This is a genomic window from Psychrobacter muriicola 2pS, from assembly GCF_904846535.1.
GTDB lineage: Bacteria > Pseudomonadota > Gammaproteobacteria > Pseudomonadales > Moraxellaceae > Psychrobacter > Psychrobacter aquimaris.
Genome location: NZ_CAJHBC010000003.1, coordinates 403,701 through 461,371 on the forward strand (window position 1 = coordinate 403,701; position 57,671 = coordinate 461,371).

The 57,671-nt window shown below is 42.7% G+C and carries 51 protein-coding genes (2 of these 51 cut by a window edge); 37 read left to right on the forward strand and 14 right to left on the reverse strand.

Features of this window, described 5'->3' with window-relative positions:
• Positions 1 to 468, reverse strand: the 5' end (the start) of a protein-coding gene (locus tag JMX93_RS06405; RefSeq protein ID WP_198331232.1) for a lipoprotein-releasing ABC transporter permease subunit. 768 nt of this gene lie to the left of the window's left edge; the window shows 468 of its 1,236 coding nt (coding positions 1–468); it begins with the start codon at positions 466 to 468; its stop codon lies off the left edge, out of view.
• A 453-nt stretch (positions 469 to 921) separates the two neighbouring features.
• Here JMX93_RS06405 and JMX93_RS06410 point away from each other — a divergent pair, with 453 nt between their 5' ends.
• Positions 922 to 1,896, forward strand: a complete 975-nt coding sequence (locus tag JMX93_RS06410; RefSeq protein WP_193012685.1) for a hypothetical protein — start codon at positions 922 to 924, stop codon at positions 1,894 to 1,896.
• A gap of 130 nt (positions 1,897 to 2,026) precedes the next feature.
• Here the strand turns inward: JMX93_RS06410 and JMX93_RS06415 are convergent, their stop codons facing one another.
• On the reverse strand, positions 2,027 to 2,416 hold the full coding sequence (locus JMX93_RS06415; protein ID WP_499204227.1) for an SCP-2 sterol transfer family protein: 390 nt from the start codon (positions 2,414 to 2,416) through the stop codon (positions 2,027 to 2,029).
• 859 nt (positions 2,417 to 3,275) lie between these two features.
• Between JMX93_RS06415 and ccoN the strand changes: the two genes are divergently transcribed.
• The 6 genes from ccoN (at position 3,276) to JMX93_RS06445 (ending at position 9,370) form a co-directional block, all read left to right on the forward strand.
• Positions 3,276 to 4,757, forward strand: a complete 1,482-nt coding sequence (gene ccoN, locus JMX93_RS06420; protein ID WP_193012683.1) for a cytochrome-c oxidase, cbb3-type subunit I — start codon at positions 3,276 to 3,278, stop codon at positions 4,755 to 4,757.
• A 9-nt stretch (positions 4,758 to 4,766) separates the two neighbouring features.
• Positions 4,767 to 5,405 carry a cytochrome-c oxidase, cbb3-type subunit II gene (gene ccoO, locus JMX93_RS06425; RefSeq protein ID WP_193012682.1) on the forward strand — a complete coding sequence of 213 codons (639 nt, stop codon included), beginning with the start codon at positions 4,767 to 4,769 and terminating at the stop codon, positions 5,403 to 5,405.
• Complete coding sequence (locus JMX93_RS06430; RefSeq protein WP_183618778.1) at positions 5,405 to 5,587, forward strand: cbb3-type cytochrome oxidase subunit 3; 183 nt, start codon at positions 5,405 to 5,407, stop codon at positions 5,585 to 5,587. The genes ccoO and JMX93_RS06430 overlap by 1 nt, the downstream gene beginning before the upstream one ends.
• On the forward strand, positions 5,584 to 6,720 hold the full coding sequence (gene ccoP, locus JMX93_RS06435; RefSeq protein ID WP_193012681.1) for a cytochrome-c oxidase, cbb3-type subunit III: 1,137 nt from the start codon (positions 5,584 to 5,586) through the stop codon (positions 6,718 to 6,720). Before JMX93_RS06430 ends, ccoP begins: the two co-directional genes overlap by 4 nt.
• Positions 6,721 to 7,199: 479 nt before the next feature.
• Entirely contained in the window at positions 7,200 to 8,609 is a 1,410-nt protein-coding gene (gene ccoG, locus JMX93_RS06440; protein ID WP_443558699.1) for a cytochrome c oxidase accessory protein CcoG, read from the forward strand.
• Positions 8,610 to 8,788: 179 nt separating this feature from the next.
• Positions 8,789 to 9,370: a FixH family protein gene (locus JMX93_RS06445; RefSeq protein WP_193012679.1), complete on the forward strand. Its 582-nt coding sequence runs from the start codon at positions 8,789 to 8,791 to the stop codon at positions 9,368 to 9,370.
• Between the two features lie 154 nt (positions 9,371 to 9,524).
• Here JMX93_RS06445 and ttcA read toward each other — a convergent pair whose 3' ends face one another.
• Complete coding sequence (ttcA, locus tag JMX93_RS06450; protein ID WP_499204228.1) at positions 9,525 to 10,682, reverse strand: tRNA 2-thiocytidine(32) synthetase TtcA; 1,158 nt, start codon at positions 10,680 to 10,682, stop codon at positions 9,525 to 9,527.
• Positions 10,683 to 11,085: 403 nt separating this feature from the next.
• On the opposite strand from ttcA, the gene queC reads away from it, so the two are divergent.
• Entirely contained in the window at positions 11,086 to 11,802 is a 717-nt protein-coding gene (gene queC, locus JMX93_RS06455) for a 7-cyano-7-deazaguanine synthase QueC (protein ID WP_443510918.1), read from the forward strand.
• Positions 11,803 to 12,038: 236 nt separating this feature from the next.
• Complete coding sequence (locus tag JMX93_RS06460) at positions 12,039 to 12,368, forward strand: hypothetical protein (protein ID WP_193012676.1); 330 nt, start codon at positions 12,039 to 12,041, stop codon at positions 12,366 to 12,368.
• Between the two features lie 377 nt (positions 12,369 to 12,745).
• Here the strand turns inward: JMX93_RS06460 and JMX93_RS06465 are convergent, their stop codons facing one another.
• A complete protein-coding gene (locus tag JMX93_RS06465) occupies positions 12,746 to 13,156 on the reverse strand; it encodes a hypothetical protein (RefSeq protein WP_499204229.1) in 411 nt (136 codons plus the stop codon).
• 184 nt (positions 13,157 to 13,340) lie between these two features.
• Here JMX93_RS06465 and JMX93_RS06470 point away from each other — a divergent pair, with 184 nt between their 5' ends.
• The 13 genes from JMX93_RS06470 (at position 13,341) to JMX93_RS06530 (ending at position 26,782) form a co-directional block, all read left to right on the forward strand.
• A complete protein-coding gene (locus tag JMX93_RS06470) occupies positions 13,341 to 13,457 on the forward strand; it encodes a transposase (protein ID WP_499204230.1) in 117 nt (38 codons plus the stop codon).
• Positions 13,458 to 13,900: 443 nt separating this feature from the next.
• Positions 13,901 to 14,068, forward strand: a complete 168-nt coding sequence (locus tag JMX93_RS06475; RefSeq protein WP_499204231.1) for a hypothetical protein — start codon at positions 13,901 to 13,903, stop codon at positions 14,066 to 14,068.
• A gap of 211 nt (positions 14,069 to 14,279) precedes the next feature.
• Entirely contained in the window at positions 14,280 to 14,534 is a 255-nt protein-coding gene (locus JMX93_RS06480; RefSeq protein ID WP_499204232.1) for an integrase core domain-containing protein, read from the forward strand.
• Positions 14,535 to 14,796: 262 nt separating this feature from the next.
• Positions 14,797 to 15,294 carry a peroxiredoxin gene (locus tag JMX93_RS06485; RefSeq protein WP_443510857.1) on the forward strand — a complete coding sequence of 166 codons (498 nt, stop codon included), beginning with the start codon at positions 14,797 to 14,799 and terminating at the stop codon, positions 15,292 to 15,294.
• Positions 15,295 to 15,473: 179 nt separating this feature from the next.
• Entirely contained in the window at positions 15,474 to 16,970 is a 1,497-nt protein-coding gene (locus JMX93_RS06490; RefSeq protein WP_499204233.1) for a dihydrolipoyl dehydrogenase, read from the forward strand.
• 132 nt (positions 16,971 to 17,102) lie between these two features.
• Positions 17,103 to 18,290 (forward strand): mechanosensitive ion channel family protein, encoded by a 1,188-nt coding sequence (locus JMX93_RS06495; RefSeq protein ID WP_226914558.1) that lies wholly within the window; start codon positions 17,103 to 17,105, stop codon positions 18,288 to 18,290.
• A gap of 230 nt (positions 18,291 to 18,520) precedes the next feature.
• Positions 18,521 to 20,827 (forward strand): bifunctional 23S rRNA (guanine(2069)-N(7))-methyltransferase RlmK/23S rRNA (guanine(2445)-N(2))-methyltransferase RlmL, encoded by a 2,307-nt coding sequence (gene rlmKL / locus JMX93_RS06500; protein ID WP_499204234.1) that lies wholly within the window; start codon positions 18,521 to 18,523, stop codon positions 20,825 to 20,827.
• 272 nt (positions 20,828 to 21,099) lie between these two features.
• Positions 21,100 to 21,675, forward strand: a complete 576-nt coding sequence (locus JMX93_RS06505; protein WP_193012671.1) for a TerD family protein — start codon at positions 21,100 to 21,102, stop codon at positions 21,673 to 21,675.
• 274 nt (positions 21,676 to 21,949) lie between these two features.
• Positions 21,950 to 23,017 (forward strand): DUF475 domain-containing protein, encoded by a 1,068-nt coding sequence (locus tag JMX93_RS06510; RefSeq protein ID WP_193012670.1) that lies wholly within the window; start codon positions 21,950 to 21,952, stop codon positions 23,015 to 23,017.
• A gap of 228 nt (positions 23,018 to 23,245) precedes the next feature.
• A complete protein-coding gene (locus JMX93_RS06515; protein WP_193012669.1) occupies positions 23,246 to 24,166 on the forward strand; it encodes a glutaminase in 921 nt (306 codons plus the stop codon).
• A gap of 306 nt (positions 24,167 to 24,472) precedes the next feature.
• On the forward strand, positions 24,473 to 25,048 hold the full coding sequence (locus JMX93_RS06520) for a TerD family protein (RefSeq protein WP_443214406.1): 576 nt from the start codon (positions 24,473 to 24,475) through the stop codon (positions 25,046 to 25,048).
• Positions 25,049 to 25,311: 263 nt separating this feature from the next.
• Positions 25,312 to 26,064, forward strand: a complete 753-nt coding sequence (locus JMX93_RS06525) for a TIGR00266 family protein (protein WP_499204235.1) — start codon at positions 25,312 to 25,314, stop codon at positions 26,062 to 26,064.
• 109 nt (positions 26,065 to 26,173) lie between these two features.
• Positions 26,174 to 26,782, forward strand: coding sequence for a TerD family protein (locus JMX93_RS06530; protein WP_193011901.1), 609 nt, complete (start codon positions 26,174 to 26,176; stop codon positions 26,780 to 26,782).
• Positions 26,783 to 26,915: 133 nt separating this feature from the next.
• Here the strand turns inward: JMX93_RS06530 and JMX93_RS06535 are convergent, their stop codons facing one another.
• Entirely contained in the window at positions 26,916 to 28,217 is a 1,302-nt protein-coding gene (locus tag JMX93_RS06535; RefSeq protein ID WP_499204236.1) for a TerD family protein, read from the reverse strand.
• 331 nt (positions 28,218 to 28,548) lie between these two features.
• On the opposite strand from JMX93_RS06535, the gene JMX93_RS06540 reads away from it, so the two are divergent.
• The 6 genes from JMX93_RS06540 (at position 28,549) to JMX93_RS06565 (ending at position 35,849) form a co-directional block, all read left to right on the forward strand.
• Positions 28,549 to 29,736, forward strand: a complete 1,188-nt coding sequence (locus JMX93_RS06540; RefSeq protein WP_499204237.1) for an ATP-grasp domain-containing protein — start codon at positions 28,549 to 28,551, stop codon at positions 29,734 to 29,736.
• An 84-nt stretch (positions 29,737 to 29,820) separates the two neighbouring features.
• Positions 29,821 to 31,056 carry a trypsin-like peptidase domain-containing protein gene (locus JMX93_RS06545; RefSeq protein WP_499204238.1) on the forward strand — a complete coding sequence of 412 codons (1,236 nt, stop codon included), beginning with the start codon at positions 29,821 to 29,823 and terminating at the stop codon, positions 31,054 to 31,056.
• Positions 31,057 to 31,104: 48 nt separating this feature from the next.
• Positions 31,105 to 32,400, forward strand: coding sequence for a phosphoribosyltransferase domain-containing protein (locus JMX93_RS06550; protein ID WP_499204239.1), 1,296 nt, complete (start codon positions 31,105 to 31,107; stop codon positions 32,398 to 32,400).
• A gap of 82 nt (positions 32,401 to 32,482) precedes the next feature.
• Positions 32,483 to 33,310, forward strand: coding sequence for an HAD hydrolase family protein (locus tag JMX93_RS06555; protein ID WP_499204240.1), 828 nt, complete (start codon positions 32,483 to 32,485; stop codon positions 33,308 to 33,310).
• A gap of 63 nt (positions 33,311 to 33,373) precedes the next feature.
• Positions 33,374 to 34,570, forward strand: a complete 1,197-nt coding sequence (locus tag JMX93_RS06560; protein WP_499204241.1) for a cysteine protease StiP domain-containing protein — start codon at positions 33,374 to 33,376, stop codon at positions 34,568 to 34,570.
• Between the two features lie 214 nt (positions 34,571 to 34,784).
• Positions 34,785 to 35,849 (forward strand): HpcH/HpaI aldolase/citrate lyase family protein, encoded by a 1,065-nt coding sequence (locus tag JMX93_RS06565; RefSeq protein WP_198331218.1) that lies wholly within the window; start codon positions 34,785 to 34,787, stop codon positions 35,847 to 35,849.
• Positions 35,850 to 36,022: 173 nt separating this feature from the next.
• Here JMX93_RS06565 and JMX93_RS06570 read toward each other — a convergent pair whose 3' ends face one another.
• Entirely contained in the window at positions 36,023 to 36,835 is an 813-nt protein-coding gene (locus tag JMX93_RS06570) for an alpha/beta fold hydrolase (RefSeq protein WP_499204242.1), read from the reverse strand.
• Between the two features lie 357 nt (positions 36,836 to 37,192).
• Here JMX93_RS06570 and JMX93_RS06575 point away from each other — a divergent pair, with 357 nt between their 5' ends.
• Positions 37,193 to 37,990 (forward strand): enoyl-CoA hydratase-related protein, encoded by a 798-nt coding sequence (locus JMX93_RS06575; protein WP_496191349.1) that lies wholly within the window; start codon positions 37,193 to 37,195, stop codon positions 37,988 to 37,990.
• 114 nt (positions 37,991 to 38,104) lie between these two features.
• On the opposite strand, the gene JMX93_RS06580 is transcribed toward JMX93_RS06575, so the two are convergent.
• Together JMX93_RS06580 and acnB are read right to left on the reverse strand one after the other, a co-directional pair.
• A complete protein-coding gene (locus JMX93_RS06580; RefSeq protein WP_499204243.1) occupies positions 38,105 to 38,548 on the reverse strand; it encodes a PACE efflux transporter in 444 nt (147 codons plus the stop codon).
• Between the two features lie 423 nt (positions 38,549 to 38,971).
• Entirely contained in the window at positions 38,972 to 41,575 is a 2,604-nt protein-coding gene (gene acnB / locus JMX93_RS06585) for a bifunctional aconitate hydratase 2/2-methylisocitrate dehydratase (protein ID WP_443558674.1), read from the reverse strand.
• A 630-nt stretch (positions 41,576 to 42,205) separates the two neighbouring features.
• Between acnB and JMX93_RS06590 the strand changes: the two genes are divergently transcribed.
• Together JMX93_RS06590 and lipA are read left to right on the forward strand one after the other, a co-directional pair.
• Positions 42,206 to 42,601, forward strand: a complete 396-nt coding sequence (locus tag JMX93_RS06590; protein WP_499204289.1) for a carboxymuconolactone decarboxylase family protein — start codon at positions 42,206 to 42,208, stop codon at positions 42,599 to 42,601.
• Between the two features lie 174 nt (positions 42,602 to 42,775).
• Positions 42,776 to 43,819: a lipoyl synthase gene (gene lipA / locus JMX93_RS06595; protein ID WP_201560093.1), complete on the forward strand. Its 1,044-nt coding sequence runs from the start codon at positions 42,776 to 42,778 to the stop codon at positions 43,817 to 43,819.
• 140 nt (positions 43,820 to 43,959) lie between these two features.
• Here the strand turns inward: lipA and JMX93_RS06600 are convergent, their stop codons facing one another.
• Genes JMX93_RS06600 through JMX93_RS06610 form a run of 3 tightly spaced genes read right to left on the reverse strand, consistent with a single transcriptional unit; the run spans position 43,960 to position 47,564 of the window.
• The gene (locus tag JMX93_RS06600; protein ID WP_443510881.1) at positions 43,960 to 46,050 is read right to left on the reverse strand and encodes a TRAP transporter permease; all 2,091 of its coding nucleotides are present in this window, start codon (positions 46,048 to 46,050) and stop codon (positions 43,960 to 43,962) included.
• Positions 46,022 to 46,564 (reverse strand): DUF1850 domain-containing protein, encoded by a 543-nt coding sequence (locus JMX93_RS06605; protein WP_227685898.1) that lies wholly within the window; start codon positions 46,562 to 46,564, stop codon positions 46,022 to 46,024. Before JMX93_RS06605 ends, JMX93_RS06600 begins: the two co-directional genes overlap by 29 nt.
• Positions 46,545 to 47,564, reverse strand: a complete 1,020-nt coding sequence (locus JMX93_RS06610; protein WP_499204244.1) for a TAXI family TRAP transporter solute-binding subunit — start codon at positions 47,562 to 47,564, stop codon at positions 46,545 to 46,547. The genes JMX93_RS06605 and JMX93_RS06610 overlap by 20 nt, the downstream gene beginning before the upstream one ends.
• A gap of 511 nt (positions 47,565 to 48,075) precedes the next feature.
• Here JMX93_RS06610 and mtnP point away from each other — a divergent pair.
• Positions 48,076 to 48,969: an S-methyl-5'-thioadenosine phosphorylase gene (gene mtnP / locus JMX93_RS06615; protein WP_499204245.1), complete on the forward strand. Its 894-nt coding sequence runs from the start codon at positions 48,076 to 48,078 to the stop codon at positions 48,967 to 48,969.
• Positions 48,970 to 49,089: 120 nt separating this feature from the next.
• On the opposite strand, the gene JMX93_RS06620 is transcribed toward mtnP, so the two are convergent.
• The 3 genes from JMX93_RS06620 to arsS form a co-directional block, all read right to left on the reverse strand.
• Positions 49,090 to 49,737: a TIGR04282 family arsenosugar biosynthesis glycosyltransferase gene (locus tag JMX93_RS06620; RefSeq protein WP_499204246.1), complete on the reverse strand. Its 648-nt coding sequence runs from the start codon at positions 49,735 to 49,737 to the stop codon at positions 49,090 to 49,092.
• A 17-nt stretch (positions 49,738 to 49,754) separates the two neighbouring features.
• Positions 49,755 to 50,477 (reverse strand): TIGR04283 family arsenosugar biosynthesis glycosyltransferase, encoded by a 723-nt coding sequence (locus tag JMX93_RS06625; protein ID WP_499204247.1) that lies wholly within the window; start codon positions 50,475 to 50,477, stop codon positions 49,755 to 49,757.
• 261 nt (positions 50,478 to 50,738) lie between these two features.
• Positions 50,739 to 51,719, reverse strand: coding sequence for an arsenosugar biosynthesis radical SAM (seleno)protein ArsS (arsS, locus tag JMX93_RS06630; RefSeq protein ID WP_499204248.1), 981 nt, complete (start codon positions 51,717 to 51,719; stop codon positions 50,739 to 50,741).
• A gap of 630 nt (positions 51,720 to 52,349) precedes the next feature.
• Between arsS and JMX93_RS06635 the strand changes: the two genes are divergently transcribed.
• The 5 genes from JMX93_RS06635 to JMX93_RS06655 all read left to right on the forward strand — a co-directional run.
• Positions 52,350 to 54,089: an amidohydrolase gene (locus JMX93_RS06635; protein ID WP_499204249.1), complete on the forward strand. Its 1,740-nt coding sequence runs from the start codon at positions 52,350 to 52,352 to the stop codon at positions 54,087 to 54,089.
• Between the two features lie 135 nt (positions 54,090 to 54,224).
• Positions 54,225 to 55,172 (forward strand): alpha/beta fold hydrolase, encoded by a 948-nt coding sequence (locus tag JMX93_RS06640; protein WP_499204250.1) that lies wholly within the window; start codon positions 54,225 to 54,227, stop codon positions 55,170 to 55,172.
• Positions 55,173 to 55,324: 152 nt separating this feature from the next.
• Positions 55,325 to 56,146 carry a 2,3,4,5-tetrahydropyridine-2,6-dicarboxylate N-succinyltransferase gene (gene dapD, locus JMX93_RS06645; RefSeq protein ID WP_499204251.1) on the forward strand — a complete coding sequence of 274 codons (822 nt, stop codon included), beginning with the start codon at positions 55,325 to 55,327 and terminating at the stop codon, positions 56,144 to 56,146.
• A gap of 228 nt (positions 56,147 to 56,374) precedes the next feature.
• Complete coding sequence (gene queE / locus JMX93_RS06650) at positions 56,375 to 57,106, forward strand: 7-carboxy-7-deazaguanine synthase QueE (RefSeq protein ID WP_499204252.1); 732 nt, start codon at positions 56,375 to 56,377, stop codon at positions 57,104 to 57,106.
• Between the two features lie 61 nt (positions 57,107 to 57,167).
• Positions 57,168 to 57,671 carry the 5' portion of a multidrug resistance efflux transporter family protein gene (locus JMX93_RS06655; RefSeq protein ID WP_499204290.1) on the forward strand. 651 nt of this gene lie beyond the right edge of the window, so 504 of the gene's 1,155 nt are visible here — the first part of the coding sequence; its start codon is at positions 57,168 to 57,170; its stop codon lies beyond the right edge, outside the window.

Genomic DNA, 57,671 nt, shown 5'->3' on the forward strand with positions numbered 1-57,671 from the left:
AGACTGTACCATCTCTTCACCTAGCACAATATTGAACTCACCACTTTGTAAGGTATCAATACTGCCTTGGACCATATGTTCATTAATGATAGAGACATTTTTTTCATATTCAGGGTCAACACCGGTGACCATAATCCCTGCAACCTGACCGTTTGACGTCAACATCCCTTGCAGTTGGATAAAGGGCGCTACGGCTGCCACCTCAGGATCTTCTTTAATTTTATCAGCCAATTGCTTCCAATCACTGATAATCTCGGTGGAAACAACCGTTGCTTGCGGGACCATACCCAAAATACGGGTTTTTAGCTCCCGATCAAAACCATTCATGACTGATAGCACCGTGATCAATACGGCAACCCCAAGAGTCAAACCAATCATCGAGATAAGCGAGATAAAGGAGATAAAACCATTACTACGCTCTGCTCGGGTGTATCGTAAGCCGATAAACAACGCTAAAGGACGAAACATATTCAAACTCTTTATCTTATCTACGTGCGACTTTATATATACTATAAAACGAGCAACATCAAATGCATCTCACACCTGCACTTGCCATACTCACATATAAATCGAACACAAAAACAGGGTTTCAGACGAACCAAAGACAGCCGTCAAAAGGGAGGTAGTTTGACACAATTTGGCTGATATGTGCCAGTCATTAGCAAAAACTGGGCGTATTTTTTAATAAAAAACTGGCTTTTGTTACTATTTTTTATGAGGGGCTTGCTATTACTTGCGTCAATACCTATATATTGTATGCTAAGGACAATTGTCATTCACCATTCATTGTTGTTTGTTGACCCTTTGCTGATGACGACGTTGTTGACTATCGTCTGCCTATCCTTTTTGATAGGGTTTTATGATAGTCAGCAATAGCAGTTTCAGGTCCAAACCTCACGCTGACTAATTTTGAGTATCTTCATGACCATTAATTATCAATATAAAAACATCCAATCTCCCACCAAGATCACCCTGACTGATGAACAATCTGCAGGTCACGCTGATCATTGGAGTATTCTGACCGATGACATGAGTCATGACGTGCCAGAATGGTTACAAAAAATGATCGAAAAGGCAGCCATGCCTAAAGGTCTTAACAACAATGTCAGCGCTCAAGATAGCTGCCTATTGCTGTCTGAAGACCAGCCTTGTCATATCAATCAAGTATTAGCCATGAAAAATGGCAAGCCTGAATGCTTCATTAATGCTTATCCCTGTGTCGATAGCCCGTATGGGCTGAATTGTAAGATTGAGCGCATCATTGCTAATGACAATTCACACGATGCCGTATTACGCTTACGTACCGCTGATGGCAGTATTATTTACGCCTTTGACCAGCTCTATACCACCAATCGCCATTTATATCAGCGAGACACGTCTTATTTTGTGAACTTTAGCGCTTGGGCACATGAGATTAAGCTAAGTGAGCAGAACGAAGTCATCATGGTCGAAGATCAAGAAGCGATCCGCTACCACCGTGCATTTAACGACATCGTTGCCGCCAATGACGGAAAAGTACCTGATGATCTGCAAGAGCAAATCAAAGAATGGAAACCTGAGACCAAAGAGCAAATGGCGCCAGTAGAAATTAACTTGGGTCATATGTGTGCGTATCTGTTTGGTGATACTTTGGGGCAGGAAGATGAAGCATGGTGCCAAGGTCAGGTACTCGGCAAGCAAGAAACCGTATTTAATGATAAATCTATTATTCTGTTTGATGTCGTGGTATTACGCGAACAAGATGCAGATCCCTTCGTGATCCGTATCGGCGCGCTCAACACGCCAGAGACGGCCTCTATTAAAGTGCATGACTACGTACAAGCGAACGTCTGGCTACAAGCCGCCATCTATAAAGAAAATCAGCAAAGTGCAGCGCAGCAATCGAAGGCCAGTTAACTACTTTACGAATCATCCGCTACTTTTAAAGATGATTATTGAATGTCTTATCAAATAAAAAGCCCCTAATAAGCATTAGGGGCTTTTTGTCTTCTTACAATCGTCGGGATAAACCCCTGCGAATATAAAATTAAGCCATAGTCGTCATTGACTTGATACGAGTATATAGCTCTTTTTGTTCAGCACTTGGACGTGCCGTTTGTACTGCCATCAGTTGTGACATATCGCCTTCAACGCGAATTTTACCACCCATAAAAGCACCCATAATTTCATTGGTATCGAAATCAGTGATGATTGATTGCAAGATACTGCGGTCAAGCAACAAGGTGGTTGTCGCTGCATCGTTCAAGCCGCGATGCAATAAACCGTTTGCAAAGTTTGCTTCGATGTCTTGCTCAGTATCAGATACTTTTAGATTGACGATCATATTCGCCAATGCTGGTGGCAAATTCAGCTCGCCTGCATCATTACCCATTTTCTCAACTTGCTCAAACCATTCATCTGTCAAAAAAACTGCCATGTTATTGTCCTTAATTAGTGTTATTTCAGGCTACCGTTGTTTGGCTCACTCGCCTGACTGGATATCAAGTGATAAAATTATTGCTCATAATAGCAGTACAAAAACGCTATCGTCACTTATATTTAGCCTCATTATAAGGGTCGACTTGATGATAAGTAAAACTTATTTAGAGCGCTTATGTGGCCATTGTTACAAAAATGCTGCTGGTAATGATATCTAAGCACAGTAATTACTGTCCATCTATCACCAAAATGTATCTCTAGAATAGTGATAAAATTGGGTATAAAATAGACAAATTGCATAGCAATAATAAGTTGCTTGCTAAGAATTTTACCAAAGAGTTTGTATTTTGCCGCATAGTTCTGATGATATTTGATTAGGATTGCGTTACAATACCCTTAAACAGAGTCGGGAGTTTTAACTAAACATTACGCAAACATGTTTTTTTGTCAGCCGCCGCTAGCATACGTCTATGGTCAGTGCATGTTTATGGCCCTATGGATATTGGTATCTATCTTCATTAGTATAGATTTTTGATAGTAATTAAGATAAATACTTCACCTCATTAGATGTTTGATGCTCAAAAACGGCGCATCTTCTTATCCACCTTAATGATTTATTAACAATCCTACTATCGATCAGCTATGAGTGTCGTGCGTTTAAAACGCCTTTATTTCTCAATACCAGCTGATATAAAGCGCAAGCTTAGATTGATAGTTAATAATATTATGGTAATAAGGGAGCCAAAAAACAGCATGTACCGCGATTCTATTTTTATCTGGTTATTACTTTGATGATGTAGATAGCGCGGAGAGTTAGTTAATTCTGTTGATAATTCGGGCTGTAAAGGAATCATCCAATGAGTTTACAAAACACAGCAGTCGCCCCAGTTGACCGTGAGTACGAAATTACTGTCGTAAGATTCTTTACGATAATGGCCGTGGTATGGGGCATCGTCGGCATGAGTATTGGTGTGTTCATTGCTTCACAGTTAGCATGGCCATCACTTAACTTTGACATTCCATGGCTGACATTTAGTCGTTTAAGACCGCTACATACCAATGCGGTCATTTTTGCGTTCGGTGGCTCTGCCCTGTTCGCAACGTCTTACTATATTGTTCAGCGCACCTGTAAGACAAGGTTATTTGCTCCTTATTTAGCTTGGTTTACCTTTTGGGGTTGGCAAGCCGTTATCGTATCAGCGGTTATTACCCTACCTTTAGGTTTAACGTCGACCAAGGAATACGCTGAGCTTGAGTGGCCAATCGATATTTTGATTGCCTTGGTATGGATCTCTTATGCCATTGTTTTCTTCGGCACACTCATCAAACGTAAAACCTCACATATTTATGTGGCTAACTGGTTCTTTGCAGCCTTTATTATTACGATTGCATTACTACATATCGTAAACAGCATGGCGGTTCCTGTTAGCGCATTTAAGTCTTACTCGTTATTTGGCGGTGCGACCGATGCGATGGTGCAGTGGTGGTACGGGCATAACGCGGTAGGTTTTTATCTAACGGCCGCTTTCCTAGGGATGATGTATTACTTCGTTCCGGTACAGATTGGTCGCCCTATTTATTCTTACCGCTTGTCTATCGTTCACTTTTGGGCATTGATTGCTTCATATATGTGGGCTGGTGGTCACCATTTGCATTATTCAGCACTTCCAGATTGGACGCAGTCTCTTGCAATGGTATTCTCAATCATCCTATTTGCACCATCTTGGGGTGGTATGATTAACGGTGTGCTAACCCTATCAGGTAGTTGGGATAAGTTACGTACCGATCCAATCATTCGCTTTATGATTGTTGCATTGTCGTTCTACGCGATGTCGACGTTCGAAGGTCCAATGATGTCGATTAAGACCGTGAATGCGTTATCGCATAACACGGATTGGACAGTCGGTCACGTACACTCAGGTGCGCTTGGTTGGGTAGGTATGATTACCATTGGTTCGCTATATGTACTGTTACCACGTATTTATAACAAACCAAAAATGTATTCTATCAGCTTAATCACCACGCATTTTTGGTTGGCTACAGCGGGTACTATTTTCTATATCGTATCAATGTGGATTTCAGGTATTGGCCAAGGCATGATGTGGCTTGCTACCAATCCAGATGGTACGTTGGTATATAGCTTCGTCGATACAGTTGAGTTTTCACATTTCCCATATATTGGTCGTGCTTTTGGTGGCCTATTGTATGTATCGGGTATGTTTGTGATGGCATATAACGTTTATAAAACACTTAAGATGCCAGAAGGTAAGCCTGTCGATATCGCAGATCCTACTGATCATGAACCTAGTGTTGATAAACCTTCGGCAGCTAACGTATAAGGAGCGATCATGTCTGGTACACCGCATGAAATTATTGAAAAAAATACAGGCTTGTTGGTTATCGGTATCGTCATTGCTATTAGCTTTGCAACGCTAGTTGAAATCGTACCATTGATATATGACAACAAGGGTCCTGAAGAAGGTGGGGTGAATGCTCCCCTGCCCTCTATGGAGCCATGGACTGCACTAGAATTTGAAGGTCGTGACATCTATATTCGTGAAGGTTGTCACGTTTGTCATACTCAGATGATTCGTCCACTACGTGCTGAAGTTGAACGTTATGGACCATACTCACGCGCCGCTGAGTCAACGTGGGATCATCCATTCTTATGGGGGTCTAAACGTACTGGACCTGATCTGGCACGTGTTGGCGGACGTTATTCTGAAGATTGGCAGAAGCAACATTTGATCAATCCACGTTCGCTAGTGCCTGAATCAGTAATGCCTGGTTTCCCGTGGCTGGCTACTAACGAAGTGGATGGTGAAAACATTCAAGCTAAAATGCGTCTATTCCGCGATCGCTTTGGTGTCCCTTATACTGAAGAAGATATCGAAGGTGCTCCAGATGCCGTGCTTGGCGCCACTGAGCTTGACGCTCTAGTCGCCTATCTACAGCAGTTAGGTACCGCAATGGAAGGACAGCGCTAATGGGTATTGGTGAATTACAAACAATTGCGACCGTTTCTGCCTTTGTTGCCTTCGTAGGTGTTGCATGGTGGGCGTATTCGCCAAAAAACAAAAAACGCTTCGAAGAAGATGCACAACTTGCGCTTGATGACGAGGATATAGAATCTCTGTCTGAAGAGCAGCGCAATAAGGATAAACGATGACATTTTTTTGGAGTTCTTGGGTCACACTAATCAGTTTTGGTTGTTGGGCTTTTATTCTTGGCGTTCTGCTGTTTGTATTAAAATACAAGCCAGAACTAGAAGAAGACGGTACAACAGGTCACGAATATGATGGTATCCGAGAATACGACAAACCACTCCCTAAATGGTGGTTGGTGATATTTTTTGGCTCTATCGTTTGGGGTGTTGCATATTGGGTATTTTTCCCAGCAATGTTTCCGGCATACTGGGATGGTCTCGCAACGGTAGAAGTCGATGGTGAAACTGTGCCATGGACTTCTAAAAACGAGCTATTCAGTGAGCTTGAAAGCAATAACAAAGTATTTACGGATAACTTTGAGAAAAACATCTTAGCCAAAGCGGATGCTAGTGGTGCGACACAGACTTTAGCGACGCTTGCTGAGTTACAAGCAACCATGCGCCGCAGTGAAACACCACCAGCAGATCTGCAAGCTCAAATTGATGAGAAAATTGCAGAACTATCACCTTATGTAGAGAAGCTTTCAGAAAATCCGAATGCTTTAAAAGTTGGTAGTCGTTTGTTCTTGCAGAACTGTGCAGTCTGTCATGGCTCTAACGCCAAAGGTGCGGTAGGCTATCCAAACCTAACTGATAATGATTGGTTATATGGCGGAGCACCTGAAAATATCTTGACTACGCTACATAAGGGTCGAGTTGGTGGTATGGCAGCATGGCGCGATCAGATCGGTGAAGATGGTGTACGCGCAGCAGCTGAGTATGTATTGTCTATATCTGGCAACCAACCTGGTTACGAGCTTGATAAGGCCAAAGTCGCTCAAGGTGAAGCTATCTTCAATGAGCCGACTAACTGTGTTCTTTGCCATGGTACAGATGCTAAAGGTATGACTTCTACTGGCGCGCCAAACTTAACAGATGATATCTGGTTGTATGGCGGCGATCGCGAAACCATTCGTGAAACCTTACGTTATGGTCGTGCTGGTGTGATGCCTGAGTGGGAAACCAAACTGGGTAATGAGCGTATTATGCTGCTTGCGGCTTATGTTTACTCACTATCAGATAAGACCTCACAACCTGCTGCTAAAACACCAACTGCTACTCAAGTAGAAAGCACTGTAGAAGCGACGGCTAACTAATATTTCAAGCTGGTTGTCATATTATTAATGGATAAGATTTGATAAAGGGAGGACTGTTATTGCAGTTCTCCTTTTTTTATAGATTCTTTGATAAGGGTTTATTGACTGCTACCGCATTGTCAAAATTTGAGTGGTAAAGAAAATACGCTTAAATACTGTGTATAGCACAATCAGTATATAAGCATAATGCTCGATATACTGATTGGTTTTTAAGATTATTACCCCATTTACAATAGGGAGAATGCTAAAATGACGATGCCTAAAAACTGCTTATTGGTGGTCAATTTAGAAGATAGTTACCAATTCTCATTAAACTATTTGCAATCAATCATTTGGTAGATGGTTTAAAATATTTTTCTGCTCAAAATTTTATCCGCTACTTACTGACATTGATAACATCGCACACTCATACATCTGATGATTAAAGATGTTTGTTCATCATGCCAGCAAACTGATTCTTTTTTAAAAGAGGCACGTTTATGTCAGCACCACAACCCAATAAAATCCCTGTACAGCAAATTGACCTTGATGCGACCAAGCATCGCGTTCATCCTAGGTTTGTCACAGGTTTTTACCAAAACATTCGTGTTGTCACGATGTATACGCTTTTGGCCGCTTTTCTGCTGTTACCATGGTTACGTTATAATGGTAGGCAGGCAATATGGTTTGATGTCCCCTCGCAGCATTACTATATTTTTGGTATGACCTTTCTGACCCAAGACTTTTACTTTATTGCTGCCTTTGCCATCATTGCAGCTTTCACATTGTTTATGGTGACTGTATATGCGGGTCGTGTTTGGTGTGGCTATGCCTGCCCTCAAACGATTTGGACACACCTTTATCAGTATGTTGAAAAATGGGTCATTGGTGATCGTAATAAGCGTATTAAGTTTGATAAAGAACCGATGAGCGCCAAAAAAGCTTTTAAACGTTCTTTGATATATTTTATTTGGTTAGTATTTTCAGTGATTACCGCTGCAACTTTTGTCAGTTATGTCGCTGGAACAGATTATTTATATCAGAGCTGGCAAACAATTGGCTTTGTTCCCATTCCTGATTGGCCAACATGGGTATGGGTATCAATGTTTATCTTTACCTTTGCCACTTATGCCAATGCGGGCTACATGCGTGAGCAGATGTGCGTACAGATCTGTCCTTATGGTCGTTTTCAGAGCGTTATGTTTGATAAAGATACGTTGGTTGTGTCTTATGATTATGAACGTGGTGAACCTCGCGGGGCACGTAAAAAAGGCACACATCCTGAAGATTTAGGGGATTGTATCGAATGTACCATGTGCGTACAGGTTTGTCCGACTGGGATTGATATTCGAGATGGCTTGCAAGTTGGTTGCATACAATGTGCTGCTTGTATTGACGCTTGTAATGAAATTATGGATAAAGTCGGCTATCCACGTGGGCTTATCCGCTATACAACAGAGCGCCAGTTGTCAGAAAAAGAAAATACCCGTGTACTCAGTCCACGCCTATTTGCCTATTTAGCGGTTATTACTATTTTATGTGGTGGTGTTGTTTATGCGCTGACAGACCGCGTACCATTAGAGATTGATATTCGTCGTGACCGTAATCAGTTGTCTTCCGTGAACAATCAAGGCATGATTGAAAACAGCTATATCGTTAAACTGACCAATAAAACGCAAGAGCCGCATACCTATAAAATAACCCTTACCCCGAAAGAAGGTTTGAGCTTGGCGCTGCGATTTAACGATGTACCATTAGAAGCAGGTGAGAGCTTTGATATGCCTGTGAGTATCTATGGTGATCCTGATGTGATCGACTTTGAACAAACACCGGTGACCCTAAATGTGGTTAGTGAAGATGGTCAGTATAAGGTCAGTAAACAAAACGTATTTACTACTCAAGGGCAGTAGGCTTCGATAAGCTATTAAGAGCCTAGCTGGTATATAATACTATATGTCATGTCACCTGTGAGTCAGTGGCTAACAGGTGGACGATTTATCATAAAACTGACAGCAGTTCAGCTATCAGTTTATCCATTGATACAGTTTATAGATATCTGATAAACAGATATCTGATTAATAGGTATTTTATGTCTACTCAAGCATCAAATTTTAAGCATCAGGATACTCAACCATGGTATAAGAATTACATGGTGGTTATTTTTGTCATTGGCATGCCTGCATTTGTCGTAGTGGCTTGTATCTTTTTCGTTTATTACTCTTATCAAATTCGTGATAGCGTGGTACGTGACGACTGGTATATGGATGGCAAGACGCTTTATCATGATGTGTCACGTGACAAACTGACTTATGACTTAGACTTACATGGTAAAATGCAGTTTGCCGATAATGGCAACATTGTGTTTTATTTAAATTATCCTGAACAAAGCTTGCAGTCAGGTAAATTATTAAATGGCACGCCACTGACTTATCCAGATACACTGGCACTATCTATCTCGCATGCAACCGATATAAAAAAAGATCGTGATGTCGTACTACAGCATGTCGAGGGCAATAAATACAGTGCGCGGGTAGATATAGATCCTTTAAAAGCAAAATATTACCTACAAGTAAGTAGTGATGGTAAAGATGACTGGCGTATGCAAGATGTGGCGAAACTACCACGCTCAGAGGTTAGCTTTGATCCGTTACCGGTTTTTGCAGAAAGCTAATTTTATCAATATTGCTTTGATAGACAAGGCTAACAATTGATTTATTAAGACATAAAAAAACCAGCCATTTATCAATAATGAGCTGGTTTTTTTATGCTAGCGGTTTATGCTATTTTTTATAAATATCACGTAACGATATTTCACCAATGAATCGTTAAATAACAGGATTTATTGTAGGAATCTTCTGAGTCGTACGATTGTTTTCTGCTGAGTTATCGGACGCTGTCGAAAGCTGCTTACTATCAAACTTTGGATTGAACGTTTGGGTTTTTGGCGATACAGGTAGGCCAATTTCAGCCAAGCTCTCGGTCTGCCCTGCTTGGATGTTATCTCCTTCAAACAAACGCTCATTATCATCACGATCAAGACTTAACTGCTCAAAGTCGAATAGCTCACGGTCTGCTAGTTGTGACGGTGCCACGTTTTGCATGGCTTTAAAAATAGAGGCCAAACGCTGTGGATGGGCATCATCCCACTCCCGCAACATGTCGTTGATAATTGCTCTTTGTAGGTTGGTTTGGCTGCCACATAAGTTGCACGGAATAATTGGAAATTCTTTTAGGCGGGCATATTCGATGATGTCTTTTTCTTCGACATAAGCCAATGGACGAATAAGCAGGTTTTGCTTGTCATCGCTAAGCAATTTCGGTGGCATCGATTTGAGAGCGCCGCCATGAAATAGATTCAAAAAGAAGGTCGCCAACATATCATCGCGATGATGACCCAGCGCAATTTTGGTTGCCCCAATCTGCTTAGCAAAACCGTATAACGAGCCGCGGCGCAGACGTGAACACGCCGAGCAATAAGTTTTTCCTTCTGGCACCACGCTCTTAACGATACTATAAGTGTCTTTTTCTAAGATATAGTGAGCAATGCCCTGCTCGTTCAGATACGCTGGCAAAACATCCTCAGGGTAACCCGGTTGCTTTTGATCGAGATTGACCGCGACGATATCAAAGTTAATCGGGGCGATACGCTTGAGTAGTAGTAAAATATCCAGCAAAGTATAGCTGTCTTTACCACCTGAAACACAGACCATGACCACATCGCCGTCTTCGATCATATTAAAATCACGAATCGCCCAAGAGACTTGTCTACGTAGCTTTTTTTGTAGTTTACGGAACTCTGCTGATTCAGTAGACGTTGATGGTACAGCGGCGATACTATCTTCATTTGTATGATTATCAGCAACATCCTCATATTCCATGCTATCACCATCAGTGTGCCAAGCATGATTATCCAAACCTGCATCAGCTGACATATCATCGATTTCAGGCGTAATTTGTGGCGTAAACAAGGTCGCTGCGGTCATAAGTTACTCAATATCTTTACAAGGGATTTTTGCTAAAAAATGGGATAATAAAGCCATTAGCAAGGATGTAATAGCACAGTGGCTCTAAAAGCAGCGATTATAACAAAATTTGCTAACAGATTGAAAAGGTGAGATTAAATTATGAGATTAAATATGCAGTCTTCTTTATAGTTTAGCTTTTTTATACATAAGAGACTGATGTCAACTCAAAACTTTTATAAACAAATTTTTTTTGAGCTGATTAAGGTTTCATATCGTATCTATAATGGCTTAGTGGTTCTGTAGTGAGCGTATTTTTGCTAAAATAGGCGTTTTTCGCAAACCAATAATAGATACCACTATGACTAACGTTACTTCGCAAAATACCTCTAATAACCGAGCCGCCGATACTGACTTAAATGCTCTGAATAAAAGCCAAAATGCCGTTGTGCTACTGTCAGGCGGTCTTGATTCAGTGACTTGTTTGTATTGGGCTAAGGCACGTTATGCGTCGGTGACTGCGGTCAGTTTTAACTATGGTCAACGCCACAATAGTGAACTGGTCGCGGCAAAAGCCATCGCTGAAACTGCCGAGGTCAATCACAGGATTATTGATATTGACATCGCTCAGCTTGGTGGCTCTTCACTGACGGACCACAGTATGATTGTTCCTGATGGCGATACGGATAAATTTCCTAATAAAAAGCGTGATGAGATCGATAATGATGCTATTCCCAATACGTACGTGCCTGCGCGTAATACGATATTTTTGTCTTATGCACTAGCCGTTGCTGAAGTGACCGATGCCAATCACATCATCATTGGCGTCAGCTCAGTCGATTACTCGGGCTATCCTGACTGTCGACCAGAGTATATTGCCGCCTTTGAGCATATGGCCAATCTTGCCACCAAAGCTGGTGTTACCGGTCATCACTTATCTATTCAAACGCCCTTACAGCAGCTGTCAAAAGCAAAAACTATTGAGCTTGGACTGTCATTGGGCGTCGATTATGGGCAAACGATTTCTTGCTACCAAGCCGATGCACACGGTCTTGCTTGCGGTGTATGTGACAGCTGTGCCTTACGCCGTCAAGGATTTGCTCAAGCTGGCGTCACTGACCCAACCCATTATCAATCCTAACAAATCATAGGATTACATTTGTATCAAAGCGTGATAGCAATCAACATTAGCGAAACATTCGCTTGCATTAACACAGCACGCCGCCGTTGTATTTTAAGTCACATACTTGCTATGGTATGAGCGATTCTGTTTATCGCAAGATATAAGTAACCACATTAATCAACGAACTATTAGTACTTTCGCTCTAATTTGAGTACAAAATCTAGAAAATTGATGCTACCCGTAAGAGGATATTTATGAAGTTGTTGCCAGTATTACCCCTAGCTCTAGCTGCCATTTTTGTGATGCCACAAGCAAACGCTGCCGATATTAAGCAAAATAATATCAATACCTGCGTTAATGGCGCAGTCAAATATAAAGTCGCTGATAAAAACACTGCGACCAAACTATGCAATTGTACTATTGGTGTGCGTAGCAACATGACCATCGGTCAGATGTGGGAGATTGAGAGCTATGCCCAAGACAAAAAAGATCCGTCTGGACTGCCTTACGTCAAAAAGATGCAAAAAGATTTGCAACAGTGCACCGTTGGCTTAGATTTAAAACAGCCACAGAAACCAGCTTAATACACATCTCGTTTGATATACAAAAGACTGGCCATTGCCAGTCTTTTTATCACTACTAACTCATTGTTTTAAAAAAAATCATTATAATGTAGTATAGATTGGTAGCTATTTTTATAGCTACCTATGGCATTCTCTCCTTTTATAACCCTCCGAATAACTATCTTTATTTCATTCTCTTAACGCTAGTAATACCATCGAACCTAGTTAAACAGCTCATATAATAATCTTCTACGTCGTGATATTCAGTGAATAGCCGCTTGTAGGTTTTATAGTGCATGCCTTTAGGTTTTTGATAAGGGTTTCCATGCCAATTCAAACGCTTTCTTATTGCTTGCATACTTGCATCAGGTCGCTGGCACCGCTGCATAAGCTGTCGTTCAATGTGTGCTCCATTCCTTCAGCTCAATCCTCTTGTCTGATACTGCCCTATCTGCTTTTTCTTTTTCTTTTGCTTCTGCAATGGACTCTGCCCAAGCTGCGTATGCTTTTTCGTACGCTTCTGCACTAGCTGCTTCTGCTTTTGCCATAGCTGCTTTTTCTTCTGTCCTAGCTGCTTCTGCCAGTGCGATGACTGCGGCTGCTTTTGCAATGGCTGCGTCTGCTTTTGCGTATGCTTCTGCCCTAGCTACTTTTCCTGCTGCTTGTGCTTTTGCGTATGCTTCTGCACTAGCTACTTTTTCTGCTGCAGCCATGACATATTCATTATTGGCATTTGCTACTCCAAAAGTAAAAGCAGTCACAATTATTACACCTGATAGGCATGTGAATAATTGGTTCAATAATCTCATGATATTTACTACCTTAAAGTTAGTTCAAACACGATTACTATATAAGTTATCTAAATCATTTAGCAAGTTTGCTTTTTTTATTAGCCAATATCTGATCTAAATTCATATAATCGCTGTTGTTGTAGTGGCCTGATAAATTAGGACAGCGCATAAGAGGTTATACTAATCCAAAGAGGAAAACAGTATGACTAACAAACGCAACCAATATACCCGAGAATTTAAACTCGAAGCCATCAGCTTGGTAGTCGATCACAAACGTAGAATACCTGACGTTGCTAATTCATTAGGGATAGGCAAATAGACCTTAGATAATTGGCTACTTAAGTATCGAAAAGAGAAGCAAGGCGCTGCTCCAAGCGAAGGCCTTGCACTAACAGATGACCAGCGCCGCATTCAAGATCTTGAGCGAGAAGTTAGGCAACTCAAAATTGAGAAAGATATTTTAAAAAAGGCCTCAGCTCTGCTAGCATCGGACAATCTCAACGTATATCATTGACTAATAAGCTTGCAGAGCAAGATAAGCGGGTCAGTAAAAGCCGACTGTGCAAGCTATTTGGCGTGATCAAAAGCAGTTACTATTCTGGCATGCAGTCAAAGCCCATCCGTCTTGAAACTGTGAAAATTAAAGCCTTAATACACTAAATATTTAACCAATCCAACCGATCAGCAGGGGCTCGTAGCATCGTCGCCATATTGCAGAATGAGCATGGCATCAAGCTTATCCGCTATATGGCAGGTAAGCTTATGTCGCAGATGGGCCTTAGAAGCTGTCAGAAAAAGCAGCATAAATATAAGTACGCTGATGAATCGCACAAAACCCATGACAATATCTTAGCTCGCAACTTTAGCCCAAGCATGCCCAATCAAGTCCGGACCGGGGATGTCACTTATATTCGTATCAAAGGCGACTAATGCTATCTCGCCATAGTTTTAGACTTATATGCCAGGCGTGTGGTTGGCTTTTTTGTATCAGACTCTCCTGACAGCGTGCTGACCGCTAAAGCATACAGATGGCGTATCAAACCAGACTTAAACCCAGTGGCGTACTGTTTCATTCTGATCAGGGCATGCATTACATTACACCAGTAAGAAACTTTCTGAAGCAGTTGCTAGCGGTCATGGTATGACACAAAGTATGAGCTGCCGTGGAAATTGTTGGGATAATGCACCAACTGAGCGCTTTTTTAGAAGCTTTAAAACGGAGTGGATGCCAAAGGATGGTTATGAGGATGTTGATGCAGCATCAAGCGCCATTGCTGATTATATTTGGGGCTATTATCAAAGTCTGAGACCGCACCGTTTTAATAATTATTTGCCGTCAGCAGAAAAAGAGAGATGCTACTTTAACAAAAACCTCTTATCAGATGACCTAATTTAGTTGTCCACTACAATAGCTAAAACTTCTGTATATCAATATTTTTAAAGGGTTTGATAGTATTTTTTGTTGTAAGTTGTTTGTTGAGATAAGAATAAATAGAAGTGAAAGATACTGGCTATTACCAGTCTTTTTTGTTGTCAATGCAGGCGCAAAGTGTAAAACTGATTATGAATCGCTGCTAATCTGCTTATAATAAGAACACAGCATAGATTATCAATCGACATAAGCACTGATACAAACAAAAACCAATAAGGATTTTATAATGGCAAAACCAACCACAGAAAACCTAACCTTACCTGACTTTTCAGTCACTATAGTACGAAAGCTTGCCGGTAACTTTATCCATGATGAAATCAATCTCAAAGAGATGATTGCCAATACTGATAAAGGACTCATTCTGTACTTTTATCCAAAAGACAGTACGCCAGGCTGTACCACTCAAGCTACCGAATTTACCGAGCACCTCCATGAGTTTGATGACTTAGGCTATGACATTATTGGTGTCTCACGTGATAGTGTTGAATCTCATGAGAAATTCATCACCAAATATGATTTAAACATTGCGCTTATCAGCGATACTGATGAAAAGTTATGCCAATACTTTGACGTTATTAAAGAAAAGAATATGTACGGCAAAATAACGTTAGGGCTAGTCCGTTCAGCATTCGTCTTTAACAAAAATGGCGAGCTGACCCATGCTCAGCGAAATCTACGTGCCAAAGGCTATACTGAACGTTTGCTTGAAACCTTAGCGCCTTAACCAATAAAGCCAAGAATCATAACAAGCATCTTAAAATTGATTCTGATAATCCTTACGATAAATACTGGATATCAGAGGCTGAAAGTCTTTTTTGAATGATTGTCTTTTAGAGCAATTTCTTAAAAAAACTATCTTAAAAATAGTCCTTAATACTAAATGCCGTATAACTTGAGAATCATATGAATAAACAATACGACACTGCAGCGGATGACACAGCATCCAAAGTTACTCGCAAAGTATCTGTTGCCATTATCGGTGCAGGTACTGCTGGGCAAAATGCCTTTCGTCAAGCCAGTAAAACCCATGATAATGTCGTTATTATTAATGACGGATTCTGGACGACCACCTGTATCGCTGTCGGCTGTATGCCAAGCAAACTGTTGATTGCCGCCGCTGATCGCGCGTATGAAGCCAATCACTCTGCTGAATTTGGCGTCCATGCCACCGTCCAGATAGATGGCAAGCAAGTCATGCAGCGCGTCCGGGACGAGCGTGCGCATTTTGCTAGCTACATCAAAGCACAAGTAGATAGTTGGCCTGATCACAAAAAAATATCAGGACGCGCTCATATCAATGACCAAGGATTAATTGAAGTCAATGATGAACTAATTGATGCCGACAAAATCATTATCGCCACGGGCAGCTCACCATTTATTCCAGATGGCTGGGCAGATAAGCTTGGTGACGCCATGCTCACCTCTGATACGGTATTTGAGCTCACAAATTTGCCAAAAACAATGGCCGTCATCGGTACAGGTGCTATCGGACTAGAGCTTGCGCAAGCCTTTAAACGCTTAGGCGTAGAAGTGACTTTGTTCAATCGTGTCAAACGCATTGCTGGTCTCAAAGACGATGATATCAATAACAAAGCTATCGATTGCTTAAGCCGCGAATTGACCATGCATTTGGGTAGCAAAATCAGTGATGTCGGCGTGCAAACAGCCACGGATAATGACCATTCAGCCGCGTTCATTGATTATGAAGACAGTGCTGGAGAGTTGCAGCAATGGCAAGGTGAGTATGTACTGGTTGCGACTGGTCGTCGCAATAATATCAAACCGCTGGGAGTTGAACATTTAGGCGTTGAGCTTGACGACAAAGATCGCCCAAGGCACTTGAATAAAAAAACAGGTCAGATTGGTAATTTAGATATCTATATCGTTGGTGATGCCAACGCCAATCTCCCACTATTACATGTGGCCAGTGATGAAGGCTATAGCGCTGGAAGTATGGTCTGCGAGAATGAAGATGCCGCTCATATTCGCCCGCCCGCCACGCCTTTCTCGATTGTGTTTTGCTCACCGCAAATCGTTAACGTCGGTATGTCTCTACCAGACATTCAACAGGATACAAGCTTAGAGTATGTCATCGGTAGTGTCAGCTTTGACAATCAAGGGCGCAGTCGCGTGATGGGTGTCAACTGTGGACTGCTACATATATATGGCTGTAAGAAAACCGATAGAATCTTAGGCGCAAGTATGGTCGGGCCCGATGCCGAATATATCGGGCATATTTTAGCAACAGCGATTACCAATGATTTAAGTATTAAGGCCATGCTTGATACGCCTTTTTATCATCCTACAATATTAGAGGGCTTACGTACCGCGTTACGCGATGTTCAACACAAAATGGCAATACCTTATCAATACCAAGACACACAGGAAGATAGCTTTTAAGCATTAGCTAAGCTACACTTTCAAGACGCTTCACTTTCAAAGCAAGGATGTTTAGTATCAATCACCACTCATATTGTGTTTGATAGCACTGACCACTTGAAGTACGTTAAAAAACTCTGCATGGACCAAAAAATGCCAATCGCTAGTATTACTGATTTTTTTAAAGAGATCGTTCGTGACCTACATACTAGCCTCTACCTTGCGCTTGGCGGCTCTGTAGATGAAGAATCACTTGATTGGTCGTCTCAAGCGGTAGAGCTCGCTAGTACTGCCATAAAAATCCTAATACTGCTGGCTGTGTTGGGATTTTTTTATTGGCTCGCTATTTATATCCTTAAGCAAAGTAGGACAAAAATTCGTCTGAATGAGAGGCGTACTAAAATTGTCCGTTCCGTTTTGCGTTATATCTGGATAGTTGCCAGCTTGATTGCCATTATGAGCCAAATTTACTTTGAGCCAGAGACTATCAAGGCCACTGCAAAAGCCAGTACATGGGCGGGGATTTATTATGTACTATGGGCGTCATCTGGACAGATTATTCACAGAGTGCTGCAGCATTATGGTCTCAACGCCTCCATAGAGCAGCTGCTTCAAAACATCTTGTCAGTGCTGCTATTGGTACTCGGGCTTGCCAGCGTCATGGCGCAATTTGGTTTTGATATCGTCTCATTGGTCGCAGGTTTAGGGATTGTGGGCTTAGCAGTCGGTTTTGCTGCCCAATCAACGCTTGCTAACTTCATTGCGGGTATTACCATTTTGCTCGAACAATCTTTTCAGGTTGGTGACTGGATTCATATCAATGACAATGAGGGTCGCGTCGTACTCATTGCGTTACGCACCACTCATATTTTGACTCGAGACAACATCACTGTCATTATTCCCAACTCTAACGTTGCCTCCTCTGAAGTGACCAATTTAACCTCCAAAAACTTCATACGTTTCGATATTCGTGTGCGTATCGCTTTTGAAGATGATATCGACACTGCTCGCAAGGAAATCTTGCAGGTGCTTACTGATACCGATGTGGTACTCAGCCGTCCTGAAACCTCGGCCACCGTGGATGAAATTGGTGAATACGGGGTATTCTTTATTGTGCGTTTTTGGGTCAAGCCTGCCGCTGTCGCGCGCATGCCCAAAATCAAAGAAGGTCTAAAAGAAGATATCAAGCGTGCCTTTGATGCCGCTAATATTTCTACCCCTTACCCTCATATGCGTCTGCTTATGCCAAAGGATGTGGATTATCCTATCGCCACTAAACCCTTTGCAACTACAACGCAGATCGTATCAGAAGTACCGCCACTGACCAAAGCGGATAAATAACGTCATTGTATTATTTTATGCCTTGGGCAATTAATTCCACAATTTTTTAGGCTTAAGGTTTTCATCATCAATATGGTAAGCATGGTTTTATGAAAGGTAGCCTTACTGAATCTCTCTTTGATAAACACCACCACTTTAAACCATCCTGCGCTGAATTATGGTAAAATTGGCGGTTAAACATCTTATTTTATGATGTGCATTACTTATCAATTTAGCCCACAGGTATCCGTATGACCGAAACAACCGCGCCCGCACCTCTAACAGCAGCTTCACCAGAGTTGTCGCTTGACCTTATTATTACCTGTGCCGATGGGCTTGAGGCACCACTACAAACTGAGCTGACAAGTTTTGGTATTGCAAGCGAAATCAAAAGTACAGGCCGTCTGGCGGTGACTGGTACTTTGCGTGACTTATATAGTATTTGTTTGTGGTCACGTGTCGCCTCGCGGGTATTAATGCTCATTAAACGTAAAAATATCAATGCCGAATATGATGTGGCTGAACAACTTTATGGCTTGGCAAAATCGGTCAATTGGATTGAGCAGTTTAGTTTGGAGCAAACCTTTGCCATTCGTCTGTCGGTCGACAAGCGTGTTGCCGTCAGTCAACAGTTTGCGATGCTACGTATCAAAGATGCGATTGCAGATACGTTCAATGAAGTTTATGACAGCCGTCCTAACGTCGATAGTAAAAACCCAGACTTTTCTATATTTGCAACCGTGAATGATAAGCAAGCTGAGCTGTATTTAGATTTATCAGGCACCAGTTTGCATCGCCGTGGTTATCGTGTGGCGATGACTGAAGCGCCACTCAAAGAAAACTTGGCAGCTGCTCTACTGTATAGCGCAGGCTGGCACAAGAAAAACGAAGCAGGCAATGCGCCTTTTTATAATGCTTTAGTCGACCCAATGTGTGGTTCTGGCACCTTTATCATTGAAGCACTACTCATGCATTGCGATTATGCTGTGGGTATCGATAAGGCCGCCAATCAATTTGGTTTTTACCAATGGCAGCATCATGACGATGCGTTATGGCAACAGATGATCGATGATGCCCAGACACGTTTCCGCGAAGCCTTAGCAATTGCTAATGAGCAACCAGATACGTTACCACTAATTTTGGGTTTTGATGCTGATAGCGGCGCGATTTTAGCAACAGAGAAAAACCTGATTGCCGCAGGTTTACAAGACTTATTACCCCTGCTTGACCTTGAGACACGGGCGCTTGACCAGCTGAGCACTATTCTGAAGCCATTGGTCGATGACGGTCGATTGAGCAATCCTCTAATCATCACCAACCCACCTTATGGTGAGCGTTTGGGTGACGAAGAGATGATTAAACCATTATATCAAGCGATTGGGCTTATTTTGCAAGACAGCTTTGCCGGTAGCGGCATTGATCCGATGCTTGGCATATTGGCATCTAATGTTGAGCAAGTTGATATCTTACCGATTAAAGAACCAAAAACCTTACGCTGTCATAATGGTGCTATCACGGTTTATTTCCGCTATGGTGCGTTGATTTCTGGACAAACGGGCAATCTCGTTAGTCGCTTTGAAAAACGTGAAATTGAAGTAGAAGATGGTCAAGATTTTATTAACCGTTTGCAAAAAAACCTGTCCAAGCTGAAGAAGTTGGCTAAAAAAGATAAGGTTAGTAATTTGCGCGTTTACAATGCTGACTTGCCCGACTTCAAAGTCGCCGTCGATTTATATGGCGACTATGTGCACGTGCAAGAATATGCGCCACCAAAAACCATTCCACCTGAGACTGCTAAAAAACGCTTCAACTTGGCATTAATGGGTATTCGTGAAGTTTTTGGTATTAACCGTGAACAAATATTCATTAAGACCCGTGCACGCCAGTCTGGTAATGACCAATATAGCAAACAGAACACCACAGAAAAGCGTGGTAAATTCCATGTTGCACGTGAAGATGGTGCTTATTTCTACGTCAACTTTACGGATTATTTAGATACTGGTTTGTTCATTGACCACCGTAATATGCGTGCGCGTATTAAAGACAACAGTCGCGGTAAAGCTGTACTAAACTTATTTGCTTATACGTGTACGGCGAGTGTTCACGCGGCATTGGCGGGCGCGAAAAAAGTCACCAGCGTTGATTTGTCACAGAACTATCTAGACTGGGGTAAGCAAAACTTTGTATTAAATGGTCTGGACGTTAGCCGCAATAAATATCAATTCGTCGCAGCCGATATCTTTGAGTGGATTAAAGACAATACTGAACAATTTGATGTCATCTTTATCGATCCACCGACCTTTTCGAATTCGAAAAAGTTCCAAGGTACATTTGATGTGCAGCGCGACCACTCTGCCCTCATTAATCGTGCGATGAACCGCTTGACCTCTGACGGGATCTTGTATTTTTCAAATAACTTTACCCGCTTTGAGCTCGATGAGCAGTTAACCGAGCGTTATGATATTGTCGATATCACGCAAAAAACCATTGGTTTTGATTTTGATATTAAAAAGCCGATTCATCAGAGCTTTGAGATTCGTCATCGTCAAAGCCTATAATTCAGATGAATAGGTGAATATCAAGGTTGACGACAGCGTTTAAACCTTATCTTTTACCGTCATTCTTGTCGTACACATAACAATGACCCAATCAGCTTTGATTGGGTCATTTTTTGTTGTTATGATAGAGCGTTATTAGACAATAGTTTTTCGGCGATGGTTTTTTGTTAATCTTAATCCCACTATCGTTTTTGCTAGTCTGTATTTGATAGCTTACATTGCTATTGTTTTAATATTGCCCCTTTCCCTACTCTAATAACAAGGACAATCTCATGGCTTTATCACTGAATAAAGGCGGTAACTTATCGCTAACCAAGACTGACCCAAATTTAACCAAGTTGCTTATTGGACTTGGCTGGGATGAGCGCGCGACTTCTGGCGCTGAGTTTGATCTTGATGCCAGTGTATTTTTACTGAATACGGCGGGTAAAGTACGCGGCGACCATGACTTTATTTTCTACAACCAGCTTAAGTCTGATAATGGCGCGGTGGAGCACACTGGCGATAACCGTACTGGCGAAGGTGATGGCGATGATGAAGTCATCAAAGTAAACCTGACTCAAGTACCTGCTGATGTGGATAAAATTGTCGTCACTGTCACCATTCATGATGCGGCTGCGCGTAGTCAAAACTTTGGTCAAGTTGCCAATGCTTTTATTCGTGTCGTTAATGAAGAGACAGGCACTGAAGTCGTACGTTTTGACTTAGCAGAAGATTACTCTGTCGAAACAGCAATGGTATTTGGCGAAGTCTATCGTCATAACGGTGAGTGGAAATTCCGCGCCGTTGGTCAAGGCTACTCAGGCGGCTTACAAGCCATGTGTCAACAATATGGCGTCGATATCTAAATCGCTATCTTGTTCAGTACTCAGGCCTCTATATGACAATCACACTCAAAACATAAAGTAGGTATTAGCCCTCGTTTTATATTCACCATTGGCGACGATGCTGGTTGTAAAATATGGTTGCAAAATAGTCACAATTATTCATAGCTAAATGACTGGTAATGCTTTATGTTTCGTTTAGAATTATGCAAAAAAGTGGTTAGCAATAACCGCTTTTTTTGTGGTTTGTGTCTATAGTAGACCAACCTTAGCTTTATGCAACCAGACAGGATGTGTCATGAGACATTTTTATTTAGACTTTATTTTCACAGTCATTGCCTTAGCGGTAGCGGCATGGTGGGGATATTCACATGGTGGTATGGGTGGCTTGATAACTACCCTCTCAATTACTGCTATTTTGGCCGTCATGGAGATTTCATTATCGTTTGATAATGCGGTGGTCAACGCCTCAGTTCTTAAGGGCTGGGACGAATTTTGGAAAAAGATATTTTTAACCGTTGGTATTTTAATTGCTGTATTTGGTATGCGCTTGGTATTTCCTATTGTCATCGTCGCGGTCACCGCTGATCTTGGTATGATGGAAGTCATCAATTTGGCCCTATATCAACCAGAAGAATATTCAGCCAGACTAATGGCACACCATGCTGAAATCTCAGCTTTCGGTGGTATTTTCTTATTATTGGTGTTCTTGAACTTCATTTTTGATGAAAAAGAAGTACACTGGTTCAATTGGTTAGAAAGCCGCTTAGCGAAGCTAGGCAAAGTCGATGCTATGAGTGTTTTCGTTGCGCTTATTGTCTTGATGGTTGCCGTATCATGGGCGAATGCTGAGCAATCTTCAGCGGTCTTGATTGCGGGCGTTTGGGGTATATTGGTATACCTTGGCGTACAGGTCGTTTCTGGCATGCTTGAGGGTGACCTTGAAGAAGATTTAGAAAACGAGGAAAATGGCTCTGGCGCTGCGGCGACCAGCGCGATTATGAAGGGTGGTATTATCGGTTTCTTATACTTAGAAGTCCTTGATGCCTCATTCAGTTTTGATGGTGTAATTGGCGCATTTGCAATTACCAATGACGTCATTGTAATCATGCTAGGTCTTGCTATTGGTGCGATGTTTGTACGTTCGATGACTATTTTCTTAGTCGACAAAGGCACACTTGATGAGTTTGTCTATCTTGAGCATGGCGCACATTATGCCATCGGTGCATTAGCCATTATCATGCTGTTATCAGTGAAGTTCCATGTGCCAGAGCTCATAACTGGCCTCATTGGTATTGCGTTTATTGGTTGGGCGTTTGTTGCGTCACTCAATTATCGCAAGGCTGAAGCAGCACGTCTGAACTAAGCTCATTATCAGCATCGTATCTAATGTATTCAAGCAGATCATATCATCAGGTGTGATCTGCTTTTTTACGCTGTGCTACTCCATCTTCGATTACCTATTAAAGCGCTGAGATAGGTACATAACCACCCCTCACATAAGCAAAATACAATTTTTCTGTCATTATTGACTTTTATTCAGTTAAAATCATCCTTTTTCATACAATCATAGAAATACGGCTATATAACTCATATGCAACAGATTCTTGATGATATTGCCGCAGAGATGGCACGTGAAACCGATCGCGGCAAAGTAGCGGATTATATCCCCCAACTGGCTCATGTAGATCCAAACCAGTTTGGTATTGCAGTAGCAACACCTGATGGAAAGGTATATTCAGCAGGTAATGCAAGCACCTTGTTTTCGATTCAAAGTATCTCCAAGGTATTTACCCTAACCATCGGCCTTGGCAAGTTGGGTAATGAGCTTTGGACACACGTTGGTCGTGAACCATCCGGTGATCCTTTCAACTCAATCACGATACTAGAACATGAATCTGGTCGGCCGCGTAATCCATTTATCAATGCTGGTGCACTTGCCGTGGTAGATGCGATTATGATGGGCCATGAGCCAAAAGAAACCTTGGGTGAGATTCTTCAGTTTGTTCATTTTATTGCAGACGATGATTCAATCCGTTTTGATCATAAAGTGGCTGCCTCTGAAATGGAGCACAAAGACCGAAACGCGGCATTAGCCCACTTTATGAAAGCCTTTGGCCGTTTAAAGCACGATGTCGATAAAGTACTGGGTGTTTATTTTCATCAGTGCTCGATTGCGATGAACTGCCAGCAATTGGCTCGTGCAGGTTTATTTTTAGTATCTAATGGTGTTAATCAACACACAGGGATGAGGGTCATCAATGAACAGCGATCTCGACGGATTAATTCATTAATGATGATGTGCGGTCATTACGATGGTTCTGGTGAGTTTGCCTATCGTGTCGGTCTTCCTGGTAAAAGTGGAGTTGGTGGCGGTATTTTAACGATAGCCCCAGGTAAGGGATCAATTGCCGTATGGTCACCAGGGCTTGATCCTGTAGGAAACTCCAAACTTGGATTAAAAGCATTAGAGATGCTTGTACAAAAAACAGGCTGGTCAGTGTTTGCTAATTAAAAGCTATTTTTTGACTAGTAACAGAGTTGGTCTTTGATAACAATATCTTAACCAGTGTTGTTAGACTTGTTAAAAAGTCTCAGATATACAGAGTTATTATACCTATTAGTAATCATATCGTAATCACACAAAATACGCCTTGCTTAGTAAGCAAACGCTTAGTATAGTAAATCGTAATGATATGCAGGGCGTGGCATACGAGTAAATTTATTCATTGTTTGCGTTTATATATCGACCACTGCACTATTTTTAGTTTATTTTTTTTATCATTCAATCCACTCAATTATTAATCCAAAGGATATTTATATGGCTATTAGCTTAACAAAAGGCGGCAACGTAAACTTATCAAAAGAAGCGCCAGGTTTAACCAATATTACAGTCGGTCTTGGCTGGGATCCACGTGCCACTGACGGTCAAGAATTTGACTTAGATGCGATTGGCTTTTTGGTCAATGAAGCAGGCAAAGTACGTAATGATCAAGACTTTATCTTCTTTAACAACTTAAAGTCAGACAATGGCGCGGTTGAGCACACAGGCGACAACCGTACTGGCGAAGGCGACGGTGATGATGAAAAAATCAAAATCAACCTTGCTAATATCCCAGCTGACGTCAGCAAAGTCGCTATCTGTGCGATTATTTATGAAGGTCAAAGTCGCAATCAAAACTTTGGTCAAGTGGGTGACGCTTATATCCGTGTCGTTAATGATAATGGCGACTCTGAAATCGCACGTTATGACTTATCAGAAGACGGTAGTACCGAAACTGCGATGATTTTTGGTGAATTATATCGCCATAGTGGTGACTGGAAATTCCGCGCCGTTGGTCAAGGCTTCAGTGGCGGTCTTGGACCATTAGCAGCCTCTTATGGTGTAAACGTTTAACGTTAAAATTAACGGCATCGTTTAATACGATAATTCTTCATAAAATAAATATCACAATCGATTATTTGATTGCGACAAAAAAGCCATCAAGTGTGCCGTTTTAAAGCATTTGATGGCTTTAAATTTAATTGGCTGGCTTAAATTTAAAATGTTAATTTTTATTGAAAATAAGTATTTAAAAATATAGAGACTTAATACCATATATCTTGGCACTATATATTAAGCGCATAATTTAAAGACATTAGAATAAGGATTTGCATCCCATGGCCGCAACGTTTAGCTTGATTGGCACCATCGAACCTTTTTTACATTGCAACCTAAAAAAAGGCGATTCGATTTATTGTGAAGCCAATGCAATGGTGATGATGGAGTCAAATCTTGAGCTTAAAGGTAAGCTACAAGGCGGACTAATGCAATCACTCATGCGCCGCTTTGCCAATGATGAATCACTCTTTCAGCAGCAGATTGAAGCTGTGAATGGTGAAGGTGATTGTTTGTTAGCCCCAACGCTCGATGGTGATATGCAAATCATCAATTGCGGTGCACAGCAATATACCTTAAGCGATGGGGCATTCGTTGCCGCACAAACCGGCGTTGATATCAGAGCCAATATTCAGCGTAACCTTGGCGGTGCGGTGTTTGGTGACACTGGTGGATTTATGGTGATGCAAACGCAAGGTCAGGGTCAAGTGGTGGTATCGGGTTTTGGTTCGTTGTTTGAGATTGATGTGACACCTGATAAAGATGTCATTATTGATAATGGACATGTGGTCTGCTGGGACTCTAGTCTTAATTATAAGCTATCTGTATCAACCAGCAAGAAAAAAGGCATCATGAGTAATATCATCAACTCAGTCACCAGTGGCGAAGGAATGGTATTGAACTTCTCAGGTACGGGCAAAGTCATTATCTGCTCTCGTAATCGTGATAGCTATCAAGGCTGGTTACAAAGCGTCTTAGGGACTAGCTCAGGCGGTCGCGGCGGCAATAGCAGTTTGCTTGGCAATATCTTATAACTATTATTATATTTTTAGAGCTATATGTTACAACGACTCCTCGTCATCATAGACTTTATTTAACCCTCTACTCACAATTACTATAACACTGTAGTATAAGGAATATCACATGGCAGTTAGTTTACAAAAAGGTCAGAAAATCTCCCTAAGCAAAGAAGCTGGCGGCGACCTCACTCAAGTAAAACTGGGTCTAGGCTGGGACGTTGCGCAAGGCCCTCAAGATAAAAAAGGTGGATTCTTGGGCAAATTATTCGGTGGTGGTAGCGGCGGCGACTCGATTGACTTAGATGCCTCATGCATCATGTTTGATACCAACAAACAAGCCATCGATGCGATTTGGTTCAGTCAGCTGAAATCAAAAGATGGGAGTATCGTCCATACTGGTGATAACCGTACTGGCGACGGTGATGGCGATGACGAAGTTATCAATGTAGACCTTTCAAGAATCCCTGCCAATGTCGTCTCTCTCGTATTTACGGTCAATAGTTTCACTGGTCAGACCTTTGAAACCGTTGAAAATGCGTTTTGCCGCATCGTCAATGCCAATAACAATCAGGAAGTCGCGCGCTACAATTTATCAGCGCAAGGTGGGCATACGGCGATGATTATGGCAAAAGTCTATCGCCATAATAATGAGTGGAAAATGCATGCTATCGGTGAAACGGCTTCTGGTCGCACCTTCCATGATTTGATGCCTGCTATTACACCGCATGCGTAATGGATTCAAGGCTTTATCTAGATTAGCGTTCATCCGTTAAAGTAAAACATTGAAACAACGTCATTGAAAAAAGCCAGCCCATCTAATAATAGGTGGGCTGGCTTTTTTTCATTACAGAATACTATTAAAGCGGTTATTTACTACCACGCTTCCAGCTAAAGCCCCAATTAAAGGCTTTGTCCATCTCTTGATGCCCTTTGAAGTATTGATTGATACGCTCGACGTTGATGCTACCTTGCTGGTTGACCAAACGCGCGATGGCACACATTGGTAGATTACCCGTACCTTCTGTCAAACGCGTTTCAATCGGTGGCTGATCAGGTACATGAATGGTCACGACACCATCGGTTTGCGCCCAGTTAGGCGCACCTTCATAAATGAAAGCGAAAATAAAGACTTCTTCAATCTGTGACCACTGCTGACCATTAATATCTAGCCACTCGCCGCCACTTACCTGTCCAGTTCTATCATCAGCACGCAAACAAACGTAAGGCGCTGATGTTAAGCTACCAAAACGATTGCCCAAGGCTTGAATCAGTGTTTTTTCACCATTTTTCAGATGAATCATCGCCCCAACATCAAGGTCAATACCGCCAGCTTTATGTTGTTTGAAAAGATCGCCTAACAAGCCTTTTTTGGGTGCTTGCTGATTGGTAGTCGGATTTTGGTTCCAGTTTAAGTTGACAGAAATTTTACCAAAGTCATCGCGTTTGGTTAGATTAATGCTAGATTGATTTTTGGTTAAGGTAATTTTGCTTAGGTTGATTGATGGGCTTGTGCTATTGCTAGGAGCAGGAATCGGCGGCGGGGTGTCTGTTTGAGAGGCACTACCCACTTTTTGCGTGTTAATAGGTCTTTGGGTATTGATAGATTGAGACTGATTCTGTGCTTGGTTCTGTGACTGATTTTGAGCTGGAGCTGGCGCTTCATCAGCAATTTCAACACCAAAATGCTCAGATAATGGCTTAAGCCCTCCTTCAAAACCTTGGGCAATGAAACGGAACTTCCAGCTACCTTGGCGGCGATAACATTCCGCTAAAATAATGGCTTTTTCATTACGTCCGGCGGCACTTAGTTGGCAAGTCATCAGCACTTGGCTACCTTGTAAGACTTGAATATCTACATCGCCGACTTGCGCAAGCGTCTGTGCGCTAGAAAACGCGAGGGCTATCTTCTCAATATTCGCTGGCTGCACTGGTAAATTAATATCAAAAAAACCATCGCTATCATGACCACGGAAACTCACGCTCCCATCATCGCTACGCGTCTGACCATAAAATATCATGTCGCCATCGCCGCGTACTTTACCGTCAGTTGTCAGGCGATAAGCCGCGCAATCGACCGCACTTTGGCTTAAAATACGAATGCTAATATGATCCGTCGGCAGTGGCGCATTGGCACCAGCAATCAGTTTTTGAGGTTGGGTTTGGCTCATCATACATCCTTTGAATTATTTATTATGTTGGTGTGCTTGTTATGCTAATAATTGTCATATAGTAGCATGGATAGCAGCTTATTTTTAAAGCGTACGACCGTTCAATAACGTGCCAATGACCCTAAAAAATATTTTTACAAATCCTTAACGCTATTTTGTCAGCAGCATTTATAACGCTTAGCATTTGTATATAATAGCCCCTACTATCAGCAATATTGCGTCTTGTTTTTTCAGTTGCGGTTTGGCGCTTGCTGAGATTACTGATGGTGTTGCAATGACGATACTAAATTATTTAATTATATCTAAAACCTACGATAACGCTGAGAGAATTATGAAAACCCCTGCTAACGATAACGATCATACAACATCAATTACCGCGTCACCTGCCGTTTGGTTAGCTGAAGGTCAGTCAAGCCAGCGCGATATGTTAGCCAGCCTGCAAATTCTAAAAGCCCAATCTGAAACTGCATTCAACATTATCGCTTCACACCGTCACAATAGACCTGAGATTTTTGAATTTGCCGATAGCATTTACCGTGAGCCTTCTATAAGCACCGCAGATAGCGATGAGCAAGCAATGCTCGAATCTGCTAAGCCATTGATGCCGCGTTGGCAGTTTGTATTAGAGCAAGCTCAAAAAAACAATGTAAAAGTGTTGCTCACTGGACGCAATAGTATTGATTACGAAGCCCACCGTGAGGCGTTTGACGCGGCTGGTATTCGTTTATTGACGGGTGCAACGAGTGTGGCAGCGTTAGAAACGATAGATGATAAGTTTGCCTTTATGCAGCAGTGTCATCAGTACGATGTTCCCGTTGCCGAGGCGTGGCGCTTTGATAACGTCGCAGAGCTTGAGGCGTTACTTGATATTCATGGTCATCAGCCGTTATGTGTCAAACCGGTCACGGGTATTTTTGCACAAGGGTTTTGGCGTTTAGGCAAAGTTAAAGAGATGGGTCAAGAAGCAGGTACAGAAACAGACGAGCAATACGACAGCTTTGAGCATTTATACTTTACTGAAGAGAAAAAAATCAATACCACGCAATTTATCAATGCATATGCAAACAGTGTCATGGTGCGTGAGCGCCCTATTCCCATGTTACTGATGCCTTACTTGTCAGGACAAGAGTACTCTATCGATGTCGTCTGTGAATATGGCGAAGTACTGGCTGCTGTCACCCGTTATAAAACGGGGAAAATTCAGCATATCGGCTACGAGCAATCAGTCATGGATGTCGTCATTCCACTAATAAAAACCTTTGGCTGCGATGGCATCGTCAGTGTCCAAACCAAAGCCGATGATGACGGTCAGCACCGTGTGCTTGAGATTAATAGTCGCCCTTCTGGTGGTATTGATTACACTACCCATAGCGGTGTGGATTTAACCCAAGTTGGATTTGCCTATTGGCTGGGCTTAACCAATAAACCGATACTGGCTGATATCGCGCAACAAATTACCCCCTGCCAAGTACGCTCAATTATGGTCGGTGTAAAGGTTGAAGAAGACATCACTGAATAAGTAATACTGACATAAAAAGTCGATGGCAATGAATCGACAATAATAAATCAATGGCAACTGAATATAGTCAATAAGAGGCAGACGATGACAGCACAAACCACATTAGTGTTAGGGGCAAATACGGTCATCGCGACAGCGAATTGTTCGGTCGCCTTTTCGACGACAAATCAGTCAAAATTTGGCGAGCAGCTGGGGCTACTATGGCTGCCTTTGGACGAACATCGCAAAGCCGCTTGTAGTCCTGCTTATCTTCATGAACCGAAGGAATGGGCGCAGCTCAATAGCAAGGACGATCCAAGTGCATGGCAATTGGATTTGCCTAGATTATTTGACCAACAAGGGGTCAGATTTTTACAACTGATTGCTTATGTTTATCATGAGCCAAGCCTAAATTTACCTGCCGTTGAATTAAGCAAGGTAAATTTAACGATCAATGAGGGCGATATTCGTTATGAATTTACCGCAAGTGAGCGCCATGTCAAAGCAGCGATCATATTAGAGATATACCGACGCAATGGACAATTTAAATGCCGCGCCCTTGGCGAAAGCTCTACTCAAGGACTGGCCAGCCTAGAGCATCATGTGCAAGTGAGCCTTGATATGCGTCCACCAGATACGCATGCCCTTATCCAAGATGCTCAGCGCGCGCAGCAGCAAGGTTATCCTAACAGTGATGCGCGTCCGCCAAGACAAGTTCAGTCTGGTGAAACTTGGACAGGGACAGCTTTTTCTATCGATCCCTATCATCTACTGACTTGTTATCATGTCATTGAATCAGCGGCGATGATTGGAATTCGACAACAAGGTCAGCCTGATCGTGAGGCGCAAGTGGTGCTTAGCGATATCGGTAGTGATTCAGCCATTATTAGAGTAAGCGAGCCGCTGCCAAGTTATTTACCCTTAGCACAGCGTTGTACTGATAATTTGGGTGAAACCATTACGACGTTGGGATTTCCGTTATCAGGACTGAGTAGCCAATTACAAGTAACACAAGGCTGCATCTCAGGACTGACAGGGTTTGGCGATGACATTCGTTATATGCAATTTACCGCGCCTATCCAGCCAGGATCTAGTGGTAGCCCTTTATTACTACCGACTGGCGAAGTGATCGGCATGGTAACGTCCAGCCTCGTCCATGAGCATGCACAAAATATGAACTATGCGGTGAAATTTCAGTTATTATCCGCCCTACTCGCGAGCGCTGGAATTAGTCTAGATGACTCATCTGGCATGTCACGCACGACAGCTGCGCCGCTGACCACGCCGCAATTAAGCAAACAAAGTCGCGGTGCTTTGTGGTTAGTCGGATGTCAGGGTTAAGCAATCATTACAACGATATAAAAAAATTGAAAGATCAAAGGAAAATAAATGCTAAATAAGCAATACAGCACGACCATCAACTTACCACGCGGCACTCTTGATTTAACCTATCAAACCAATTCAGCCACTACGAAAAATGGGGCAGAACCAAGTAATAATTATCAATTAGAAGACTTGCTTGGATTTGCACAACGTATTAACCCAAAACGCGCGTTTTTGTTTGTCTCAAAAGTGTTAGGTCGTCATATTCCAGTGTCGCCAAGCACCATGCGCCATGCTTTTACTGATTTGGCGAATTTGGTTCCTAGCGATTTGCCTGAGCCAATTTTGGTTATTGGTATGGCGGAGACAGCCGTCGGCTTATCTGCGGGTGTGCATCAAGCGCTGCAAACGCGTTATCCCAATGCCTTACTATTGAACTCTACGCGGCATGCGCAACATGATGACAATAATGACAGTAGCAGCGACTGTTTATTGACCACTTTTAGCGAAGACCACAGTCACGCCAGCCAGCATCTGATTTATCAAAGTGCAGAGCAAGTCACGCAAGCACAGCTACTTGCAAGCAAGACTCTTATTATGGTGGACGATGAAGCTTCGACGGGTAATACTTGTGTCAATGTCGTCACTGCCCTCCGTAACGCAGGTCTTGACCAGTTAGAACAAGTACATCTCACTACTTTGGTTGATTGGTCTTTAAACCAGAGTCAGAATGCAGCGGATACAGATGACACTGTGTCTGATCAAATCGCAAAGCGCCTACCCAATATTCACTTTCAACGTCATCATCTACTGTCTGGTGCGTGGACTTGGACGGATGCGCCCAATCCTGAGCCGATAACGATGCCGTCGGTCGATACAACTGAGGCAGGCAGTCAAGCGCTAGGTAATACTGGCAATTGGGGACGTTTCCCAACCCTAGATAGCACCGATGGTTTTGATCATTATCTTTTGAAGTTTCAAACTGCCTTTAACGTTTTTAACAAGCAAGAGCAGTTTGAAAAAGAGCAGTTGCCACAGCGAATTTTAGTATTGGGCAGTAATGAGTTTGTTTGGTTGCCGTTTTTATTGGCGGAATGGCTTGAGCAACATACGCATGTAGAGAACAGTAAGAACACGGTTAATTTTAGTGCGTTAACCCGCTCACCGATTGCGCTTGGTGGTGCGATTGCAACGATGCTAAGTTTTAATGATAATTACGGACTTGGTATGACCAACTTTGCTTATAATGTTGATCCCAATGAGTGGGACTTGATTGTGTTGTGTGTGGAAACACCAACTGATAGCGTTGATGCTATGTGGAAAGGTTTGGATAATGTGATGGTGGTGAGTCCGACGCTGTAAATTATTTTATAAGAACTGTCCCATTAAAACCATCCTCTAAATCCTGCTCTGCTTTTCACATTCAACACTTACGGACACCTTTATGACCACCCCATTTTTTCAAGCCAATCTTAATATTCTCAAGCCTTATGCACTAATGGATTTGGACGACACGCTATTTCAAACTCAGCGTAAAATTGACGTATGGGACTTACCCACCACTGAAGCTAAAAACTTAGTTTGCGCAACCGTTAACAAACAAGGCGAGCCATTAAGTTTTATGAGTCAGCGCCAAGCAGCGCTCTTTAATTGGCTACTTGCTAGTACAGAACTGATAGTCGTAACCGCACGCGACCGCAGTGAAATCGAGCGCGTTAAGCTGCCTTTTGACAGTTGGCAAGTTTTGACTCATGGCGCGATTATTATTGACGAAGACGGTGCGTTACAAGCCGAGTGGCAACAGCATATGTATAGTAAACTTGCGCCATTGCAGGAAAAATTGCAGCAGCTGAGCCAGATATTCGCGAATCATAGTAAAAATAATAATAGCCAGCTGGTCTTTACACCGCATATCGATAGCTTTAACAATGGCACTGATAATAAAGAATTAACCATTTATCTGGCTATCAAACATGCGCAAAAAGACCATCAGGCATTAGTAGATCTCGCTGCAAAACTGCCAACGTTAATACGTGATTTTGAGCAGGATTTTTATGTGCACGTCAATGCTAATAATCTAGCGATATTGCCGCACGCAGTTCATAAGCGCCATGCGGTACAGTTCTTATTAGATAATCATTTAGACAGTCCGCGACCAAGCTTTGGCTTTGGTGACAGTCTGGCTGATTTACCATTTTTACAACTGCTTGACTGGTACGGTATGCCCAACCACGGACAGCTGCATGAACGACTTAGCTCTCAATCATGCTAAACACTTAACCTCTCCTACATAAAGACAATAATAACTGCCGTTTATAGAAGTAGAAACTATTTTATGACCCATCATATAACGAACCCTAATGTTCGAAAATTAGACACATACGGCTCCGGCAGCTATCTCGCCAGCGACGTGACTGTGCTACTCGATATCGTCGATAAAGACGCGGTCGCTGATGTGCCAGTCAGTCAAAAAGAAGCGCTCATCCAAAGTGGACAACGCCATTATTCTGATATGTTGACCTTAGAGCATGCGCCAACTGCCATGCATGAGCAGCTATACACGCAAGCATTAGAGCAAGGTACCACGAGAACTGCGACTGATATTGCTAACTTGGCTTATACGCTACATCATATTTTTCAAAAATCTCGAGATAAAAATACCGTTAATACTGAACGTCCATTAGTTTTAGTCAGCTTGGTACGCGCAGGTTTGCCAGTTGGCGTCTTGTTGCAGCGTGCGTTAGCAGATGTGAATAGCAGCTATGCTTTGCCGAGCGTGCATTATGGTATCAGCATCATTCGCGATCGCGGACTTGATCCAGTTGCGTTACAGATGATATTGAACGCTCATCCAGACAGTCCTATCATATTTGTTGACGGCTGGACGGGCAAAGGTGCGATTTATCAAGAGCTTGCTCATAGTTTAGAAAAATTTAGCGATCCTAGCCATACAAACTTTGCCAATATCTTTCATCAAGGGGCAGATGTTATTCCCTTATTAACGCTTGCTGATCCAGCTGGTGTCGCTTGGCTTGCAGCTAGTGAGGAAGACTGGCTGATTCCTTCAGGGTTATTAAATAGTACGGTATCAGGACTGATTTCACGAAGTTTATATACTGAGCCGCAATTGGGGCTACACCGCAGTGTGTTTTATGACAACTTAATTGAGGTCGACCATAGCTTAGCTTTCGTGGCTCATATCGATGCAGCCCGCCGTGCAGTAACCCCACCTTTGCAATGCTTGCCGACGTTTCAGCAGCCGCGCTATCAGACAGCTGCTTTAATCGACAAGCTGGCAGCAGATTACGATATCGCCAATCGTAACCGCATTAAGCCGACGATTGCAGAGGCAACACGGGCGATATTACGCCGTGACCCTGAACGCATACTGTTAGCCAGCGCCGACCATCCTGATACCATACTGCTAAGACATTTATGTGCCCAGCGAAATATCATTATGAGTGTATTAGGTGATAAAATACATCCCTATCAAGCCATCACGCTTATCAAGCAACGTAGCGAAGACAATTAGTCATTGCTACACTCGCACTTTTTATAAACCAGACCCGTCTCAAAATCAGAGTAACGAAAGAAAAAAGTGTAAGTACATCGTCTTGTAGGCTAAACGAGTTTGACAGCGCTAAACGTATTTTTTGGGTTTGCTGTCATAGCTGCTGAGCTATCCCACTTGATGACACATCTTATCTTTTATACTCATTCACTTATCACTATTTATGATGCCAATTATGTCAGATATGCAAAACAACGAGTCTACTCTTTATCAAAACACCCAGTCTTATGCCCATCTCATTACTGAGCGTCATGCGATGCTCAAGCCACATGCGCATCATCCGTATCAACTGGGGGCTAGCCTATACATGCCAGCAACTCGCCAAGATATTTGGCAAGTCATTAAGCGTGATAAATTACCAACGATTAATAGCATTATCATCTGTCTAGAAGATGCCGTCAGCCATAATGATGTTGAGCTGGCACTTGAGCGCCTAACAACCCTGCTGCATACGTGGGCGGCGCATGTCGATAGCATCAATGACCCATCAAAACATGCCGACATTCAGATTGAGCAACCAACACGTCCGCTGGTATTTATACGTCCGCGTCATCCAGCGATGTTAGAGCAGCTATCAGGTTTTGCCAATATCGATTTGATTGATGGCTTTGTCATGCCGAAAGTCGATATGTATAGCTTGTCTAATTGGCGTATGGCCTGTCAAAACCTGAGTACTGAGCAACTATTGATGCCGACGCTTGAGACCGCAGCCCTATTTAATCCGCATCATAATCAAGAATTGGCGATTGGTTTTAAAGAAGCCTTTAGCCAGCCGATTTTTGCCTTACGTATCGGTGGCAATGATTTATTTGCAGCATTGCGTTTGCGACGTCCCAAAAACAGCATCGTTTATGATACCCCTATCGGCACTCTTGCCTATCAGCTACTCGGCTGCTTTGTACCGCATGGCTTTTATTTGACAGCGCCTGTCTTTGAGTATTTGGATCAGCCAACGCTATTTATGCAAGAGCTGACCCGCGATGTCAGCTTAGGATTGGTCGGAAAAACGGTCATTCATCCAAATCAAATCGCTTTGGTACAGCAAGCATATTGTGTGCCATTGAGTACGTTAGACGAGGCAAAAGCGATACTGCACAGCGAGGCAAAAGCCGTATTCAAATATAACAATACCATGCTAGAGCCTGCCACACACCGCGCATGGGCAACCGAAATCGTCAATCGTGCCGAGGCATTTGGCACTCTTGATGATGGTAATAATGACTATACGGCGCGGTTATAAATAAATACTTTAAGGTTACTACCTTCAAATTAATACTTTAAATATAATCTCTTACATGCGCTCAATAAAAAAGCCGTTATCACATGCAAGATAACGGCTTTTTTAATATAACGGCATCATCACTCTGTTAGAAACGATGCCTTATTTAAGACTGTTTTCAGACCAACTCAAAACTAGACACAATCCGCTAAAAAGAGGTTAATCACTCGATTTACCTGCTCAGGCTCTTCTACAGTTGCGGTATGACCAGCGCCCTTGATAACTGCCAACTTAGACCCTGCAATCGCAAAATGCATACGCTCAGCCTTGGCATAGGGGGTTGCTGTGTCCTCATCACCGACCACGATTAATGTCGGCACCGTAATGCTCCCTAGCTGATCGTAGGTGCCTGACCGCTCAATGACGCCTATTGTGGCCTTAATGACCCCGCCTTTGCGATTGCCTTGTAGCATCGCTAACCACTGCTTACGATCAGACTTACGCAACTTGTCTGTCAAAAAAGTATTGCCAAACATAATAGGCATGACCTTGTTACTCACGCGCTTGAGACCCAACCAACGAATGGCTTTGACCAGCTTACGATACTGCGGCACGTTTTTGGGATCTTCAGGATCAGCAGAAGTCTCTAACAGGGTAAGCGACAGCAATAGCTCAGGACTCTTGAGTGCGACACGCTGGGCGACAAACCCACCCATCGATAACCCTAAAAAATGACATTTATGAATATCTAGTGCCTCTAATAATGCCAATGTATCCTCGGTTAAGGTTTCCATATCGTAGCCTGACTTGGTTATTTCAGACTGACCTTGTCCCCGAAAATCAAACGCAATACAGCGGTAATCTTTTTCGAAATACTCGACTTGCTTGTCGAACAGGTGCGTATTCCACAGTAGTCCGTGGGCAAATACCATGACAGGTTTTTGCCTATCATTTGGTGCGCTGTCTTCATAATAAATATCAACGTCGTTAATTTTTATCGTTGGCATAAACACTTCCTTGTTTGCTAAATTAGAGATATCAGCATCTCATTGAGGATTCGCGTATCTTGATAAGCAAGTCCCTGACACAGGTTTTAGCATAATCTATTAAAAGCTCAGTGAATAGCGATTTTATGAATCACACGTTTACACCTCTTCGATTACTAAAAGCTCGTACTGCCATTTAAAAATTTGACCAACGTTTAGATGTGTCTTTAGCGCCCACAAAACCCGCTTTTATAATCATAACAAGCTGCTATAGTAACTAGCATTCATCATAAACATTGATTCAATTGTTATCATTATTTCTATTCAACAGCGATCAATCACCACATTAATCAGTCATTTAAAATAAGGAAATCCAAGATGTCACCATCTCTCGTCGAGTACCAAAGCGAAAATCATATTGCCACTATTACTATGAACGACCCAAAAACGTTGAACGCATTTAGTACGCCATTAAAAAACGCGATGATGGATGCGCTTGATAAAGCGGATAAAGATGCAGACGTCCGCGTGATTGTGCTGCAAGGATCAAATAATAATTTCTCTAGTGGCGGTCATATCGGTGAGATGTTAGAAAACGGCATGGACAGCGAGGCATTATCGAATAAGCTAAACTTCATGGTCGGCGAAGTGGCTGAGATTAGCCTAAAGCTACGTAATATCCATAAGCCTATCATTGCTAAATTGGAGGGTGCTGTCGCTGGTGCTGGTATGAACTTGGCGCTCACTTGTGATTTTCGGATTGCCGCTGATAATGCCAAATTTGTGCAAGCCTTTGTCAATATCGGTCTAATACCAGATGCTGGCGGTATTTATTTATTAAATCAATTGATTGGTGTGGCAAAGACGACTGAAATGGTCATGCTTGGCGATAAACTCAAAGCGGAAGATATGGCACGCTTAAACTTGGTTAATGATGTGGTCAGTAGCGACGATCTGGATGCTAGCGTATTGGCGTTGGCAACGCGCCTGAGCAATCTGCCCGGAAAAGCATTGGCATCAATGAAGCATATGATTAATACGCATGCCTATATGGGTCTGAGTGAAGCGCTGGATATGGAAGTGGATCAACAAACTATATTGGCGAAAACAGAAGACTTTAAAGAAGGTATTACCGCATTTATGGAGAAGCGTAAGCCAGTTTATCAGGGTAAATAATAACCTGATAACATTCTGTTTTGTACTATCATCAAAAAGGCTGCCTAATGGCAGCCTTTCGTTTTTGGATCATACAATATCAAGAAAATTCCGTATTAATAATATCTTTACTGCTTAAGGATCGGAGGCTGTCTTATAGTGATGCGGTAAGGTAAATATCTTGTCAAAGCCCAAGGTAAAAATAAAAGTATAGATCAAGAAAAATAGCAATAACGCGGCTTCCATCATAAAGGCTTTGATTAAACCGACATCATACCAGATCATATAAAGTGGTAAGCAAATCAATACTAAGCCGCCTTCAAACCCTAAAGCATGTGCACTGCGGATCAATAAGGTGCGCTTGGTCACCTGCTTGCGACGTTCCCACGCTTCAAAAGCCGTATTGTATAAGAAGTTCCAAATCACTGCTGCCAATGACACCATCACAGCGACTGGTAAAGACTCTGACGCATTGCTACCGCTGAGTTTCATCAATACAAAAGTAGAAGAAATGATAGCGATAAGCTCGAAGACAGTCACATAGACGATACGACGTTTGAGTGGGGATAAAGTAATCAACCAAGACTCCAAAGCACTTGAGCGTCAATAAAAAAGTGCCTATCAAAGTATCGGTCCGTCCCGAGAGAAAAAAGATAGATATAGTGCAGAGCCACGGTTTCCGCCTGCTGTTATATTATACAGAAGATGTGACGATTGGAAAGCCCCCTTACTTATAGCAAAACAATGCTCAATAGCACAATAAATATGAAAGTTGAACAATAAATATGAAAGTTGAACAATAAAAAATAATGGCTATCACTGATAACTTCAAAAAGGGATTATCACTTTTATGGAAAAACTTAAATCAGTTTATAATCATTAATTCCGTGTAGCAGAACGTACATCATTACTTATAGCACAAAAAACCCCGCATCATGATGATACGGGGTTTTCTTATTTTAAGTATGAAGCTTTTAATTTTAAAAGCTTATGTACTCAAGACTAGGTCAACTGAGCAACGTTGATTTTGTCTGCTTCTTCAGTATAGTCTTCCATACGGTCGAAGTTCATGTATTGATACACTTCCTCGCCCATGCTATCAAGCATGCCAGCATACTGCTGATATTCTTCGTTCGTTGGCAATTTACCAAGTACCGCTGCTACGGCTGCTAGCTCTGCAGACGCTAGGTATACGTTAGCGCCTTGACCTAGACGGTTCGGGAAGTTACGAGTCGACGTCGATACCGCAGTAGATTTCGGTGCAATACGTGCTTGGTTACCCATACATAGTGAACAGCCTGGCATCTCAGTACGAGCGCCGGCTTGAGCGTAGATGTTGTAGTAGCCCTCTTCCATCAACTGACGCGCATCCATCTTAGTAGGTGGCGCAATCCATAGACGAGTCTTGAGACTACCTGCTGGTACGTCTTGTAGTAATTTACCAGCGGCACGGAAATGACCGATGTTAGTCATACATGAACCAATGAACACTTCATCAATGGTATCACCAGCAACGTCAGCCAACGTTTTTGCATCATCTGGATCGTTCGGGCAGCAAAGGATAGGCTCTTTGATCTCACTCATATCGATAGTCATATCGATAGCGTATTCAGCATCAGCATCAGCACGCAATAGGCTTGGGTTTGCTAGCCATTCTTGCATCTGCTCGATACGGCGGCTGATAGTACGTGCATCGCCATAGCCTTCTGAAATCATCCACTTAAGTAGCGTGATGTTTGAGTTTAAGTACTCAGTCACTGATGCTTCAGACAAAGTGATGGTACAACCAGCAGCACTACGCTCAGCTGAGGCATCAGATAGCTCAAACGCTTGCTCAGCGGTCAAGTCTTCTAGACCTTCGATTTCAAGAATACGACCATTGAACTCGTTGATTTTACCTTTCTTATCAACGGTCAATAGACCTTCTTTGATGGCTTGATAAGGAATCGCATGGACTAAGTCACGTAACGTGATACCAGCCTGACGTTCGCCAACGAAGCGTACACGGACAGATTCAGGCATATCAAGTGGCATAACACCAGTGGCTGCTGCGAATGCCACTAGACCAGAACCTGCTGGGAATGAGATACCCATTGGGAAACGAGTATGCGAGTCACCACCAGTACCAACGGTATCTGGAAGTAGCATACGGTTCAACCATGAGTGAATGATACCGTCACCTGGGCGTAAGCTTACACCGCCACGGTTCATAATAAAGTCAGGTAGTGTGTGCTGGGTCTCAACATCAACTGGTTTTGGATAAGCAGCCGTGTGACAGAATGACTGCATCACTAGGTCTGCTTGGAAACCCAAACATGCCAAGTCTTTTAGCTCATCACGAGTCATTGGACCAGTCGTATCCTGAGAGCCGACAGTCGTCATCTTAGGCTCACAGTACATACCTGGACGTACGCCTTCTAGGCCACAAGCTTTACCAACCATTTTTTGCGCTAGCGTGAAGCCTTTACCCGTATCAGCTGGCTCTTCTGGCTTAGCAAAGATATCTGAATGTCCAAGACCCATATACTCACGAGCACGATTGGTCAAACCACGACCAACGATCAATGGAATACGGCCACCAGCACGCACTTCATCAAGCAATGTTGGTGAGTTTAGCTTGAACGTAGACAATACTTCATCCGAGTCATGCTTAGTGATTTTGCCTTCGTATGGATAGATGTCAAATACATCACCCATGTTTAGGTTATCAACCGCTACTTTTTCGATTGGCAATGCGCCAGAATCTTCCATGGTATTAAAGAAGATAGGAGCGATATTATTACCAAGTACTAGACCGCCGCCACGTTTGTTTGGCACGTTAGGGATATCTTCACCCATCAACCATAGTACTGAGTTGGTCGCAGACTTACGGCTAGAACCAGTACCAACAACATCACCAACATAGGCTAGCGGATGGCCTTTTTCTTTTAATGCTTCGATCTGCTTCATTGGACCGACAACGCCCTCTTCGTCAGCCGTGATGCCGTCGCGAGAGTTTTTGTGCATGGCTAATGAATGCAATGGGATATCAGGACGGCTCCACGCATCTTGCGCAGGCGACAAGTCATCAGTATTGGTTTCGCCAGTTACTTTAAAAGTTGTGTAAGTGGTCTTTTCTGGTACGGCAGCACGGTTTAAGAACCATTCAGCGTCCGCCCAAGATTGAACGACTTCTTTAGCGATGTCATTACCAGCTTCGGCTTTTTCAGTCACGTCATTGAACGCGTCAAATACCAGCAATGTCTTTTTCAACGCTTCAGCAGCGTCTTGTGCTACTTCCGCATCATCAAGGGCAGCAACCAATGGCTGAACGTTATAACCACCTTGCATTGTACCTAGGATTTGAACGGCTTTTTGCTTGCTAATAAGTGGTGAAGAGGTTTCACCTTTAAGGATCGCTGCTAAAAACGCCGCTTTAACGTAAGCCGCTTGGTCAACGCCAGCAGGAATACGGTTTTCTAGCAGGTTCATCAAGAACGCATCTTCGCCTGCTGGTGGATTCTTTAGTAGTTCAACCAACTCTGCTACTTGTTTTTCGTTCAGTGGTAGCGGAACCGTTCCTAGCTCAGCACGTTCTTCGACATGTTTACGATAAGCTTCTAACACAATAGTCGTCCTCGTTAGTTGGAGTATTAGCACATTACGTGGGTAGTCAGCATGACCGCCTGCGTCTATATACTAGATGGAATAATTATCCATGCAATCATAGCTTAAAACGCTCTAAATGTTAATGGCTAAGCCTTTAAAAGGCTCATAAAGCGGTTTTAAAGGGGGCATATTGAACATTTATTATATAAATAGTACCATCAACAATATGATTGATTAGCCTTTCACAACCGATATATGGCGTGTTATTTTAGTCAATCACTGCTCGATTTATGATTAAATAAATACGCTATGACTGCTAGACGCTTTGTAAGATATTATTTGATAAAATATCATCTTATAAGCAGCATGTGAAAAGATAGCGCTTGAAAAAATAGAGGTCATTAGAGTGTGTCCTCATTTTAAAAATGGAGATAAGTTGCCGTTAAACAAGGAAAATAGCGCCGTTAATATCGGGATATTAACGGTGCTATTTGACAGTATTTAACAAAATTTCGCCATTTTTCGCCCATTTAGATGCTCATTGCTTGAATTGAGGACACACCCTAGCCATATACTAATTCAATAAATATTAAGGATGATGATATGGACAGTAGTACGATGGAAAACAATCACACGGAAAACAGCGATATGAAGAGTAACGCTAATTATCAAAACGGTCTCAAAGTTCGCACTGATGTGATGGGTGATGCACATGTCAAACGCTCGCTTGATGCAGCGACTGAGTTCACCCAACCATTACAAGACTGGATTATTGAGCACGCTTGGGGCAGCACTTGGCAAGATGACTCAGTATTGCCACGCAAATACCGCTCATTAATTACTATCGCTTTTTTAATTGCGCAAAAAAGCCCGACTGAGCTAAAGGGGCACATTAGAGGTGCAATTAATAATGGCGCTAGTGTCGCTGAGATTCGAGAAGTATTAATGCACAGCTTGCCTTATTGCGGTGCACCTACCACCCAAGAAGCGTTTCGTGCCGCCATAGAAATCCTGAATGAGTTGGATATTGATATAGATATTTAAAACTATGGTTGAGAGACAAATCATAGTAGCCTTGAGTATCGACTTCAAAATGGTCAGTTAAACAAGATTCATTGAAAATTAGCCCCTAAGTTTCTGCTATAATACCTCAACTCATAACATATTCTAATAATTCCATAAACCCTTATGCTATAAAGGGTTAAGAGATACTTTATTATGACAACTGCCGTACAAACACATGTGCCTGCTGCTAAGGTCAAACCAAAAAAAGCCATTCAAGGCGAAAAACTACGTGGCTACGATAAAGTTGCACGTATCCCAATTAAAGTGATCCCAACCGTCGAGGCAAAGAAAAAGCCAGATTGGATTCGGGTTAAAATGTCCTCGCCTGCTGAAGTGGCTCGTATTAAAGCCACCTTGCGTGAGCAGAAGCTTTATACCGTTTGTGAGGAAGCGGCCTGCCCTAACCTGCCGCAGTGCTTCGCTGATGGTACGGCGACCTTTATGATTATGGGTGATATCTGTACCCGTCGCTGTCCGTTCTGTGACGTAGGACATGGTCGTCCCAATGAGCTAGATGCAGATGAGCCACGCCATACTGCCGAGACCATTTTAGGCTTGCAGTTGAAGTATGCCGTTATCACCTCTGTGGATCGTGATGATCTTAAAGATGGCGGTGCTGCCCACTTCGTTGAAGTACTCAATGAATCTCGCGCACTCAGCCCAAATTGCCTCATTGAGATATTGGTGCCAGACTTCCGTGGTCGTATGGAGATTGCTTTAGACCTACTGACTGAAACACCGCCAGATGTCTTTAACCATAACATCGAAACCGTACCACGCCTCTATAAAGCGTTTCGTCCAGGTTCTGACTATCAGCATTCGCTAGATTTGCTCAAGCTCTATAAAGAGCGTCGTCCTGATATCGCCACCAAATGTGGCTTTATGGTTGGCCTTGGCGAGACTGAAGAAGAGATTTATGCACTGCTTGATGACTTAAAAGCGCACAATGTGGATATGATTACGGTTGGTCAGTATCTGCAACCTAGTAAAAACCACGCGCCTGTAGATCGTTATGTCCATCCAGATGAGTTCCAACGCTATATGGACTACGGTAAAAAGATCGGCTTCTTTAGCATTTGGGCAGGCCCAATGGTACGCTCAAGCTACTTCGCTGATCGTCAATACTATGGCGAAGATTGCCCAGCGCCAATCCGTAGTAAAAAAGCATTGGAAGCTGAAGGCAAACTTGGCTGCTAAGTGTCGGGTTTTAATAAGCTAACGCTTAAAAATTAAGCGAAGCATGTAAAAGGGGTGAATAACAGTTTATGTTATTCACCCCTTTTTTTAGCTTTGATAGATTGTTTTAAATATTAGGATAGCCCCTAACACTTAACACTTTAAACAGTTAAAGTTGGCGTTGGCTTTTCAGCTGTTTTGATATTGAATACAGCGACGATTAATACGATAACGCCGCCTAATAATCCCGTGGTAATCTCAGGATAAATCAGTAATAAAGCACCAATGGTCAAGATGACGCGCGTCACTGGATTCATAGTCCCTTTAAAATACCCTTCAAGTGCTGAGCTTAAAGCGATAACACCTGTCACTGAAGTCACTACTACCGTGATAATATCTAAAATAGGTGGTAGTGGGAAATCTTTCGCTGTTACTGCCAAACCGGTTGGATCTATCATCAGCATCGTTGGATTATAAATAAACATAAACGGCACGATAAATCCGGCGAGTGCTAGTTTAAGCGACAAGAACCCTGTCTTCATCGGATCGCCACCGGATATACCAGCACCAGCAAAGGCTGCCAGACATACAGGCGGTGTAATATTGGCGAAGATACCAAAGTAGAAGACAAACATATGCGCCGACAAAATTGGAATATCAAAACCAGCCAATGCTGGTGCTGCCATTGTTGCCGTAATAATATAGGCAGGAATAGACGGTAGTCCCATGCCCAAGACCATCGATGCTAGCATGGTTAAAATCAGCGTAAAGAATAATGATCCTGCACCTAGCGTCACAATAGATGAAGTCATTACCGTACCAAAGCTGGTTAGACTCACTACTCCGATAATAATACCGACGACCGCACAGGCAGCCATTACTGCGAGCGACTGGCGTGCGCCATCTTCTAGCGCACCCAAAATGTCAGAGAAACCCATTCTGGTCTCTTTGCGCAGCATACTAACCACGACGGTAAAGCCAATGGTATAAGCCGCTGCATAACCAACGGGCACGTTTCTGATTAATAAGAAAATCAAAAATACAATCGGTAGCAGCATGTGACCGCGTGCTTTTAACACTTCTTTGACGGCTGGTAAGCTTTCTTTAGCGATACCTTTTAGATCACGGCGTCCAGCGCGGAAATGCACCTGTGCAATCACACCAAGATAATACAAAATCGCGGGCAGTAATGCTGCCAACGCAATCGTGCTATAAGGCAAGCCTGTCGTCTCAGCCATAATAAATGCACTGGCACCCATAATCGGTGGCAATATCTGCCCGCCAACAGACGCACTCGCCTCAACTGCGCCCGCAAAATCTTTGTGATAACCGACCTTTTTCATGAGCGGAATGGTAAAGGCACCGGTACTCACCACATTTGACAAAGCAGAGCCATTGATACTGCCCATAAAGCCACTAGAGATGACTGCTACTTTTGCAGGTCCACCTTTTTTGTGACCAGCGATAGCCAATGCCAAATCATTAAACAGCTGTCCCATTCCCGAGCGTGCTAAGAACGCACCAAAAAGAATGAATAAGAAGATAAAGGTGACCGATGCACCAATCGCAACAGAATACAAGCCTTCCGTTTTTAGAAACAATTGACCAAAAATATCACCCATATCATAAGGACGAGTCAGTAAGCGGTCAGGCATAAAGTCCAAATGACTGACAAACGGATACGCCAAAAATATTCCTGCCAAGATCGGCAAAATCCAACCAGTAATACGGCGACTGCCTTCTAACACACAGACCACCGTAATCAGCGAAAATATCACATCCATCTGGTTGGCCATACCACCACGTGAGGTCACAATGTCTTGATATTCATATATCAGATAAGCCATCCCAGATAAAGACAGGGCAAACCATATCCAGTCATACCATGCAACGCGCTGACGACTGCTTTTTTTGCTTGCTGGAAAAATCAAGAAAATTAATGCAAAACCAATGCCCACGTGTACAGAGCGCTGTAGCAATGCTGGCATGGGATTAAAAGTAATATACAAATGAAACAGTGAATATAAAATGCAAATTCCAGCGATAAAATACTTCACTGGTCCTTGAGTGAGGTGCCGTGTGATGGATTCTCGGTCATACTTTTCTAGTATAGCTTTATTGTGGGCTTGCGCTTCAAGTTCAGCGTCGATATTAGTATTAGCATCCGTGTTGGAATGTATAGGCAAGTCGCTATTGTTATTGATATCTGACATCGTTGTCACATTATTGTGATCCATCACTTGGGAGTTCATGACACAAGTCCTTGTTAAATCTATCAATGAAACCATACGTTGTCGGCATGATCGTTACTTCAGAATAGTCTGGCACCCAGCGATGAATGAGCATCCGGTAGTTACCATACTCAATCTCACCTTTGGTAAGCCGAGAGACCACCCAATTGAGCTTGGGCAATTTCTCATTGATTTGATAACCCAGATAGCCAGGTTTTTGTATGAGAGCAAGCGCTTCGGTTGAGGGTGTACCCGCCCCAAAAGCTTCAAAATAAGTGGTGGTCAGCAGCAACCCATCGCTCTCACGTTGGTATTGCTCTTCCCACCATTGTTTTTCTACAGAGTGTATCCAGCGCAATTGAAAATTTGGCTCGACGAAATAGCAAACTTTATCATTAGCACCATCAACGCCTGCAACACGCACTTCGACCACAGGCTGACGGACAAATAGATGCCATAGCGTAAAAAAAACCAGCGCGGCAATACCTACCACGCCAATTAATAACCCTAATTGCTTATTTAGCTGCTTGCTCATCATAGTACTTTTTAGCGCCAGGATGGATAGGGGCGACCATGCCATCACGAGCGGTTTCTAAGCTAATATCATTGGCCGCTTGGTGCGCTGTTTTTAGACCGTCTAAATTATCAAATAGTGCTTTGGTCAATTTATAACCATCAGCTTCAGACAAATCAGAGCTAACCAATAGAGCATTCATGATTGCTGCGGTTGGAATCGCTGCTTCATTGCCATAAGTGCCAGCAGGAATCTCAAAGGTTTTGAAGTAAGGCTTGGTCGCAATGATTTCTTTTAGCTTGTCTTGATTGATGGTGATCAACTGTAAGTCTAAGCCCTGCTCTAACTCCATCAATGAAGAGTTTGGCAGACCACTACTAAAGAATGCTGCTTCAATTTTACCCGCTTTCATACCGTCCGCTGCTTCCGCAAAGCCTAAATAATCAACGGTAACATCATCATACGTGATACCAAAACCTTCTAATAAAGTTCTAGCATTTACTTCTGTTCCAGAGCCTTGATCGCCTACAGCGATGCGTTTACCACGTAAATCTTCAATATTTTTGATGCCAGATTTTTTGGTGGTGACGACTTGCACCACATTAGGGTACAAGACCGCAATCTGTTGAATGTTGGTTATCGGCTTATCAAAGTTGTTTTTGCCTTCGACCGCGTCGGTGACGACATCACTAAGCGCCAACACCATGTCGACCTTTCCTTGGGTCAATAGATTGACGTTTTCAACTGAAGCACCAGTAGTTTGCGTTTTTGAGTTGACCCCAAAGGTTTTGACATAGACCTCTGATAATGAGGTACCGATGATGTTATAAGGTCCAGATGCCCCGCCAGTGGCGATGGTCAGAAACTTGGTATCCAACTTATCGGCAGCAGTGTCCGTGGCAGCGCTATCTGTTGCTGTACTGTCAGTGCCTTCTGAACTTGGTGATGAGCATGCCGTCAGCCCTAAAGTGGCGCTTAACATTGCTGATAAAAGTAACGGGGATTTTAGAGAGTGGCGCATTGAATTCATCCTTGAAATAATCGATTTAGTATATTTAACAGCATCAGTATATAAATATTAATGCGTTACATACCTGTAATAATATAGCAATTCTTGCTATAAATAAACTGCCATCTACATTCTCTTCTACGCTCAAAACCTTATATTCGAAGCCATTTAGGTCAAGTGGCAGCAGTTTTTGTAAGCAATCAAAAGCTAAATTATAGTTTTGCTATGCGGAACAATGTTTCATTAGTTATCTTATTTAAACAAAGTTTGTGTCGATTGTAAACCTTTATAATCATCCAAATACAAACGAGGTTATTTGACCAAAAATACTGATATAGAATGACTGAGTGGTATGCCTGAATGTATTTTTATAATACTGTAGGCTTTATTGTATTTCATATATAAAACCTAAGCGGGCATTTTTTAAAGCAGCTAACTTAAAGTAGACGCAGTCTGAATAATAGATTCGTCACCACATATATTGGCAACTTTATCTTTTATTCTAAAAATCTGGAAAACCTTTATGACAACATCTAGTGTAGAAAAATCAGCAGCGGTATCTGCTGATATCGCCATCATTGGTGGTAGTGGTCTTTATCAGATGCAAGCGCTAAGCAATAAGCGTAACGTAAAAATATTGACGCCTTTTGGTACACCTTCTGACGATATTGTCTTAGGTGAATTGAATGGCATAACGGTCGCCTTTCTAACTCGTCATGGTCATGGTCACAAACTCACTCCTTCCGAAGTCCCCTATCGTGCCAATATTTATGCCCTCAAAACTTTGGGCGTACGTTACGTCATTTCGGTATCGGCAGTGGGGTCGCTAAGAGAAGCGCTTAAGCCATTAGACATGGTCATTCCCGATCAAATGATCGATATGACTAAGTATAGAAACAGCAGTTTTTTTGGGGAAGGTGCAGTGGCACACGTCGCGATGGCTGATCCTTTATGTCCTAAAGTCGCGGATATTCTAACGCGTGCTTATGTTCAGGCGCAGATAGCTGAAGGTAAATGTCATGCAAAAGCCACGTATGTCTGTATCGAAGGGCCACAGTTTTCCACTCGTGCAGAGTCACACTGGTATCGGCAGATGCAAGCGGACATCATCGGTATGACCAATATGCCAGAGGCTAAGCTTGCTCGTGAAGCAAGCATGGCTTACGCGACGCTAGCCTTAGTAACAGATTTTGATTGTTGGAACCCTACTGAGGAAGCCGTTAGCGCCGATTACGCTATTCAGAATTTGATGAAAAACGCCGATAATGCGCAGCACGTTATTAAGCAAGCGGTCGCCCTACTCGCTGCAGAACAGCCTGACTCTATTGCTCATAAGGCTTTAGCTCAAGCATTAGTAACGCCAGTAGAGGCGATGAGTGAAGAGACTAAAACCAGACTGTCAGCATTATTGCCTTAGCCATACGAATTTATAATCAACAAAAAGCCATCGAACTATAATCAGCCTAATAGGGTCAACAAAATAGTTTAATGGCTTCTTAATACATAAAAGCTCCAAATGATAAGGCGTTCTTAATCCTTAATAACCATCAAGCCAGCCATTTGGCAAATACTGCAAATCTTCAGGCTCATCAATATCAGGCAAAGGTGCTAACAACGCTACAGACCAACTCAATTCTGCCAAGCGCTGTTGAGTAACCTTTGCTACGCTCGCCGTACTCCATTCGATATTGCTGAATAAATGAGCAGCAACTTGCTTAAAGCCAAACAGCACATAGCCACCATCAAAAGCAGGAATCATTACGCTATCTTGTGCCTCTAATTGCTGTGCAGCCTGTCGCATACGAGTAGCTGTGAGACTAGGACAGTCCGTACCGACTAATAAAACCTTTTTAAAACGTTTCAATTCAATAGGTTGTAATGCACGCTGACTGGCGGTTAACATACGCAAACCCAAGTCACCATCCGCTTGCGCTGACCAATGCAGCGATTCAGGCAAACCAAGCGCTTGCCAGCATGGATTGATTGGCGCAGGACTGACACATAGCTCAACACTAAAGCCAGTAGCGACGGCTTGTTCTACGCTATGCAATAGCAGTTTACGCGCCATTTGCGCGGCACCTTCAATACCAAGTGCGGGTTGCAAGCGCGTTTTTGCCATACCATCCGCGGGGAATTTGGCAAAGATAATGATGAGCGTCTCTGTTAGCATGAGATATTTTGGCATAGAATATTTATTGCTACCTAAGTTTTATAATAACGCTGCTTGATATTATCTGCCGAAACCCCGCGCCAATAATCAAAGCGTAGATGCCACATCAAAATAATCGTCCGCCAAGTTCCGTGCTGTTGCCAACGCCTTGCTGAAGTAATGACTTTACTTTGTAAACAAGCAGGTTTGGCGATACTTTTAAGATGCTTACAAAGCTCAATATCTTCCATCAATGCTTGGTTAGGATAACCACCGATTCGCTCAAATAAAAACTGTCTAATAAAAATGGCTTGGTCGCCTGTGGCGATTCCGCTCAATTTTGAGCGCCAATTGATCATCTGACTGACCAATCGCAGTGTCGGCTGGCAACTGTCTATTTGCACATCAAAACGTCCCCACTCTGCCAGTTTCATCGCGTCAGAAACGCTATCGATAGCGTCAATTGGCAATCGAGTATCGGCATGCAAAAACAACAATACCTCGCCAGTTGCTAACGCTGCACCTGTATTCATTTGCTGCGCTCGCCCTGCGACTGAGACTACATTTTGCCAGTCTACAACTGATTTACTATCAATCTTTAGACTTTCTATGACTTGCTGAGTAAGCACCACAGAATTATCTGTTGAGCCACCATCCACCAATATTACTTGCTGGGGTTTTGGATTTAGGCTGTTGATATTATCAAACAATAAAGGCAAATTATCGGCCTCATTGAGCACTGGAATAATAATAGAAACCGTAGCAATAACCGTCATAACTAGCCGCATTTTTATTTTTTATTTAAAGTCCAATTGTAATCGGTATAGCCAATCTTCATTTTTCCTGCTTTTAGATCAGCCGTTTGCGACTTACTAAGCTCTAACGAGGAGCTGTAACGAGCCAAAAAACCCGCCAATACCTTTACTCGACTTGATATTAGGATACTTGATCAAAACCAGCTTGACGGTGCCAGCATTATTAGATGTTGGTCTATTCAAAACTAACAGGAGTCACTCCGTTTAAATCGATGATGTTTTTTATATCGTCTGATCTGTTGCCTCTTCTTCTAGCGCACCACCACAGCTACTTCCCTGCCCTGCCGTACAGCCATAGCAATGATCTGCAATGGCAATGTCATCGCCAGCGGGGTTTTGCGTTAATAAATCGCTTAGATGCCGACGAGACTTGTTAGGCACTGGAATCTCTAATTGCTGATTGAAGTCGCAATCAAATAGTTCACCTAGCCAATTGACACTGATAGTCGAACGGCACATGACTTCGGTTAAATTGGTAGCCACATAATTGGCTTTGAGCAAGTCCATATAGGGATGGACTTGGTTTTTAGCCAATAGTACCGCACCAAAGCGCTGAATAGGCATATTGGTCAAGGCAAATAACTGATGAAATTCAATATCGAAATGCGCTTTTAGCTCGCGCTTATAATCCGCTTCTAGTTGTTGCTGATTGGGCGGCAGCGTCGCACCTTGCGGGTTATAGACGAGGTTCAGCGTTAGCCCTGACCCTTTCTTACCGTAGCCAAACGCGTTGAGCTTATGCAGTCCTAATATACTGCCATCAAATGCACCTTTGCCGCGCTGCTTATCGACATTTTCTAATGAATAACAAGGCAGAGAAGCCACCACTTCGACCTCGTTGTCTGCCAAAAATTTCGCCATGTCCTCGTACCCTTCTTCCATCAGGATAGTCAGATTACAGCGATCAATCACTCTTACACCCAAGTCGCGAGCGGCTGTTACCAAATACTTAAAGTCTTCGTGCATCTCAGGCGCACCACCCGTTAAATCAAGCGTCTCGATATTTTTCGCTTGCAAGACTTCTAGAATCAACTCAACAAGCTCACGCGACATCATCTCTGTACGGTAAGGACTGGCAGCCACGTGGCAATGGACGCAAGACATATTGCATAAGTAACCCATGTTGACTTGTAGCGTGGTTAACTCACGACGTTTAATCGCGGGGAAATCCGTGTGTTCGAGTAATTTGATAGTTGATTTCATAATGCTATAAAACCCTGTTAGTAGTACCCCTAAAAGCTAGAATGGTAACGCAAAAATAAAAGATTAGAAAAAGATAAATATACACGCAAGAAATTGATTTTTATGATTATCTTATAAAACCAACACCTCATTTTCATCCTCATTACCTTACGATTTATCTAATTAATCATACCTGATTGTGAATGAGTATTGATAACTAATAGCGTGATTTTTACCTTTTATTCCAAATGAGCATGACGTTTCGTAGGATGTCATACTGCACTTATCAATTTGGCTTTTGAGAGCTCGTATCCAACTGGCAATGCCATAGCTGTCAGCACAAGACCCTAAACATAACATTGGCATATTTGGTTGATTGCAGTATTTTTATTGATTGTATAGTGACATATAGATTCGCTGCTGATATATAACAAAGAGGCATCTAGGGTAAGCGTTTGATAAAGTCGCAAAACTCTTAAATAGCATTGACCGCACAAGGCTTTGTCGTTAAATTGGATGTAATATTCATTTCTCTAACAATAACGTTCACTGATGATATATAAATGTTTTTAGAATATAAAAACTCATCACTTATCAATGCTTATGACACACGGACGATACAAGCATCAAACTACCTTTAAGGATAACGTAATGAAGATGAGCACATTACTCAAACCGACTGTACTGAGCATTGGATTAATGAGTGTCGTAGGCTGTACCACCATGCAGACCATGACTAAAGATGCAAGCAACTCAGCAACTGTCTACTACAATGGCAATATCATCACGATGGAGGGCGAACAGCCACAAATGGCTGAAGCTTTAGTCACCCAGGCGGGCAAGATTGCCTATGTTGGCAATTTACAAGAGGCACAATCGAAATATAAAAATGCAGCACAGATCAATCTGCAAGATAAAACTTTATTACCCAGCTTTATCGATCCGCACAGTCATTTTGATATGGTCTCGAACACCATGGGTCAGGTCAATCTCAACCCGCCACCCATCGGTAAAGTCGATAGTATTCCCAAAATGATGCAAACGCTAAAAGATTATAAAGTGGACAATAATATTGCTGATGGCGATTGGATATTTGGTTGGGGTTATGACGAAACTCAGCTTGCTGAGGGGCGTCCTCCGACCAAAAACGAGATTGATAAAGTATTGCCAAACAACCCTGTTTATTTACAACACACGAGTGGTCACATGGGCGTGGCAAACAGCAAGGCACTAGCCGCGATGAATATCACTGCTGACACTAAAAATCCAGCGGGTGGTAATATTGCTCGGATTAAAGGCTCTAATGAACCAAACGGCCTCGTACAAGAGACAGCGATTTATCCGTTCATGCGTAATATGCTAGAGATATTAGCACCGAATCAAGCCAAATTCTTTGCGCAGACGCAAGATTACTATGCAAAGAATGGCATAACAACGGCACAAAATGGCTCAACGACCCGAAACACCATTCAGTTTTTTCAAAAACAAGCCGATGCTGGTAAGCTCAAAATTGATTTGGTCGCGTTGGCAGGGGTGAGCGACTTGGATGAAAATTTGGCTGATAAAAACTTCGTATGGAAAACCTATCAAAATGGTTTAAAAGTACAGGGTACTAAAATCATCGCAGATGGCTCACCACAAGGCAAGACTGCCTATTTTAGTCAACCTTATCTCACGCCAGTTCCAGATTGCGAAAAAGACTGCCGTGGTCTGCCAAGTGTCAGCCAAGATGAGCTAAACGAGATGTTTGTCAAAGCCTATGCTCGCGACAATCAGCTCTTTATCCATAACAATGGTGATGGCGCAACCGATATGCTAATCAAAGCACACGAATATGCCGTCAAGAAGACTGGTCAAGCGGCTGATAAAGATCGCCGTACTGTGCCCATTCATGCTCAATTCGCCCGACCTGATCAGCTAGCAGCATTCAAAAAATACAATATGGTGCCGTCATTCTTTACCAACCATACTTACTTTTGGGGAGACGTGCACGTTAAAAACTTAGGTAAAAAACGTGCTGACTTTTTAAGCCCTATTGCCACTGCTGATAAAATGGGACTTAAATATACCAATCACTCTGATGACACAGTGACACCTGTCGATCCGCTATTTTCAGTCTGGTCAGCAGTCAATCGCACCTCGCGCACAGGCAAAATCATTGGTGAAAATGAGCGAGCTACGCCTTATCAAGCGTTGAAAGCCATTACCAGCAATGCCGCTTATGAGTATTTTGAAGAAGACAGCAAAGGTACTTTGACGCCAGGAAAACTGGCTGATTTGGTTATCTTAGATGCCAACCCATTAATCATAGAGGCAAGCAAGCTCAAAGATATCAAAGTCATAAAAACCATTAAAGAGGGTAAAACGATTTACCAACATCCAGTACAATAGTTCATGATAAGCGCCGTATAATAAGCCAAATTTTAGCAGGCGATTAAAGATTGTCATGCCTGCTATTCATTAAGAGCATGAGCCCTTAAAACTACTTATTAAAATCATTCATTAAAACTATTCAAGGAACCTCATATGAGTACTAACACCGATACAGGTAACGACCACATTCTCTCCTCTGACAACATTCATTACTTGCATCATAATTTTTTTGAACCAAGCCATGAAAACACAGCGGTAAAGGCCACGTTACTGATTGTGCATGGTATGGCAGAGCATAGCGGACGTTACGCAGATTTCGCTCAATTTTTAGCCGATAATGGTATCGCAGTAGCGACGTATGATCATCTAGGTCATGGGCAGACAGTTAAAACAGAAGCGGATCTAGGGTTTTTTGGTGAGGAGCATCCTGTACAGTCACTGTTAAAAGACGTCATCGTCATGGCAGATAGCTTAAAAAACCGCCATCCTGATGTACCGCACTTTATAATGGGGCAATCTATGGGCTCGTTTATTGTGCGTAACGTCCTAAAGCACCATGCACACAATTTTACAGGTGCTATTTTGATGGGCACAGCAGATGCCAACCCATTGACTAAAGTACTACTCCCAGTCAATAAAGTACTGGCAAAAGTGGCACCTAGAAAACCAAATACGGTGCTTGCCTCGGTGATGAATAAAGTCCTGAACAGTAAGCTCGAAGATCGCATATCTTCATCGGAATTTGCATGGTTAGCTGAAGACTCTGCTGCCATTGAGGCCTTTGAAGCAGATCCATTAACGGGCTTTGATTTCACCAATAATGGCTTTATGACATTATTCTGTTTGATGGAAACTGGCTTAAATAAAGGCTGGTCAACGACCATCCCAAAAGACTTCCCGATGCTGTTTATCAGCGGTGAAGATGATCCTATTGGAGATATGGGTAACGGCATCCGCAAAATTGTCACGCGCTTAAACAAGCAAAACTTCAGTCAGGTAGATATCCAACTCTATCCAAATATGCGTCATGAGCCCTTGCATGAAAAAGACCATCAAACAGTTTATGAAGATATCTTAGAATGGATAGAGAGCCATACCTAAGACAATTAAGCGCAGCGCTCATCTTGGCAGTTAACTCGTTTGCTAAAAGTCGCCAAATTAGCGACAATACGGCAAGCAAGTTTTTACTCCAATTCATACGAGTTATTTAACGACAATATATGCTTTACCTTCCACTAACTTTAGGAACCTTTATGTCATTACAACAAACCATCGAACAAGCCTTTGAAAAACGCAACGAATATAGCCCGAGCACGATGCCGCAGGACGTGCGTGATGCCATCGAACAAGTGCTTGAGCAACTAGATAACGGTACATTGCGCGTTGCAGAAAAAAAGGATGGCGAATGGGTCGTGAACCAGTGGGCAAAAAAAGCCGTTTTGCTATCTTTTCGCTTAAACGACAACTATGTTCAGGCAGCGGGCGAACATGTACAATTCTATGACAAAGTTCCGACGAAATTTGCCAACTGGACTGAAGCACAGTTTAAAGAATCAGGCGTACGCGTAGTACCACCAGCGGTTGCTCGTAAAGGTTCATACATCGCAGCAGGTGCGGTATTGATGCCATCGTATGTCAACATCGGCGCGTATGTCGATCAAGGTGCGATGGTAGATACGTGGGCGACCGTGGGTTCATGTGCCCAAATCGGCAAAAACGTGCATTTATCAGGTGGCGTTGGTATCGGCGGTGTATTAGAGCCATTACAAGCAAACCCGACTATCATCGAAGACAATTGCTTCATCGGTGCGCGTTCTGAAATCGTTGAAGGCGTAATCGTCGAAGAAGGCGCTGTTATCTCGATGGGTGTATTTATCGGTCAATCAACGCGCATTTATGATCGCGAAACTGGTGAGATTCATCGTGGCCGTGTACCAGCAGGCTCTGTTGTCGTACCAGGCAGCTTACCGTCAGAAGATGGTACGCACAGCTTGTACGCTGCTATCATCGTGAAAAAGGTGGATGCGCAAACCCGCGCTAAAACATCAGTAAATGAGTTATTACGTCTAGCCTAAATATCTAGCGTGTACGATTTTTTTGTAAGTGAAATTGTTTTAAATGAAGATGCTGGAGGATGACTCCAGCATCTTTTTTGCAGCTTAATATAAGCTGTTGCGTTATAATCCATTTTTTTGGTTTGGCTTTATGCAAACACAAAACCATCCACACAACCACCTGCCTTTTTTATTACGATTGCTAAGTGCCTAATCCCATTATCAATCTTTAACTGTATTTGACATATTATGAGTGAATCACTATTACGCACTGCCGCCATTCCTGTCACTGACCCTGAAGCGGGTCTACGTTTGACAGAAATTTTTTATTCTTTGCAAGGTGAAGCTCTGACCTCAGGCTTACCGACGATATTTGTACGCTTGACCGGCTGTCCACTTCGCTGTGTCTATTGCGATACTGAATACGCCTTTACTGGCGGCGAGCGTCAATCACTAGAAACTATTATAGAGACCATCAAAAGCTATCCTTGCAAGCGCATTTGTCTGACTGGCGGCGAGCCTTTAGCACAGCCAAACGCCATCGAACTGATGAGGCGCTTACTGAGCGACGGTTATGAAATATCGCTTGAAACCGCAGGCGCGCTCACGGTAGCAAACGTGCCGAAAGCGGTCAGTAAAGTCATGGATCTCAAAACGCCAAGCTCAGGCGAAGTCGATAAAAACCTATGGTCAAATCTCGACTACCTCACCCAGCATGACCAAATTAAATTTGTCATTATGAATCGTGAAGATTACGACTGGGCAAAAACCAAGCTGTCTGAGCATAAATTGAATGAATTGGTCGATACGGTTTGGTTTTCACCGATGTTTAATGTCGCAGAGGATATAGACGAAGAGGTCAGCCCCGATGTACCCGTATTAGCGCGCGAACTTGCAGAATGGATGTTGGCTGACGCCCTGCCCGTACGCTTCCAATTGCAACTGCATAAAATCATTTGGGCAGATGCCAAAGGCAAATAACAATCCAATAATTTGAATGGATATTCATCATAAATAGCGAGCCAAGGATAGGAATGTGGGTATGGTCAAACTCATTTTATTGGGCTTATTGGCGGGTGCATTTTTCAGCTCGACATTTGTCTTAAACGAAGTTATGAGTGCTGCTGGTGGGCATTGGTTTTGGTCAGCCAGCCTTCGCTATGCTTTTATGTGGTTGATTCTGACGGTTATCATTGTTATGCAACATGGCTTTGGGCGTATAAAATCGCTGATGGCTATCTTTTGTCAACATTGGGGCTTTTGGTGTGTGACTGGCAGTATTGGTTTCGGTGTATTTTATACAGGCATCTGCTACGCCGCCGATCATGTCGCAGGCTGGGTAGTTGCGGCGACCTTTATGTTTACGGTGGTCGCAAGCTTACTCGTGTTACTAGCGTTCGGACAACGTTTTGATAAAAAATTCATTGCTTATGCGTTATTAGTATTTGTCGGAGTGGTACTGGTTAATATTAGTGAAGGACTGCATGCAGCTTCTTTACTAGATGCTGATGCAGTGCCTATGAAAGATATGCTGCTTTATGGCGCC

Excerpts from the sequence above, each read along its gene's own strand:
- queE (WP_499204252.1), top strand. The coding sequence starts at position 56,375 with ATGAGTGAATCACTATTACGCACTGCCGCCATTCCTGTCACTGACCCT.
- JMX93_RS06510 (WP_193012670.1), top strand. The coding sequence starts at position 21,950 with ATGAGACATTTTTATTTAGACTTTATTTTCACAGTCATTGCCTTAGCG.
- JMX93_RS06590 (WP_499204289.1), top strand. The coding sequence starts at position 42,206 with ATGAAGAGTAACGCTAATTATCAAAACGGTCTCAAAGTTCGCACTGAT.
- ccoP (WP_193012681.1), top strand. The coding sequence starts at position 5,584 with ATGACATTTTTTTGGAGTTCTTGGGTCACACTAATCAGTTTTGGTTGT.
- JMX93_RS06600 (WP_443510881.1), bottom strand. The coding sequence starts at position 46,050 with ATGAACTCCCAAGTGATGGATCACAATAATGTGACAACGATGTCAGAT.
- JMX93_RS06460 (WP_193012676.1), top strand. The coding sequence starts at position 12,039 with ATGAAGTTGTTGCCAGTATTACCCCTAGCTCTAGCTGCCATTTTTGTG.
- JMX93_RS06415 (WP_499204227.1), bottom strand. The coding sequence starts at position 2,416 with ATGGCAGTTTTTTTGACAGATGAATGGTTTGAGCAAGTTGAGAAAATG.
- ccoN (WP_193012683.1), top strand. The coding sequence starts at position 3,276 with ATGAGTTTACAAAACACAGCAGTCGCCCCAGTTGACCGTGAGTACGAA.
- JMX93_RS06560 (WP_499204241.1), top strand. The coding sequence starts at position 33,374 with ATGACCCATCATATAACGAACCCTAATGTTCGAAAATTAGACACATAC.
- JMX93_RS06610 (WP_499204244.1), bottom strand. The coding sequence starts at position 47,564 with ATGCGCCACTCTCTAAAATCCCCGTTACTTTTATCAGCAATGTTAAGC.
- JMX93_RS06535 (WP_499204236.1), bottom strand. The coding sequence starts at position 28,217 with ATGAGCCAAACCCAACCTCAAAAACTGATTGCTGGTGCCAATGCGCCA.
- JMX93_RS06555 (WP_499204240.1), top strand. The coding sequence starts at position 32,483 with ATGACCACCCCATTTTTTCAAGCCAATCTTAATATTCTCAAGCCTTAT.
- lipA (WP_201560093.1), top strand. The coding sequence starts at position 42,776 with ATGACAACTGCCGTACAAACACATGTGCCTGCTGCTAAGGTCAAACCA.
- JMX93_RS06565 (WP_198331218.1), top strand. The coding sequence starts at position 34,785 with ATGTCAGATATGCAAAACAACGAGTCTACTCTTTATCAAAACACCCAG.
- JMX93_RS06545 (WP_499204238.1), top strand. The coding sequence starts at position 29,821 with ATGACAGCACAAACCACATTAGTGTTAGGGGCAAATACGGTCATCGCG.
- JMX93_RS06520 (WP_443214406.1), top strand. The coding sequence starts at position 24,473 with ATGGCTATTAGCTTAACAAAAGGCGGCAACGTAAACTTATCAAAAGAA.
- JMX93_RS06540 (WP_499204237.1), top strand. The coding sequence starts at position 28,549 with ATGAAAACCCCTGCTAACGATAACGATCATACAACATCAATTACCGCG.
- JMX93_RS06525 (WP_499204235.1), top strand. The coding sequence starts at position 25,312 with ATGGCCGCAACGTTTAGCTTGATTGGCACCATCGAACCTTTTTTACAT.
- JMX93_RS06640 (WP_499204250.1), top strand. The coding sequence starts at position 54,225 with ATGAGTACTAACACCGATACAGGTAACGACCACATTCTCTCCTCTGAC.
- JMX93_RS06550 (WP_499204239.1), top strand. The coding sequence starts at position 31,105 with ATGCTAAATAAGCAATACAGCACGACCATCAACTTACCACGCGGCACT.
- JMX93_RS06530 (WP_193011901.1), top strand. The coding sequence starts at position 26,174 with ATGGCAGTTAGTTTACAAAAAGGTCAGAAAATCTCCCTAAGCAAAGAA.
- rlmKL (WP_499204234.1), top strand. The coding sequence starts at position 18,521 with ATGACCGAAACAACCGCGCCCGCACCTCTAACAGCAGCTTCACCAGAG.
- JMX93_RS06445 (WP_193012679.1), top strand. The coding sequence starts at position 8,789 with ATGTCTACTCAAGCATCAAATTTTAAGCATCAGGATACTCAACCATGG.
- JMX93_RS06495 (WP_226914558.1), top strand. The coding sequence starts at position 17,103 with ATGCCAATCGCTAGTATTACTGATTTTTTTAAAGAGATCGTTCGTGAC.
- JMX93_RS06480 (WP_499204232.1), top strand. The coding sequence starts at position 14,280 with ATGACACAAAGTATGAGCTGCCGTGGAAATTGTTGGGATAATGCACCA.
- JMX93_RS06605 (WP_227685898.1), bottom strand. The coding sequence starts at position 46,564 with ATGAGCAAGCAGCTAAATAAGCAATTAGGGTTATTAATTGGCGTGGTA.
- JMX93_RS06570 (WP_499204242.1), bottom strand. The coding sequence starts at position 36,835 with ATGCCAACGATAAAAATTAACGACGTTGATATTTATTATGAAGACAGC.
- JMX93_RS06470 (WP_499204230.1), top strand. The coding sequence starts at position 13,341 with ATGACTAACAAACGCAACCAATATACCCGAGAATTTAAACTCGAAGCC.
- JMX93_RS06410 (WP_193012685.1), top strand. The coding sequence starts at position 922 with ATGACCATTAATTATCAATATAAAAACATCCAATCTCCCACCAAGATC.
- mtnP (WP_499204245.1), top strand. The coding sequence starts at position 48,076 with ATGACAACATCTAGTGTAGAAAAATCAGCAGCGGTATCTGCTGATATC.
- JMX93_RS06465 (WP_499204229.1), bottom strand. The coding sequence starts at position 13,156 with ATGAGATTATTGAACCAATTATTCACATGCCTATCAGGTGTAATAATT.
- arsS (WP_499204248.1), bottom strand. The coding sequence starts at position 51,719 with ATGAAATCAACTATCAAATTACTCGAACACACGGATTTCCCCGCGATT.
- JMX93_RS06625 (WP_499204247.1), bottom strand. The coding sequence starts at position 50,477 with ATGACGGTTATTGCTACGGTTTCTATTATTATTCCAGTGCTCAATGAG.
- ccoO (WP_193012682.1), top strand. The coding sequence starts at position 4,767 with ATGTCTGGTACACCGCATGAAATTATTGAAAAAAATACAGGCTTGTTG.
- JMX93_RS06515 (WP_193012669.1), top strand. The coding sequence starts at position 23,246 with ATGCAACAGATTCTTGATGATATTGCCGCAGAGATGGCACGTGAAACC.
- JMX93_RS06620 (WP_499204246.1), bottom strand. The coding sequence starts at position 49,737 with ATGCCAAAATATCTCATGCTAACAGAGACGCTCATCATTATCTTTGCC.
- JMX93_RS06475 (WP_499204231.1), top strand. The coding sequence starts at position 13,901 with ATGTCGCAGATGGGCCTTAGAAGCTGTCAGAAAAAGCAGCATAAATAT.
- JMX93_RS06485 (WP_443510857.1), top strand. The coding sequence starts at position 14,797 with ATGGCAAAACCAACCACAGAAAACCTAACCTTACCTGACTTTTCAGTC.
- JMX93_RS06430 (WP_183618778.1), top strand. The coding sequence starts at position 5,405 with ATGGGTATTGGTGAATTACAAACAATTGCGACCGTTTCTGCCTTTGTT.
- dapD (WP_499204251.1), top strand. The coding sequence starts at position 55,325 with ATGTCATTACAACAAACCATCGAACAAGCCTTTGAAAAACGCAACGAA.
- JMX93_RS06635 (WP_499204249.1), top strand. The coding sequence starts at position 52,350 with ATGAAGATGAGCACATTACTCAAACCGACTGTACTGAGCATTGGATTA.
- JMX93_RS06490 (WP_499204233.1), top strand. The coding sequence starts at position 15,474 with ATGAATAAACAATACGACACTGCAGCGGATGACACAGCATCCAAAGTT.
- ccoG (WP_443558699.1), top strand. The coding sequence starts at position 7,200 with ATGTCAGCACCACAACCCAATAAAATCCCTGTACAGCAAATTGACCTT.
- JMX93_RS06505 (WP_193012671.1), top strand. The coding sequence starts at position 21,100 with ATGGCTTTATCACTGAATAAAGGCGGTAACTTATCGCTAACCAAGACT.
- JMX93_RS06575 (WP_496191349.1), top strand. The coding sequence starts at position 37,193 with ATGTCACCATCTCTCGTCGAGTACCAAAGCGAAAATCATATTGCCACT.
- ttcA (WP_499204228.1), bottom strand. The coding sequence starts at position 10,682 with ATGACCGCAGCGACCTTGTTTACGCCACAAATTACGCCTGAAATCGAT.